The organism is Telmatospirillum siberiense (genome assembly GCF_002845745.1).
GTDB classification, from domain to species: domain Bacteria; phylum Pseudomonadota; class Alphaproteobacteria; order Rhodospirillales; family Magnetospirillaceae; genus Telmatospirillum; species Telmatospirillum siberiense.
Genome location: NZ_PIUM01000005.1, coordinates 57,672 through 115,342, shown reverse-complemented (window position 1 = coordinate 115,342; position 57,671 = coordinate 57,672). Strand labels below are relative to the sequence as shown.

The window sequence follows — 57,671 nt, the reverse complement described above, 5'->3', positions numbered from 1 at the left end:
TGGTCGAGGCCGAACAATTGCGAGCCGATCAGGACGCGGCCAAGCTTCGTGCCGAAGACGAAAAGCGTCGGACGATGAGCGAGCTGGCTGACCATTTCGAGGCGAGCGTCAAGGGTGTGGTGCAAACAGTGGCTTCGGCAGCCACCGAGATGCAGGGCACAGCCCAGTCCTTGTCTTCTGTGGCGAAAGAATCGAGCCGACAGGCGGCAGTCGTTGCCTCCGCCTCGGAAGAAGCCTCCAGTAACGTGCAAACGGTAGCCTCGGCGGCCGAGGAGCTCTCCTCGTCGATCCATGAGATCAGCCGCCAGGTCAATGCAGCGGCGGGGATTTCCAGCAATGCGGTGGTCCAAGCGGCGAAGACCGACGAGATCGTCAACGGTTTGGCTAATTCAGCCGACCTAATCGGCACCGTGGTCAAACTGATCAATGACATCGCCAGCCAGACCAATCTGCTGGCCCTCAATGCCACCATCGAAGCGGCCCGGGCCGGCGATGCCGGCAAGGGATTCGCCGTGGTGGCCAATGAGGTGAAAAGCCTGGCCAACCAAACCGCCAGGGCCACAGAGGATATTTCAAAGCACATCGCCGGCGTCCAGACAGCGACGGGAGAGGCGGTCACGGCAATCCACGCAATTACAGCGACGATCTCCGAGATCAACCAAATCTCCGCGGCCATTGCCTCGGCCGTCGAGGAGCAGGGTGCCGCAACCAAGGAAATAGCTCGCAATGTTGAGCGAGCGGCAGCCGGCACTCATGAAGTCTCACAGAATATCGCCGGAGTGACCGAGGCTGCGGCTGAAACCGGCGCAGGGGCCGGCCAAGTGCTTGACGCTGCCTCAGAATTGTCAGAACAGTCGGAAACGTTGAGCACCCAAGTCGATCAATTCATCGCCCGCATCCGCGCGGCGTGACCGATAGTGCCGCTCCGCCAGATCAAGCGGAACCTTGGCACGGAAGTAATACCGATTACCGATGTGATGGAGGTGGGTCTGTTTTGGCACGTCCGCCGTACCCCCAGCGTACAAGCAAGGTGTACAAGCGGAAGGCTGAACGTGACGAGGAAACCCTGGGAATACCTCAAAAACCAGAAGGCCCAGTCACTTGGACCGGGCCTTCCTGGGGTTTTGGTGGAGCCGAGGAGGATCGAACTCCTGACCTACGCATTGCGAACGCGTCGCTCTCCCAGCTGAGCTACGGCCCCACATGAGGAGGCGGATAATGAGGAAAGCCTTTCCCGCTGTCAAGCCCATGACGCGCCCCCCTTGCGGGAAAGACCCTCTGCGGCTAGGGTACGCCTCGTCCGCACTCCCACGGGGCTTTTGTCATGCAAGACGTCTTGATGCCGCTGATCATCGTGGTCAATTATGCCATCGAACTGCTGAAGCTGGTGGTTCTGGCGTCCATCGTGATGAGTTGGCTGATCGCCTTCAATGTGTTGAATACGCGCAACCGCGCCGTCTATATGATCATGGACACCTTGTACCGGATCACCGAACCGGTGCTTCGGCCGCTGCGCCGGATCATTCCCAGAACCGGAGCCGTCGATCTGTCGCCGATCGCGCTGTTCTTCATTCTCTGGCTGATCCAGATGTATCTGCCGTTGATCGCCCGTGGCCTCTGAGCATTTCACGGAAACCGGGATCCCGCCCAGTCCGCTGATCGCCGTCGAAGACGGTGTCCGTCTGGCCGTCAAGCTGACGCCGAAGGCGTCGCGCAATCGCATCGAAGGCCTGGCCGCCGATGGGCAGGGCCATGGGCTGTTGAAGGTGTCGGTGACCGCCGTGCCCGAGGATGGCAAGGCAAACAAGGCGCTGATCGACCTCATCGCCAAGGATTGGAAACTTGCCAAGCGATCCATTCAAATCGTTTCCGGCGCCACCGACCGGCGCAAAACCTTGTTCATCGAAGGCGACGCCCAGGAATTGCACCGCCTGCTGACCGACCGCGTGAGGAAAATATGAGCCAAGCCAAGATCATCGACGGCAACGCCGTCGCCGCCGACGTGCGGGCCGCCGTCGCCTCGCAAATCACCATCCTGCGCGCCGGTGGGGCGCCCCTGCCCGGCCTGGCGGTGGTTCTGGTCGGCGCCGACCCGGCCAGCCAGGTCTATGTCCGCAACAAGAACAAGCGGGCCGCCGAAGTCGGCATCAATTCCTTCGAGCATTATCTGCCCGCCGAAACCAGCGAGGCGGAGTTGCTGGGCCTGGTCGAACGTCTCAATCTCGATCCGCAGGTGCATGGCATTCTGGTGCAACTGCCCCTGCCCGCCCAGATCGACGCGCAGAAGATTCTCGAGGCCATCCATCCGGCCAAGGACGTCGACGGCTTCCACCCCTTCAATGTCGGCCGCCTGGTCACCGGCGGACCGGCCCTGGTGCCCTGCACGCCGCTCGGCTGTCTGCTGCTGGCCAAGCGGGAACTGGGAAGCCTGTCGGGCAAGCGGGCGATCGTCCTCGGCCGCTCCAACATCGTCGGCAAGCCAATGGCCCAATTGCTGCTGCGCGAATCGGCCACCGTCACCATCGCGCACTCGCGGACCCACGATCTGCCCGAGGAATGCCGGCGCGCCGACATCGTCGTCGCCGCCGTCGGGCGGCCTGAAATGGTGAAGGGCGACTGGATCAAGCCCGGCGCCCTCGTTCTCGATGTCGGCATCAATCGCATCCCGGCCGCCGAGCCAGGCAAGACCCGCCTGGTTGGCGACGTCGCCTTCGCCGAGGCGGTCACCGTGGCCGGCGCCATCACCCCGGTGCCCGGCGGTATCGGGCCGATGACCATCGCCATCCTGTTGCGCAACGTGCTGGAAGCCTGCTGCCGCCTGCACGATCTGCCTTTCGCCGAGGTTCTCTGAGCAAAAAGGAGGGCGGAACATGGCGGATTTCCTCTCGTTGATTCTGGCCGCCGCCGCCTTCCTCGGCAGCCATCTGGGCGTCTCCAGCACGCCGCTCAGGCCCTGGCTGGTCGCCCGCCTGGGCCGCCAGCGCTATCTGGGGCTCTATTCCCTGGTCTCGATCCTCTGCCTGGTCTGGATGATCCTGGCTTACGGCGACGCGCCCTTCCTGCCTTTATGGCCGGAAAGCTGCCCGGCCCGTTGCCTGGCCGTGATCGCCATGCCGGCGTCGATGATCCTCATCGTCGGCGCGCTGACGCCGGCCAACCCCACGCTCCTGATTCACCGAGCCGGAACATTCGACGCCTCGGGGCTGTTCGCCATCACCCGCCACCCGCTGATGTGGGGCATTGGACTGGCCTGCGCCGTCCATATCCTGGCGACCGGCGATCTGGCCTCGCTGATCCTGTTCGGCGCCGTCGGCGGCCTGGCGCTCGCCGGCACCGCCTGTCAGGACGCCCGCAAAAGGCGGGAGGATCCGGCGCTGTGGACGGCGCTGGCCGCCTCCACCTCCAATATTCCGTTTGCCGCCCTGCTCCGGGGTCGTGCCGGGCTTCGGGGAAAGGGCTTGCGCTGGCCGGTGATCGGCGGCCTGGCGGCTTACGCCCTGCTGCTGGCCGCCCACGGGACCCTGTTCGGCGTCTCTCCCCTTCCCTGATATGAAAATGGCGCCGGCATGACATCCGGCGCCATATGAAACGCGCAGAGCGTGATGCCTTAAATGTGCATCACGCTCCGGCTTGTTTTTCAAGCCCTCACGGGCGCACGCATCCGCGTGCTAGCCTCGGGCCATCTTGGCCAGACGCATGCGAAGCGCGTTCAGCTTGATGAAGCCTTCCGCGTCGCGCTGGTTGTAGACCGAGTCCTCCTCGAAGGTCACATAGTCGTGACGATAGAGGGACTTGTCCGACTTGCGGCCGACCACCGTGACATTGCCCTTGTAGAGCTTGAGGCGCACGGTGCCCGAGACGTTCTGGCTGACCTCATCGATCATCGTCTGGATGGCCTTGCGCTCCGGGCTCCACCAGAAGCCGTTGTAGATCAGCTCGGCGTAGCGGGGCATCAGCTCATCCTTCAGATGCGCCTCGCCACGATCGAGCGTCAGACTCTCGATGGCGCGATGGGCGACGATCAGGATGGAGCCGCCGGGGGTCTCGTAAACGCCGCGGCTCTTCATGCCGACGAACCGGTTCTCCACCAGATCGAGACGGCCGATGCCGTTGGCGCCGCCCAAGGCGTTCAACTTCGTCAGCAGGGAGGCCGGCGACAGCTTCTCCCCGTCGATGGCCACGGCATTGCCCTGCTCGAATTCGATTTCGACATAGGTCGCCTTGTCGGGGGCCTTTTCCGGGCTGACCGAGCGGGTGAACATGTCCTCGAAAGGCTCGACCCAGGGATCCTCCAGCGCCTTGCCCTCGTAGGAGATATGCAGAAGGTTGGCGTCGGTGGAATAAGGCGCCTCGCCCCGCTTGTCCTTGGAGATGGGGATTTGATGCTTCTCGGCGAAATCGAGCAGCTTGGTCCGCGAACCCAGGTCCCACAGACGCCAGGGGGCGATCACCTTGATATCGGGCTTCAAGGCGTAATAACCCAACTCGAAGCGCACCTGGTCGTTACCCTTGCCGGTGGCGCCGTGGGCGACGGCATCGGCGCCGGTCGCCTGGACGATCTCGATCTGGCGCTTGGCGATCAGCGGCCGGGCGATCGAGGTGCCGAGCAGATAAACCCCTTCGTAAAGGGCATTGGCGCGGAACATCGGGAAGACGAAATCGCGGACGAATTCCTCGCGCAGATCGTCGATATAGATGTTCTCCGGCTTGATGCCCATCAGCAGGGCTTTCTTGCGCGCCGGTTCCAGCTCCTCGCCTTGACCGAGGTCGGCGGTGAAGGTCACCACCTCGCATTGATATTGATCCTGCAGCCACCGCAGGATGATCGAGGTGTCCAGGCCACCGGAGTAGGCCAGAACGACTTTTTTGACTTCGCCTTTCATGGGATACGCGCCTTGTAACAGAAAGATGCTCTGGCGGCGCAGTATAGGGGATCGGTCCGGCGAGGCAAGGGGATGCCCAATTCCACCCGGGGCAATCGGATGAATCGGCCAGATCCCGATTTAAATATCGCCCCTTGAGCGCCAGATGGCACGGGCAGAAGCGGTCTTAAGCCGATAGGGCCGGCGATGGATTTTTAGGGCTTGTCGCGAAATAATCGCTCCAATCCCAATGTTCTATATGACGCTTCCGCTCCGCTTCAGCGGGCTCAAACGCCGCTCGGGCTCAAGGGCCTGTTGATTCGATAATTTATCAACAGTCCCTTACCGGGCACGGTTCAACGCCTTCAGAACGAAACCGTAATTCTGCACGACCTGCACCACTGTCCGGGCGTAGCCGAACGGAGGCAGACCATAAGCCCGACCGGAAGAGCCGACGATCTGCGACAGCGGCATCCCTTCGAAGTCGGGAAGATCGCCGAGGGATCGCCGGAAGGAGCCCCTCGCCGGGACCTCGGCGGCCGGACGGGACTGGGCGTTGTCGTTGGCCGACGCCGCCGCATTCTCCAGGGCATCGCCGGTGACGATCTGAGTCCCCCCTTCGCTCCCGCCGGACGAGGAACTCAGGGCCGATTTCCGGCCTTTGCCGGACACCGCTTGAAGCTGGAGCACCAGGGCCTGCAACCGGTCGGACAGCCGCTGGAACCCATTGGCGTAATCGCCGACGATCAGTTGCAGCTTCTGATCGTCGTAAGAGAAGGCACCGTCGATTTCGCCGTCGATTCCATCCGGCAGGCCGAATATGGCGTCCGAGGCCCACTTGCCCCGTACCAAACGTTTGCCATTGGCTGCTTGCCGCAGTTTGACGGACTCGGAGGAACTTTCGACGGAATAAGCCATGGCGATCTACCTCTTGGACAATCGAGAGATACCTGGCAAATTCCGCGCCAAAATAATTTATTATTTTAAATCAATGGATTATTAAAAATCCCCTGTCAGCGGCGCTCATTTTGGCCCGGCAATTCGTGCCGCCGACGGGCGCGTGCCGTCCTTCAGGTTCAAATTTTGCCCATGCCCGAACGGGCATCAAAGGACATATGCTCCCGCGATCGCGCTCGGGCGCGGCTCCGAACTTTGGTTAACGCCCTTTCTTAAACAGCAGACCCATCAGAAAGAAAAGAACCGCTGCGGCCACTGCCACCGAAAGTCGACGAAGATTGCCCGAGGGAAGGAATGGATAAACCAGATAGAGAATGACGCCCACGGAAATACTGATCACGAGAGAACGCAACAAAGACGCCATCGAAAAACCCCTGCTGATCTTCGGTTCGGCCGCCTTATCCCACCCGGGACAAGGCGGCGCAACCAGAATTTCAGCCGACGGCGCTGATGGCGGCTGATGGCCGGGAACCGGATGCTTCGGCGCTTGCCGCGCTGTAATTGCGCACCGCCCGCATCATGGCCTGGGCATAGCCATAGCTCATCTGGCCAAACGCGCTTCCCGCGACATCCCCGGAAGCGACCGGCGTCGCATTGTCGTTGGCGGTCGCGCCCGACGCCGCGGCGACCGGGGACACCGCCACGCCATCGACAAAGAAATCGCCATTGGCGACCTGGATGAAACCGTGCAGATCATTGATCATGGCGTCGGCATCGCTCTGCAAGGCCCGGTTTCCTCCGCTGGCGTGAAATCCACCGGTCGCCGGAGGATCGGCGATGGCGGTCTCGACGGCCGGTGGGTCGGACGACGTCCCGCCATTTCCCGCGATGGATTGCAATTGGACCATCAGGGCCTGCAAACCGGTGGACAATCGCTGAAAGACGGTGGCGTAGTCGCCGCTCGTCGTCTGCCCCGTATCGAAAAATGAGGTGCCTGCATCGGGCGAGGCGCTGGAACTTTCGCCGCTTTGACTCGTCATTGCGAAAACGGCGCTATCGGCCGATTTGGCCCATGGGGTGCGCGCGGCACCTCCCAACTGGAAAAGACTGAAGGAGTCGGCGGGACTCTCGACGGACTGGACCATGAGGGTTCTCCATAAGACAACCGTCATGCCCACAGCAAGAGCCGGGCCAATTAGAATAAGGTATTTAATTCAATATGTTGAATGGAAAATCAACGTCAGATGGAATATCCATCCCAGGCAAATCGTGCCGCCGGGAAAAACTCGCCCATCGGTAGAAAAAGCGGGCGGGCGCTCACGGCCGAGCGCCCGCCGCCAATTCAGGTCGAGCGAACCATATGGGAAACCGCCGCCGCCCGTCCCTTCACCAGAATAACGGCGCACAGGCTGATGGCCGCGGCAAGAGACAGCCACAGGGCCGGCGCTGCGCGGTTCCCGGAAACCTCGATCAGATAGGTGCAGACCGCCGGAGTGAAACCGCCAAAAAGGGCCGTGGCCAAACTGAAGGCGAGCGAAAAGCCGGCCGTGCGGACATCCGGCGGCATGATTTCGGCCAACAGGGGGATCATCGCCCCGTTGTAGGTGCCGAAGAAGAACGAAAACCACAATTCGACGATCAGAAGCCGGGTGAAGGACGGTTCCGAAACCAGCCACAGCATGGACGGGTAAGCCGTCAGCAAGGCCAGCGTGGGAATCAGGAGAAGCAGGGGCCGGCGGCCGATCTTGTCGGAAATGGCGCCACCGATGGGCAGCCAGATGAAATTCGACAAACCGACGCAGAGGGTGACGATCATGTTGCCGGTGGGGTCCAGCTTCAAGGCCTGCCGGGCGAAGGTCGGCGTATAGGCGGTAATCAGATAGAATGTCGTCGTCGTCATGATGGACAGCATCATGCCGAGGAGAATCAGCTTCCAGTTCGCTCCCAGGAGGTGAAGAACCTCCTTGCCGGTGGGCCGATGGGTCTTCTTCAGAAACTCGTCGGTCTCGGCCAGCGACCGGCGGAACAGATAGATCAGAGGGATGATCAGACAGCCGATGAACAGCGGAATGCGCCAGCCGAACGCGGCCATCTGCTCGGCCGCCAGAACTGCCGTCAACAGAACGCCCAGGACGGCGGTAAACATTACGGCGACCTGCTGGCTGCCCGACTGCCACGCGGTATAGAAGCCGCGGTGACCGGGGGTGGCGATTTCGGACAGATAGATCGAGACGCCCCCCAGTTCCACGCCGGCCGACAATCCCTGGAGCAAACGGCCCAACACCACGATGGTGGGGGCCAGCGGTCCGATGACCGCGTAGCCCGGCGTGCAGGCGATGGTCAGCGTCCCGATGGCCATCAGGGCGAGGGTGAGAATCAGTCCCTGGCGCCGCCCGTGCCGGTCGATATAGGCCCCCAGGACCAGGGCGCCCAGCGGACGCATCAGATAACCCGCGCCGAACGTCACCAGCGACAGCATCAGGGAGGCGAACTCGCTTCCGGCGGGGAAAAAAGTCTTGGCGATGTAATTGGCGTAGTAGCCATAGACGATGAAATCGTACATCTCCAGGAAATTGCCGCTCGAAACACGAACGACAGCGCCGATTTTCTTTCTGCGCTCTTCCGGTGAAAGCATTGATTCCTCCCTATTTCAGCCCCATTCGGCTTGAAAAGCCGCCCCCGGGCGCATCAACCATCTCGTCCCTTGAATAAACGTTCCATACGAGGATCGATTAGACCGCACAACCTTTAGCCGCAGGATGACCGATGAGGGGTCTCTTTGCACCAGTCGAGTGCATAAAAATGAAAGGAAAATAAACCTATGACCAGGGAATTACCACCTTAGCGGGAATATCCATTAGAAATAAAACTATTTTTTATTGAATTACATGAATACCCGGGTCATGCGCAGCCTTATCTTCGCGGCGCTTGATCCGGCGATCATTTTCATGGGGACAAGATCATGTCCCATCCCCAAGACAATCAAGTCACGGTATTTCCGAACCGGTTACTGAACCGGTTCGGAATGATGTTCGTCGGGAATGCCGGCATCGAGCCGGGCTTTCAGACGCGAGCAGCGGGTCCGTTCGCTGTCGCTTTTCAACTGGCCGCAAGCGGCCAGGATGTCGGTGCCGCGCGGCTGGCGGATCGGCGCCGAATAGCCGGCTTCGAACAGGAAGTCGGAAAAGCGCTTGATGTCCTTCATGTCCGAGCATTCGAAATCCGAACCCGGCCATTTGTTGAAGGGAATCAGGTTGAACTTGGCCGGGATGCCCTCGACCAGCCTGATCAGGCCGCGAGCGTCGGCCAGGGAATCGTTGACCCCCTTCAGCATGATATATTCGAAGGTGATGCGCCGGGCATTGTTGGTCTGATAATCGCGAAGCGACTGCATCAACTCGGCCAGCGGATATTTCTTGTTGATCGGCATGATGCGGTCGCGGATCTCGTCGGTCACCGCATGCAGGCTGACCGCCAGATTGACCCGCAACTCCTCGCCGCACCGGCGGATCATCGGCACCACGCCCGAGGTCGACAGGGTGATCCGCCGCTTTGACACGGCGATTCCCTCGCCATCCATGATGATCTTCAGGGCCTTCGCCACATTGTCGTAATTGAACAGGGGTTCGCCCATGCCCATCAGGACGATATTGGAAATCATCCGGCCGCCGTCGACCGTGCTCGGCCATTCATCGTATGAATCGCGGGCCACCATGAACTGGCCGACGATTTCGGCGGCCGTCAGGTTGCGCACCAGAAGCTGGGTCCCGGTATGACAGAACCGGCAGGTCAAGGTACAGCCCACCTGCGAGGAAACGCAGACGGCGCCGCGATCCTCCTCGGGAATGTAGACGGTCTCGGCCTCATTGCCGTCGGAAAAGCGCAACAGCCATTTGCGGGTACCGTCGGCGGAGGTCTGCACCCTGGAGGCTTCGGGACGGCGCACGAAATAATGATCGGCCAGTTTGTCGCGCAACGGTTTGGCAAGCGTGGTCATCGCCTGGAAGTCGGTGACCCCCCGGTTGTAAATCCAATGCCAAAGCTGCTTGGCGCGAAACGGCTTCTCACCGATCGCCGCCATTTCCTCGGCCAATTCCGCGCGGGACAGGCCGACCAGTTCCTTCGTGTCGCTCATGGGCGATACATATGGGCTCTGGCCCTCGCTACGCAAGGAAAACCGTCGGAAACACGCTCCTAGGAGCTGTGGACATTCATCACGGTCACGCGCCTTGAGGCTTCTCCTGTTGCCTCTGGTTCCCCAATGGCATGAAAGGAACCCCTGGATATTTTGAACCACCAAGGCACCAAGACACCAAGGCGTCTTTCGGATCATCCGGCGGCGGCCAATCTGCGCCGCAGGCATTCGCCCGACAGCCGATGACAGGATGGGAAAATGCCAGTGGTATACTCCGCCACCTTGGTGACTTGGTGTCTTGGTGGTTCATCAAAAGCTGGAGCGCACCGGAACGATCGAGAGAACGAACGACATCCGGCCAATCGCTAATTGTCCACAGGACCTAGTGCATTGATACAAAAAGAAAATTCAACAATTTCGTCAATGCACTCCAGCCCGCGCGGTTATTTGGCGCCGCAAGCCTTGCCGATATCGGCGTAGGCCTTGACGAAACCATCCAGGGAATAGGTGTCGGCGATGGCCTCCCCCTTGGCCGGCGTTCCATGAACGACCAGCGTTTTGCCCTTCAGCATGGCCTGAACGACCGCCTTGTCGTTACGCGCCCAGGCGCCGTCGCCGGTCGTATAAAGATCGAACTTGGCGCCACCGATGTCGATCTCGGCGGGAGCGTCCTTCTTGAAGGCGTAACCCGAAGTGACGCTGACCACGTCGAAACTCTTGTCGTTCGGCCGATGGGTGATCGAGAGATAGGTCTCGCCCCGTCCTTTCGGCGCGTTGAGGCTACGTTTCGGCAGACTGGCGGTATAGCAGACCTTGCCGGCCTTATCGCTATAGGTGAAGCTCTCCCAGTCGCCCGATTTGCCCAGCGGCTTTGCGCTGTCGGCCAGGACGGGAGTGGCGGCGATGGCGGCGAAGAAAACCAGGACGGAAACATGGGACAATTTAGCGAACATGGCGACGATGATACCTTGAAAGGCGCGGGATGAGGATCTCAGGAGTGCCCTGCGCAAGCCGGATTGTCAACCGATCGCAGCGGAAAAGAGCAGGATGCGGGGCCTGCCCGCCCTTCGAAAAGCGAGGATTGAAATGACGAGAAAGCCACGGCCGCCGGTTCATCACCCTGATCCGGTCCTTGTGGAGGCGACCCGGGGGCCGCTGGTGGAAAGCCTGCATCGCGGCGCGGTCGCGGTTTGCGATGCGGCCGGGGAGATTCTGGCCGGTTGGGGGGACATCGAACGCGCGGTCTTCCCGCGCTCGGCGGTAAAACCGCTCCAGGCCTTGCCGCTGATCGAAACGGGTGCCGCCGAGCGGTTCGCCCTGTCCGACCAGGAAATCGCGCTGGCTTGCGCGTCGCACGCCGGCAACGCCTTGCAGGTGGAACTTGTCGAAAAATGGCTTCTGCGGATTGGCCTGACCGAAACCGATCTGGAATGCGGCCCCCAGATCCCGTCCGATGCGGACACGGCCCGCGCCCTTCTCTGCGCCGATAAGGCGCCATCGGCGCTCCATAACAATTGTTCCGGCAAACATTGCGGCATGCTGACCACGGCGCGTCATTTGAACGAGCCGACGAAGGGATATGTCGGCGCCGACCATCCGGTGCAGCTCCGCATCACGGCGGTCCTCGGCGAAATGACCGGCACCGTGCCGCAACATACGCCTTTCGGCACGGATGGCTGCGGCATTCCCACCTATGCCTTGCCGCTCTCCGGCCTGGCCACGGCCATGGCCCGGTTGGCCGATCCGTCCCGTCAGGGCCCGACCCGCCGGAAGGCCGCCGCGCGAATATTGGCCGCCATGTCGGCCCATCCGGAGCTGATCGCGGGAAAGGGACGGCTGAGCACGGAAGTGATGCGCGCCGTCCCCTCGGTGATGATCAAGGGTGGGGCGGAGGGCGTTTATACCGCCATCCTGCCCGGCAAGGGGCTGGGCGTCGCCGTGAAGATCGACGACGGCGCCAATCGCGCCGCCGAAGTGGCGCTGCTCGCGGTGCTCCGCCATTTGCAGGCGTTCACCACTGAGGAGGAAGCAGCCCTCGCCGATCATCTCCAGCCCATCCTGCGCAACGCGGCCGGGCAAGCCATCGGCGTCCTGAGGCCGGCCCCCGACTGGCTGGGCTGAGCGTTTCAGGGTTCCTCGGTGCCAAGTCTCGATGAGATCACTCATCGAGACTTGGACTGGCCCATTGAGGGCCCGCGCGAGCGTTCGCGCGAAGCCTAGGGTTTCGGAGAAACCCGCCCGGCGATTGAGGGCAGAGGTGATCGGTTACGATCACCGAGAGTTGATCTCGGTGCGATAGAGGGCCATCCGTTCCGGCGTCCTGAAAACCGGCTCCCCGTGGCGATGCTCGGCCAGCATCTCGATTGGACCGCCGGCCCGCACCGGGCGCGGGGCGAACCGGGCCAGGCTGGTCACCCGGTCATACATCACGATGGCGCCGGCGATTCCCAGATTGATGCAGAACTGGGTGGGAATCTTCACCACGTGATCGCAGCGCGCCAGCATTTCCGGCGTCAGGGAGCCGCGCTCGCGCCCCAACACATAGGCAGCCTGCGCCGGATGGTGAAACGACGGCAGATCGATCGCCTCGTCGACCAGTTCGACACCGACCAGACGGCATCCTTTCGGCAATTGCAGGGCGGCGATGTCGGGAAAGGCGTAGAACGGCACCTGGGTCACCGCATCCGACGTGTCGGCACGACCGGCGGCGCGGCGCGTGTAATCGGCCGCCACGGTAAAGACGAAACTGGCCCCGAAGGCGTGCGCCGAGCGGAACAGACTGCCGACATTGGCTTGTTTGCTCACCCCTTCGACACCGATGCCGAAATAACCCCGCATATGCAATTTCGATCCTTTCCTCATGTTCGAGCCGACAGCCCCGTCGATGGCGGCGATCAGCTCGCCGCGTCCTCTTCCTTCTTCAAATAGACGACGCGTTGCGGCAGGGGAATGGAAATGCCGGCCGCCGCCAGGGCGCGCGCGATCAGCATGCGCAGTTCGCTGGCGATCAGGGAACCGTCGGCCCCGAGTGCATAATCGATCCAATATTGCAGCTTGAAGCAGACGGCATCGGGTCCGAAATCCTCAAGCAGGACCCTGGGCGGAGGATCGGTCACGACCGAGGGATGTTCCTGCGCCACCGACAGCAAAACCTCCGAGACCCGTTCCGGCGAAGCCGCGTAATCGACCCCGACAGTGACCGAACGCCTGACCTTGGCGTTCGAATAGGTCCAGTTGGTCACGTTGTTTTCCACGAAGGTCGAGTTGGGCACCAGGATCTCGATCCCGTCCGACGTGCGCACCGTCGAGGACCGGATACTGATGTTGGTCACCGTCCCCACCACCGAACCGACCTCGATCATGTCGCCGACCCGCAAGGGGCGCTCGATCAGCAACATGACGCCGCTGATCATGTTCTTCAGCAGGACCTGCGTGCCGAAACCGACGCCGATAGCCAGCGCGCCGCCCAGGAAGGCGAAAATGGTCAGGGGAATGTTGGCCATGTAGAGCGCGACGATGAACAGCATGGACAGCAAGATGAAATGCAGCCAGCGCAGCACGGTGTTGGTATGGCCGGCATTCAGTCCGAGTTGTCCGACCGCCAGCCGGCGGATGAACCGCAAGGCCCAGGCGCTCAGCAGATATCCGACCAGAAGCAGCAGGACGACGCCCAGGCTTTTGCCGATGGTGATGCTGCGCGTCGCCACCACCTTGCGGCCATCGATGTCCAGACTGTCCTCGGCGCTGAACAGCTCGAAATTCCAGAAGGCCTGGACAATTCCCCAGCCGGCGTTCGCGACCACCTCCGCCGTCCGCCTGACGGACCATTCCTTGGCGCCGCTTTCGAACTCGGCGCGCCAGACCGACAGGGTACGCCTGAAATTCTCCATCGCCTGCTGGACGGTCCGCGCCAATTCGGCCCGCTCGCGCTCGGCGGTGATGAAGCGCGCGGTCATCTCCGCCTCTTCGGCCGACTGCCCCGACTTCTGGCGCAGTTCGAATTCGCCGATCCGTCCGTTGGACAAGGCGATTTCCCGATCGACGTAACGGCTCCAGCTTTCCAGCCGGGAGATCCGTTCATCGAGGATGGAGCGGACTTCCGGAAGCTTGGTGCCATCGCTGCCGTTGACCAGATACCAGCGGAATTGCCAGCCGGTCCGTTCCCAATTCTGCAATTCGATCAGATGCTGGATGCCCTCGACGGCCATGGCGTGGGTGTCGGACTGGAACTGCCGCCAGGCAACCATCTGTTCCAGCAGAGCCAGGCGCGTTTTATGTTGCGCGGGCGTTTCCGAGGCCCCCGGCAATTGCGAGCGGGCGGCGGTCAAGGCCTCCTGGGCGCGCTGGACTTCGAGGCGGACGCCACTCGTCGTTTCGGCAAGCTTTTTCGCACGTTCCTCCAGATGATCCCGCTGCCTGTCGATGGCGGCCAATACGCCGTCGAGATCGGATTGAGTAAAGCGGACGCTTTTGCGGGCTGCGGCAAGCTGGGTTTTGAGCAGGTCGACGTCGGCCCGCTTCAGGGATTCGACGGCGCTGGCGACGGCCGCCTGGATTTGCGCTTCGGAAACATCCTCGGCGGCGGCACGGCTGCGCAACCGTGCCAAGTCATGCAGCCAGGTCTGACGATTACGCCCCTCCACCGTCGTCTCGACCGCCAGCCGCTCCTCGCTTTGCCGCGCCAGAACCTCGGCCGCCTTGAAACGTTTTTCCGCGTCGTCCGATTCCTCCCCGATCATCGTCTTCCGGGTGGTCGCTGCCTGGATCTCGACGGACGCCGTCTCCAGGGCCTCGCGCAACTGATCGACCAGCAGAAGCGAATAGGGCGGCTGCTGGAGGAACCCCGTCCAGGCTTTCGCCTCCTTCTGTCTTTCGTCGGCCCGGCGGCGGACTTCCGGCAACCGGGCCAGCGCGTCGCGATGACGAACCAGCGTATCGACGAGATGTTGCAGAAGATGGTCGCGTTCCAGAAGCTCCTCTTGCGTCGCCCCGTTCGGCAGCGCCCCTCCCGCCTCCGCCGCTTTGCGGACGTCGGCCTGGGCCGCCTCCAGGGCGGAAGCGAGAGCCGCGTCCTCGTTCTCTCCCGCCGGCTTGACCGAATCCTTGGCGGGCGCCGCCGGCACGGTCGGCACCGAGGGCAGGGACAATCCCTTCACCCCGTCGGCGGCAGCCGCGACGGGACAGCCGGCGGCCAACGCCAGGCACAGCGCCATACCGGCGATCAAGGATATGCGCATGCGAAATCGTCTCCCCAATACCGCCCTTTCCCCGCATCATGGCCGCTTCTCGATGTGGATCAAAGGAGATTGCCATGCGCGCCGTTCTCTGCCGGGCCTTGGGCGATGAAAGCGGGCTCACCGTCGTCGACCTGCCATCGCCGCCGCTGCGCGCCGGCGGCGTCCGCATCGCGGTGCAAGCGGCCGGGGTCAACTTCGCTGATGGCCTGCTGATCGCCGGAAAATACCAGGAAAAGCAGACGCCTCCCTTCATTCCGGGATTTGAAGTGTCCGGCCGGGTGATCGAGATCGCCCCGGATGTCGTCGGAGTGACGCCCGGCGAGAGGGTGCTGGCGGTTCTCGACGCCGGCGGCTTTGCCGAGGAGGTGGTCGCCCGTGTCGAGGACGTCCATCGCTTGCCGTCGACGATGGATTGGATCACCGCGGCCGGTTTTCCCATCGTTTACGGAACATCGCATCACAGCCTGACCGCCAAGGCCGGCCTGCGCGGCGGCGAGACCCTGGTGGTGCACGGGGCGGCGGGCGGCGTCGGTCTCAGCGCCGTGGAAATCGGACATGCGCAGGGGGCCACCGTCATCGCCATCGCCGGCGGTCCCGATAAGGTGGCGGTGGCGATGGAGCATGGTGCCCATCACGGCATCGATTATCGGACGGAGGATATCCGCGAGGCGGTCAAGGCATTGACCGGGGGACGCGGCGCCGATGTTGTCTATGACCCTGTCGGCGGAGCGGTGTTCGACGCCTCGCTCCGCGCCACGGCGCCCAATGGCCGAATTTTATCGATCGGCTTCGCCAGCGGCGTGGTGCCGCAAATCCCGGCCAACATCCTTCTCGTCAAAAATCTGACGGTGATCGGCTATCACTGGGGCGCGTTCCGCAGGCTTGACCCGGCCGCGTTGCGGCACAGCTTCGAAACCCTGTTCGACTGGTTCGAGGCAGGAAAACTGCGCCCCGTCGTCTCCCGGACCCTGCCCCTGGAGTCTGCCGCCGAGGCCATTTCCCTGCTGAAGGGCCGGCAGGCGACCGGCAAGCTGGTCTTGGCCGTCCGCTGATAATTTCCCGTAAAAGATGAATTTCTTATATAGTTCTTATATCTGGCTGGCCGAGAGAGTCCACTCTGGCCGAAACGGTCAATAACCCTTTAGTCGTGCCTAGTTTTTGTGCTTTCCTATGCCACCTTAAATGTGTGCTCAAGGAACGAGCATTTTCGTTGTTTATTTTTTTAACCATGGTTATCGTCTTTGTCTAGAGGAACGGGGGTGCTTGCCACCTGAAATCGTTGATGACCTGGGATGGTCGGAAGCGCGCGACGACGTCTTCGTGGGGGATTTGCCTGATGAATAAATCGATCGCCTCAATGGCTTTTTTCGGTGGGGTCCTGCTGTGTCTCGCCGGTGGGAGCGCCCTGGCCCGCGACCTGACCGTGGTGTCCTGGGGCGGAACTTATCAAGACGCTCAGAAGGTGGTGTTCTTCCAGCCCTTCCAGACCAAAACCGGGATCAAGATGGCCGACGAGCCGTGGGACGGCGGCGTCGGGGTGTTGCGGGCCAAGATCCAGGGCGGCAACGCCAACTGGGACGTGGTCCAGGTCGAATCCGAGGAATTGGCCATCGGCTGCGAGGAAGGGCTGTTCGAGAAGCTCGACTATTCGAAGATCGGCGGCAAGAACGCCTATCTGCCGACCGCCGTCAGCGACTGCGGGGTCGGCAGCATCGTCTACGACTTCATCCTGGCCTATGATGGGGACAAGCTGAAGGAGGGCCCGAAGAGCTGGGCCGACTTCTTCGACCCCAAGAAATTCCCGGGTAAAAGGGCGCTGCGCCAGGGGCCGAAGACCAACCTGGAAATCGCCCTGATCGCCGATGGGGTGAAGCCCCAGGACGTCTACAAGGTCCTGAAGACGGAGGCCGGAGTCGACCGGGCCTTCAAGAAGCTCGACGGCATCAAGTCCGAACTGATCTTCTGGAAGGCCGGCGCCCAGCCGGCGCAGCTTCTCGCCTCGGGCGAGGTGGCAATGACCTCGGCCTATAACGGACGCATCACGGCGGCCAACGAGAAGGACAAGAAGAACTTCAAGATCGTCTGGGATGGCGCGCTTTACACCATCGACAGCTGGGTGATCCTGAAGGGCAGCCCCAACCGGGACGCCGCCTACACGTTCCTCGATTTCGCCGGCCAGGCCGAGAATCAGAAGAACCTGCCCGCTCACGTCGCCTATGGGGTGACCAACAAGGCGGCCACCGCCCTGGTCGATCCCAAGCTTCTGCCCATCCTGCCGACGGCGCCGCAGAACATGGCCAATGTCGAACTCATCGACGACCAGTTCTGGCTCGAAAACCTCGACCGGCTCACCGAACGCTTCAACAAATGGGCCGCCAAATAACCGGTAACGGCAGGGCGCCGATCCTTGGTGGTCGGCAATTAAAATTACAGTCATAAGCGGAGGGTAAATTGAAACGCAACACAGCCAAACTTTTGTCTGCCCTGGCGATCGGGGTCGGTACTTCGGTCGCCGCCATACCGGCGCATGCCGATGACATGAGCGATCTGAAAGCCCTGATCGGCGAACTGAAGGCGCAGGTCAACGAGCAGAAGGCGCAAGTCCGCGACCTGAAGGCGCAGATCAATTCCCTGAACGCCCAGGTCAGCGATCAGAAGAAACAGGTGAGCGATCAGGGCGCGCAGGTGCAAAGCCAGACCGCCACCATCCAGAAGGTCGAGGCCCAGCAGCAGGCCATCGAGCAGAAGCAGGCCTCCGCCGCCCCGGTCGAAGCGAAGCCGGAAACCAAGGAGGGCTACATCGCCGTTCCCGGCACCAACACCCAGATCAAGATCGGCGGCTATGTGAAGCTGGACATGGTCGACGATGTCAGTTCCAAGATCGGCAAGGATACCGCCACCGACTTCACCGCCATCCCGCTCAGCGGAACAGCGGAATCGCATCGGAACGGCCAACTCAATTTCACGGCCAAGGAAACCCGCCTGGGCCTCACCGCCCTGACCCAGTCCAACGCCATCGGCGACATCAAGACGGTGGTCGAGGGAGACTTCTACAGTTCCGGTTCCGCCGCCAATGGCAGCAACAGCGTGGTTCGCCTCCGTCACGCCTATGTGAGCGCCGCCGGCTTCACCGCAGGTCAAACCTGGTCGACCTTCATGGATCTCGACACGGCCGGCCCGGAGACCCTCGACTTCAACGGTCCTGTGGGTTACGCCTTCGTTCGCCAGCCGCAACTCCGTTACACCGCTGCACTGCCCACTGGCAGCCTGGATGTCGCCGTCGAAAGCCCGAAGGGCGACTTGTCCCGGAACGATACAAAAAATACGGTCGATAATCACCTCGACAAGGCGCCCGACGTTATCGCCCGCTATACGGTCGACCCGTCATGGGGGCATTTCGCCATTGCCGGCCTGGGGCGCTATCTGTCCAACGACAGCGGTGTTTCCGGGCAGCATGCCAGCAAGTTCGTCTACGGCGTCATGGCCGGCCTCGGCATCAAGACCTTCGGCAAGGATGTTCTGGCCTTCCAGACCGTGGGCGGCGACGGCGTCGGCCGCTACATGAACCAGGGCGAGGGTATCTCCGCCATCATCATCGACGAGAGATATCTGAAGCCGATCAACATCTGGGGCGGCACGGCCAGCTATACCCACTTCTGGACCGAAACCCTGCGCAGCAATGTCGCCTACGGTTACGACCACTTCGGCACCCCGGCCGGCGACCCCTCTTCCGCGCCGATCAAAAGCCTCTCCTCGATACACGCCAACCTGATCTGGAGCCCGTGGGACGCGACCGACGTCGGTATCGAATACATCTACGGACATATCGATACCACCGCCCAGAGCACCAGCACCACTGGCACCTCCGGCTCGGCGAGCCGCGTGCAGGGAAGCGTGAAATACACCTTCTAACGAGAACCCGTTTCGGGGATTGCCGGGCCAGCCCCGGCAATCCCTTCGGGCAGTAGGCCAGAAGCCGGAAGTGAAGCCTCGAGGATCACCGCCACAAGGCGATCTCAGTCGCTCCGTGCTTGGATAAGTCCTCGCCCGCTTTGCGGGAGAGGGCGGCGAGCGTGAGCGAGCGGGTGAGGGGTGCTTAGCGTCGGCGCGACTTAAAGACTTGTTTGTTTCCGCACACTTTTCCGCGCTCCCGCGCGTAAGTCCCCTCACCCCACTCGCTTCGCTCGTCCCCTCTCCCGCAAGGGGCTACGGCATTCACACATCTTTTTTTCGGTGGAGAAAAATCTGTCGTTTGCGAGCCAAAGACGAAGCAATCCTTCAGTGGCACCGGCGTCCCTGCCGGTGTTCCGGCGGGAGCCGGAAAGGCTCCGCCTTCGGCGGATCACCGGCACGGAGGCCGGTGCCACTGTTTTATCCAAGGCTGGCAATGCACTGATAAAACTACGAAATTTGAGATATGTGAATCCGCTAGCCCGCAAGGGGCGAGGGGAGATTTTTCTTATCCGAGCGCTTATGGGCACGGAGGACCGGTGCTACTGTTTTAGGATAAGCTTCAGATTTAGAAGCGATAGCCCAATCCGGCTCCGACCAGGAAATGCCCCTGCATCGTGGCACCTTCCATGGAAAGGTTTCCGACGGGACGGCGGGCGGCGGCTGTGCCGATGACACTCAAATTAGGCGTCAGGGCGTGGTTGACCGTGAAGGTCAGATTGACGTCGGAGGTCGGAGCGACGACTTCGGACAACCCCAGGCCACTGGCCGGATTGACCGTGAAACGCTCACCCAGCCAAGCCGCGCCGAGACGCAAGCCATAACTCGTCCCGGGCTGGCCCGGCTTGGCGCCGACGGCGGCCCCCAAACCAGCGACGATGCTTCCGTCGAGAGACGGTGTCAAAGACGCGTCCACCCGATAGTCCTCGGCCTGCCAAGCCAGGAATCCCCCGGTCTGCATTCCTTTGGAGGTCATATCGTTGAAGGCGCCGCCGGTCAGCGGCGCCACTCCGGCGACCAGATTTCCGTTTCCCCATCCGGCCAGACGCGTGCCCCCGGCACTCGACGAAGCGGCACCGCCCAGGGTCAAGGTCGAAACTTTCGGCAGACTCCCCCCATCGGCCGCCGAGACGGCCGTTGCGGCCAGGAGGCCGACCAGCAGGGAGAGGTGGAAAAACGGCTTCATAACTCAATCACTAACCAAGCAATCCGAAGGCTGATAATAGTCTTTTCGCGCTGCGAAAAAAATCGGAATCATCGCAGATCGAATCGCTTTCGCAACGAAATCGCCGAAACGGCAGCGAAGCGAAAAGCGTTTCCTCCCCGATAAGGGTGGGGATAATCACATCCCGCGGATCTGTTGCCACTCCTGGGCGCGCTTCTTCGCCTGCTGAAGCGACGGCGCCGCCAGCGTCTTGCCCAGTTCGTCACGTTCGGGGCGCGCTTCCTCGGACCCCATCTCGACGGCCAGATCGAAATACATATAGGCCCGCGGCGAATCCTGCGCGACGACTGTTCCCAGAAAATAGATGCGGCCTAATTGATAAAGCGCCTCGGGATGCCCCTGATCGGCGGCGCGAAGCAGCCAGCGCACGGCGGCGGGACCGTCGAGAGGAGCCTCCAGGCCGTTCAAATGCGCCATGCCTAGGTAATACTCGGCCGGGGCGAAGCCTTGTTCGGCCGCCGCCCGCAGCCATTCGACACCCTCGACGGACGTCCGCGACGGACCATGTCCGATCTGATGGGCCGGGTCGCCACCCATCAGCAGCAGGGCCAGCAGATAGCGCCCCTCCGGGCTGCCCAGTTGCGCCGCCTTGCGAAACCATACGGCCGCATCATTGAGATTCTTGGGGACGCCGGCACCCTGCTGATAGAGCTTGCCCAAGGCCAATTGGCTGTCGACGTCGTTCTTGTCGGCGGCGGGGCGATACCACCGCGCGGCTTGCGCCTCGTCCTTGGGAACACCGTCACCGTTCCGGTAAAGCTCGCCCAACGCATACATGCCCGGGACATTGCCCTGCAAAGCGGCCTTCCGGTACCAATCGGCGGCCTCGGCGACGTTCTTTTCCGTCCCTTCGCCGTCCTCCTTCATCTGCCCGACCTCGAACTGGGCCTCGGCGAGATCCTGGTCGGCGGCCTGACGGATCCATTTGTAAGCCAGGTTGAGATCGCGTCCGATCCCCTTGCCGTCACGATAAGCCAGGCCGAGGTCGTATTGCGCCTGGCGATTTCCCGCCTTGGCGCCGACCTGCAGCTCCTTGACCGCGCGGGCATATTCACCGCGCGCCATGGCCTGGGCGCCGGCGGTTTCCGCCCGGACGGGCGTGGAAAAACCGAAACATCCGACGCCAACGACGATGGCGGCGGAAAAAAGGATGATGCGACGAAACATGAGAAGCTCAGCCAAGTACCCGAAACGAGCGGCGCGCATATTCCCACGGTCGAGGCCCCATGTAAATCGACTGGCGATGAGCCAGCCCGCTTTACATCCCGCGATCGCCGTACAGAGCGCCGATCTCCTGGGCCATGGAGACGTCCTTCCGCGACACCCCACCGCAGTCATGCGTCGATAGGATGACATCCACCTTGTTGTAAACATTGGACCATTCCGGATGATGCGCCATACGTTCGGCCAGCAGGGCAACCCTTGTCATGAAGCCGAAGGCCTGGGAAAAATCGTCAAACGAGAAGGATCGGGAAAGGGCGTCGCGATCGGGCACCATCCGCCAGTCCGGCAGCAGCTCGGGTAGAGACTCCCGTTCCCGGGATGAAAGGCGCTCAATCATGGCACACACCTCATGTTCGCCGCCCCTCACCAACAATGGGGTGGCTTGGCCCCGCCATCAAGACGCGCTAGTGTTTGGTTTCCGAAGTTCGAAGGGGTCTCGAATTTCACCGGGATCAAAAGCACCCCGATCGGCCGCAAGAGGGCGCCAGCCATGACCGTACGCCATACGACGCCCCCCGATATGACTGAACTGGAAGCGATCGCGACGGCGGAGTTGGACCGCATTCCCCCGGAACTTCGCGACCATCTGGGAAGCGTGGTTCTTAAAATCGAAGAGTTCCCGGACGAGGAAACCGAAGAGGAGATGGACCTCGAAAGTCCGTTCGACCTTTTGGGACTTTACCGCGGAATCGCCCTGCCTCACCGCTCGCTGCTCGACGTGCGGACCACACCCGACATGATTTTCCTCTATCGCCGGCCGCTACTCGATTTCTGGTGTGAAACCGGCCAGGATCTGCGGGCCGTCGTCCGCCATGTCCTGATTCATGAAATCGGACATCACTTCGGTTTCAGCGATGACGACATGGAGCGAATCGAGGAAACGTGACGCGGAGACGGCTTTCGCATGCTACTATCCTTAAGCCTGCCACTTGAGTTAATGTTTGTCCGCCATGTCAGACGAGGCTTCCGTCCCAGGCCCCGCCGGTAACGGTACGGGCGACAGCAATTCCGACACGATACCTCGTGTCGTCTTTGAGCATGCCTTTTTCGCAAAGCTCGAGGACGCCTTTTTTCAAAAGGCGGAACAGAGCGGTGAACCGGTCCTGACCATCCGCTTCGCCAAGAATCATTTCTCACTGCCCTTCAAAGGCATCCTGCGGGAATTCCGAATTGCGGAAGACGGCCCCGATGCCCAGATGCTGGCGCAAGTCACCAAAGCCTTGAAATATGTCAAGGGCTTGCGAATCGGCGACCCCCTACCGAAGGAAATCCTGACGCGCGAGGCGTCCTGGGAGCTTTCGGAGCGCCATGTCAAGATCGCCTATCAGCGCGTCACCGTGCAGTTGGTCAACTGGATGACCGGCGGCCAAGACGTGGTCACCGACCCCGAAGAATTGTTGCAACTCGCCGATGATCCGCAAATCAAGAAAACGGTGAACACTGCCTTCGGAGAGGCGGCGGAAAAACTGGGGCTCGGCCGGGATCACAAGGAGGAAGTGGTCAACCACGTCGAGACGCTCGCCCATGAACTGGCCTATATCGAGGCGCTGCGCGACCGTTTCCGCCATGTGGTGCGGATGGAAGCGAAGATTCAGGAGTTGCGCCGGCTTTACGGCCGGGAACGCAGCGTGCTGGAAATCGCCGATCAGGTGGCCCGACTGGGTGAACGGGCGGTTGACGACTTCAACTCCGCCTTTCTCGAAGTGGATGCCCAGACCGGTGAAATTCTATCGGTCCTGCGCAATCTGGATAGCCAGATCGCCTACATCCGCGATAAGCGCGACGAGATCTATGCCAAGCTGATGGCATGGGATGACGTCTTGGCCGAGTGGGACAAGGTTGAAATCAAGATGTCTCCGGATAAGCCCGAACTGTTGCGGCGGGCCTATCAATTTCTGGCGCCCCGTTTCATGGCGGTGAAGGAATGGGTCTTGATGAGCAAGCTGCAAAGCGCCGACGGCGGTTCCGCCGTCAGCCAGCTCGCCTCCGGCGACAAGAAGCCGAAAAAGCCCACGAATGTGATGCGGTGGTAGGAGTTCGCGGGATTGCGCTCGCCGCTTTCCTCGCCATTCTCTGCCTCGCCCGTCCGAGCATGGCCAAGCCGCCACTCGACTATCAGGATCCCCCCTCCGATCCGCCGTCATCGGGTAAAATCGAACAACCCGATGAAAACCACATGAAGGGCACCGTCCCGAATCGTCTGATCGCCCCGGGGCCGTTCCAAAGATTGCCGTCCATCGATGAAACCCCCTGGGTGGTCACGGCGATCAGCGATCGTCCCTACTGGACCGTCGGCAAAGCCGATCCCGTGCTGACCACCGCCTGCCGGTTACGCGATTTCGGCAGCCTTCCGCTCAACAGAATGGTGGTGCGCTTCAATGGCGAGGAGGGACGCGGCCTGTTGCAGGTGGTGCCCCCGACCCATCGATTCCTGCTTATCGACAAACGCAAACTGAGCCGAGCGGATGAAACCTACTATTTCCTCAATACCGGACTGGCCACCTGCGAGGTGTGGTTCACCGGAAAGGGGAATGCCCGCAAGCTCAATTCTCCTCAAAAATCGTCACTCCCCCCTCCGGATCCACGGGCCTTGGCCAAGAAAAAGGCCCTGATCAATAGTTGGCCAAAGAACTAAGGCCAAGATTGGCAAGTATCTTATGGCATACTCCCCCACTTTCGGAATGAGCCGCCCATACTTTAAAAAAGTCATAATTCCGCTTCTTCCATTCTACACGCATCGCACCATATTTTTTTAGGATGCTCGGTCCGATTTTGAGCATCGGGAGCACAACAGCGAATGCTGTACGATGAAAGCAGATGGAAGCCCATGATATCCGAAATTTTGGAACCCATCGTCTGGACGAATGCCCATCTCATCGGCAATAAAGCCATCGATGACGATCACCGGAAGCTCGTCCTGCTCTTCAACGAGCTGCTCGCCGTCTGCTCCGCCGGCGCCGACAGCGCCATCATCGGGCGGACCCTTGAGGCGGCCATCACCCTGACCCGCGAGCATTTCAATCGCGAGGAAGACGTGCTGCAGGCGAGCGGCTACCCCCGTTTACAGGCGCATCGGCAGGAACACCAGGTCCTGCTGAAGCAACTCGTCGCGTTCGGCGCCCAACTGACCGGGGGCGCGCCGATGAGTGTCGATCCCAACGTCGTCGGTTTTCTGAGGGAATGGGCGATTCGGCATATTCTGGGGCATGATCGGGAATATGCGGCTTACCTGCAGCAAAACAGCCTGGAGGAATCCGGGATCTAGGGCTTGTGGACATTTGGCAATCGGCCAGATTCTCTTCGTCCTCTTGATGGTTCCGGTGCGCTCCAGCTTTTGATTAACCACCAAGGCACCAAGACACCAAGGTGGCGGAGCGTGCCACAGGCATTTTCCCGTCCCGTCATCGGCTGTCGGCCGTATGCCTGCGGCGCAGATTGGCCGCCGCCGACTGATCCGAAAGACGCCTTGGTGTCTTGGTGCCTTGGTGGTTCAAAATATCCGGGGTTTCCTTTCATGCCATCGGGGGACCAGAGGCAACGTTAAAGCGCTCCCATCAAGAGGGCATGGCCGTCATGAATGTCCACGCGCCCCTAGTCCGGCTTCTCACCCCCCGTCGTTTGCGTAGTGCTTCTCGGCATCACGGATGATTTCGATCCCCTGAATCATGTCGGACATCATGAAATCGGCCCGCTTGATCGGACCTCCCGCCCCCGAATGGGGGAAAGCGTGGGCGAAGGCGTTCATCTTGACGGTCAGGCCGCAAAGAGCCGCGCCGATGGTGACGTGATGACGCTCCACCATGGCTTTGACCGCGCGGAACTCTTCCTGATTGATATTGCTCCACATCTGGTGAGTCCGTTTCTCAAAAGACTCCAGCGTTCCGGTGATCTTCGCCGTGACCGCGTTGATGACCTCCTCGATGAGATCGCAGGTCTTCATCAAATTGCCGTTTTGCCTCAACTGGAAATGTCGCCGGATCGGCCCCAGGGATTCGAGGCAGGCGGAGAAATAGGGCTCAAGCCGCTCCAGGCAATAGCGGAAATAGGAAAGCGCCATGAAGGTGTCGCCATAATTTTCCAGAAATATCGGAACATCCATGACATCGATGGACAGCGTCTTGGCCATATTGATGAGGCGTTCCCGCGCCTTGGCCACGTCGGGATCCCTGAACATCCGGATCAGGTCGTCATAGGTTTTGACGTCGCCCCCCTCCTCTCCATAAATGATCTGGGTAAGAGGCCGCGTGAACAAGATCATATATTCCGACAGCTCCTCGGATTTTTCCGGGCTGAGACGCAGGCTGGCGTGATCATTTACCGCGATGTGAAGCTGCCGCAACGAAATACGCAGAGAATAGACATCGTAACTGGGCAACAGGGCAAGTTGCCGGATAATGACGAGATCCTTATGCAACTCCCCCGGCGGCCATCCGCAAATCGCCGGAAGGGATTCGACATCAACCTGACCAGATCCGGTTTGATCGTCGTGAAATATCTCAACACTACTTTTTAGTTGAGAGTTTTTGATCAATTTTGCCGTTCGAATGCTTTTTGTCTCTATCGGCAAAATAGACAGCGGCAATATGAACATCGAGTCCATATCGGTGTCTTCGATCAGATCCAGCCTGTCTTCCAACCCGTCCTCGCTGTACGCGGGCCCGATCTCCAATCGATAATGTTTGGATGGGCATTATCGTAATAGGCTACGCGGCCTTCATTCGGACTGCAAGACGGGTCCATCTGTTCCCTGGAGTTCCGGAACCGATCCGGACAGGATTTCGCATATTTGAACCCCTGTCCGGCGACGTATCCGCGCTGTCCTCACATGGAGCCGTCGCCGCTACGCGGTTTTGGAAGAAATCTGGTCGCGGTTATCGCCGCGAGCACGATCAGGAACGGCTCAAGGGGCAGCCGATAACGCAATGAACCAACAGTCAGAGCGTGAATCACTGTAAAATAGGCAATAAGAGCATAAATCGGGAGGATTTTACGCCAAATATGACGATTAACAAAAATACCGATAATCGATAATATCAGCACCGGCCCAAATGAAATTGCTGAAATAATGGAAAAAATACCCGTACTGTATCCATCCGCATTTGGAATTATGCTCCAGAATCTCCTTATCTTATTTAGAGAGCGCTCGATAGTTTTCTCCGGATATTCCATCATGAATTTCTTGGCACGTTGTGCATAGGCAGCCTGCCGATCCAATTCTTGCGGCATCGCATTGATTTGCTCAACGACATCTTGTTCCGCATCCCTGCTCCAATCGCTGTCACCATGGAGATTGGCGGGATTATTCCCGAGATAAAGCACCGATGACGACGACGTGGCGAAGGGAACGAAAGCGTCGAACAGAAGGAAATTGCGAATCCACCACGGGGAGAGCATCCCGGCATAGACGGTGGCCCCGATCAGCAGGACCATCAGGCTGTGACGTGTCGAACATTTTTTTGACCATGCGACGACAACCGGAAGCAGTGGCGGCAAGATCGTCAGAGTGGCCCGCGCGTATGTGGCAATTCCCCCTAGAATCATCACCCCGATCAAGGCTCCGCCAATCCGGCATCCCCGTCTCCGCCAGACCAGGAGCATGGCAAAGAAAGCCAGCAGGGCGGTATCGAACAGCGTCTCGCTCAGGGCCAGCCCCTGGTAAAACAGAAAAAATGGATAAAAAGCGACAATCGCGCCGGCCAACCGGGCCGCCCTGTCATCTCCGCAAAGAGATCTGGTGATATGCAAGGCAAGCCATGACTGCAGAACGATTTGAACGCCTTGAAAACAGCGGATGGCATATATTTCGCGAACATCGTCGCCACCGACAAGCCAGCGCAGCGCAGCAAAAATCATCGATGGAAGCGGCATTTCCCAGGCTTTCCCACCGTTGGAGACGAATCCCCCGTCACTCAGCCAGTACGCCGCACTGGCCAAAAAACGTCGTTCATCGGGAAACGTCGGACGCGCGGGAAAATAAAAGCTATCGACAGCCAGACAGGCCAGAACACTGAATGTCCAGACGATCGGCATTCCGCCGCCGAGGCGTCGCTTCAAGAACAACGAACGAACAACCTCACCAACCATGTCTTGCGCCTGATCATCATTGCAATATGCACCCTCCGATCGCTTCCGACATTCTGTTTGTCTGGCGCGGAGATCATGCAGACTTTATCGGGCATCCCACGGTAAATCCCAATCGAAAATCGTCAGATTCTTCTCTACACTCCGCCTCCTCACGGAATGAAGCGGCGGTGTGTAGAGATCGAGCCCCGCTCAGCCGGTACGAGTCTGAGGAGCATGGCAGTGTTTCAGTCCCCTTACGTTTTGACCGGTAAAAGCCCCAAGATCATTTACGTCGCCAAACTTTCGTTTCGGCCGAAAGGCGCCGGTTTTTTCGGGGTTCCCTACAAGTTATCGAATGGACTGACCCGCGCCGGATGCAACGTCATCAATTTCAGCGATGACGACGTCGCCCGCGCCTCCAGCATTTTCCGCAACCGGAAAACCGGGGCGAAAGGGGCCAACCGTAAATTGGTGGCACTGGCCAAGGAAATCGGACCCGATATCATCATTCTCGGACACGCCGATACCATCCGCCCCTCGACCTTGGAGGAACTTCGTTCCGTTTGCCCGAACACCCGCCTGGCGCAATGGTCGGTCGACCCCTTGTTCCTCGACGAAGACCGCGAGCGTGTCGAACGCAAGATCGACCGGGTGGATTGGACCTTTTCCTCCACGGGCGGGGAGTATCTTCAGGCGCTCGGTCGGAACGGCCATGCGGTCGCCTTTCTGCCCAACCCCGTCGACCCAAGCATCGAGCGCGCTCGCAATTTCACCAAGAGCAGCCATGAGCTGCCGTTCGATCTGTTTTATGCGGCCGGATATTCCGAAATCCCCCGTTTCCATGGAGGAATCCAGACGACCTCCGGACGTATTGTCGAAAGAATCGTGGCGGAATGCCCGACATTGCGGGGACTTTTCCCGGGAGCCCGCGAGGGATCGCCCCATGCCTTCGGAGCGGCGTTCGAACAAGCCTTGGCCTCCGCGGCCATGGGGCTCAACATCAGCCGGCGCAACGATGTTCCCCTTTATTCCTCCGACCGTTTCGCCCAGTTGGCGGGAAGCGGCATCTTGACCTTTCTCGACCGGGCGACCGGCTATCCGGAGATCTTCGGCGAGGACGAGTTCGCCTTCTATTCGACGGAAGACGAGATGATCGACAAGATCCGTTACTTTCATGCCCACGACGATGAACGGCGATCGGTCGCGCGGAAGGGGTGGCAGGCTTATGTCGACGTCTTCGATACGACGAAAGTCGCCTCTTATATGGTTGGCGTGATCATGGGAGAGATTGACCCGGCAAAACATGTCTGGCATCGCTGACATGAATTATTTCCAGATTTCTTTTTTTATATTTGTAATACTTGGTTTTTTCGTCACTCCCAGCCCCGTCTGGGCCATGATATTTTATCTGGGGGCAGCCCCCCTCACCGCGCGGGAAGCCTGGCGCAAGCGGGATTTCGCCTGCTTGCGGGACCCGCTTGCCGGACTTTTTCTCGTCACCATTCTATGGTTCGGCCTGACTTTGCTGTGGGGCGTCAACCAACCGGCCCCTCGTATCGGGCAATATGCCGCCGCGACCGTCACCAACGCGCTTTTCGTCATCGGCGGGCTGTTGTTTTTCAGCGATACTGGCAATCCATGGCGGGAGCGGCTCTTCCGCTTTCTCCCCATCGCGGCGACCGTCAATATCGTCATCTCCGCGCTCCATTATTATGTTTTTCTGGCCCAGTCGTTCGACACCCGGCTGACCGGGTGGGCGGAAACCAGACATCAGATTCTCGGCTCGGACATTATCGCGGTAACCGCGGTCTTTGCCCTGCGGAATTTGTTCGAGCCCCAGGGGCCCGGCAATCCGCGCAGGGAGCGCGTTCTTCAGGGACTGAGCCTGTTCGCCGCCCTGATCTTCATCGTCCTTACGGGGAGCCGAGGATCCTTCGTCGCCCTGGCCTGGGCGGCCGGACTTTTCCTCTGGCTGGTTCGGCCCCGGTTGATGTTCCTGGTTTTCCTATGCCTGACCGTCTTGGCCGGCGGGCTCTTTTTCGCGTCCGAGCCCTTGCGGCATTTCATCATGGAGAACGTTCTCCGTGATCCCATGCGCTTGCGCATATGGGCGGCCACTCTCGATTATGTGGCGGAAAGACCGCTTCTCGGTTACGGCGTCGCCACGGTGGCGACCTTTACGGAAGATTGGATCACCTTCCCGCACAGCATGTATTTCTCAGCATTGTTTTATGGCGGCTGCGTCGGACTGGCCCTGGTGGCGATGCTGTTCTCCGCCGTGGTCTGGAGAATATTGAAAAGAGCCGAAAACCGGGATCGCGCCTTCCTGCTCGCCCTGATCAGCATTCCCTTGATCGCGGGGATCACCGATACCGGCCAGTTCATCAAGAACCCCTCCCCCCAGTGGTATATCGTCTGGCTGCCGATCATCATCGCCACGGCGATGACGGTGAAAGGCAAGGCGGCGGCCGACATCCCCAGAGCAGAATCGGCATCGCTCCGTCATTCCCTGTGATAAGCGCATCGGCGCTGACTTCCTCCACAGGGGGTAGGCACGCATCTCAAATTTTGTCGTTTCATCAGTGCATTGCCAGCCTTGAATAAAACAGTGGCACCGGCCTCCGTGCCGGTGATCCGCCGACAGGCGGACCCTTTCCGGCTCACGCCGGAACACCGGCAGGGACGCCGGTGCCACCCAAAAAGATGTGTGAATGCTATAGCCCCTCACGGAAGAATGAGGGGGAAAGTCGCACAAGACCTGAGTATTTCTTCCGCCTTTCGGTGGGATGCCCTGAACCTCACATAAGCAAACGGCCGGTATCGGAAACCCGATACCGGCCGTAAACCTTTTGCCTCTTTGGGGAAAGGCCCCGGAGAAAATCTCCGGGGCGCAAACCGTCTTAGAAGCCGATGATGGTGGAGAACTGGATGCGGTTGTCGTGCGCGGTCGTGCCCGAATAGGTGCGAGTCGCCCCAGTAGTAGTACCCAGGTAGAGAGGGGAACCGACATTGGTGTAGGCATAGATGTAAGCCGCACCGAAGGTCACGTATGGATTGACGGTCCAGAAGGCGTTGGCTTCCAATTCGCTGACCGTGTTCTGCAGGCCGTTGGCGACCTGAGAGCATCCCGCCGCGACCTGGGAAGCAGACAACGAGTTGCTACCAGTGACGGCGCAAGCATTCTTATTCCAGGTATGCTGCTGACCATAGATCAGGTTACCCTGAATGCTGTCGGTGAACCAATGCTGATAGTTGACGTTATAGCCGCCGACCAGTTGGGTCTGGAGCTTGCCTTGACCATTAACCACCGCCGAGGCCGACTGGATGTTCATGTACCGGCCGACACCCTCACCACCGCTCACGCGGAAGAGAATGGCATTCTTGGCGTTGCCAAGGCCCGTATAGATTTTCGGACCGGTCGAGAAGCCATAGCCGATCGTCGCATCATGAGCGTAAACATTCTTGGTGCCGCTGATGCCGTTTGGATAGGAAAGACCAGCAACGTCGTCGACCTCAAGGTAACGGGCCATGAGGGTGGTGCTCCACCGGCCCCACGATCCATTGATGGCATATTTGGCCAGGATATCGGGCGCCTTGGTGGTGTTGTCGATGGGCATGTTGCCACCGGCCGTGGTGAAGGCTTCCTTATCCGCGCCAACGTAATCGTTATAGGGGTTTTCCACACCGACATAGATCTGATTCTTCTGATCCTTGTCGAGGTCCCAGCGATATTGCAGAACCGCCTGGCGGACACCGCTTTCGGTGCCGGCCGGGCCGGTCAGATCGATGGAGTTCGGGATGGTGGCGCGGTCGGTCCACAGGGAATAGGTCTGGCCGGCGGTCAGATTGCCCAACGTTCCATAAGCCTGACGCAGACGCAGGGTCGAGGAGTTGGAGTTGGAGGAGTTTCCGTCGTAGTTGCTGCCGCGGAATTCGCTCTCGATGAAGAACTTGACCTCGCCATATTCGGTCGGCGTCCGGGTCTCGGCGATCAGACGGGACGTCCGGGCATCCATCTGGAAGCGGCCGGTTTGACGAGCCGCAGGCGTGCCAGCCAGGGCGAAGCCGGCGTTGCCGCCGGTCGCGGAACTTCCGTTACCCGTCGCGTTGGCCAACGCTGTCTTGTTGATGGCGTAGCTCTGCGCACCGGCGGCACCCAGATTGCCTTCGGCGTCATAGGTGACGTCCATCTTGGCGAAGCCGCCGATCTTCATCATGGTGTTGGTGCCGGGAATCTTGAAGGCGCCAAGGAAGCTGCCAGGTTGCTGCGTGCCAGCGGGAGGAGGAGCAGCGACCGGAATAGCCGCGGCGGCGGCCGGAGCGGGGGCCGCGGCCTGCTTGGCCTGCAAATCCTTGAGCTGCTGCTGGAGCTGGTTGATTTGCTGCTGAAGGCTCTGCAGATCGACGTCGGCCGCCTGGGCGACCGTGCCGGATGCCGCGAGCAGGGCGACGGCGGCTGCCATCGTTCCATACTTGTTAAGGCTACGCATTTTGCTCTGTTCTCCCCTAAAACTGTTTGTCGCCACCCACGCGAAATTTTCGGTCGATGCCCGACGCTACTGGAACAATAAAATCCCAAGTAGCGTGGACAATGAGCAAAAAAAGAGGGAGGGTCAAGCGGTAAGGCCACCGCTTTCGGATCGAAAGCAAACACTGTGTTATTTATGATACAGTTGTGTGCGGTGCACCCTTAAGAGCTTCATCCATTTGGAATTTGATCATTTCGCAATCAACAAATTTGTCACAGTCGGGAGGGCGCCGGCCCTCTCGCGAGGGGTGAGAGCGAGCGGAAACCGCACGGCCGGGAAGCGTCGCCAATCGTGATTTTCAGATGTCGCGAGGGGGCTCCCGATACCTGGGATTGGACGCGCTTGGGCGTATCGGATGAGGCGGGCAAACCCACGGCCGTGCCGGCGCCTATATTTGCCGCAACCAGATACCGTCATGCCCGGACTTGATCCGGGCACCCACCTGTCTGCCTCCAATGACGTCGGCAGACCAATGCAATCATGGATTGCCGGGTCAAGCCCGGCAATGACGGTATTTGGTTGTGATCACCATTCGAATAGAGGCAAGGCACGATCCGTACCGGACAACCGAGGGCTTTACCCTACCATCCACGCTATCGTTGTCGTCAGACCGACTTTGGGAAACAATCGTCCCCATGCCCGGAGGATGGGTTTATTTCATGACGAACCGGCCCAACGGGACGCTTTATGTCGGCGTCACAAGCGATCTGGCACGTCGTGTCTGGGAACACCGGGAGGGGCAGGCCGACGGCTTCACCAAGCGGTATGGCCTGAGACGGCTGGTCTATGTTGAGCGCCACGAAGATATTTCGACCGCGATCCAGCGGGAGAAAAACCTGAAGCATTGGTCGCGGGCCTGGGAGGTTGCTTTGATTTTGAAAGCAAACCCGAACTGGGATGACCTCTACGAACAACTGATGTGATCCGTGAACGGCCGGCTCAAGGCCACGGCTGTCCGGCACGGATGTGCCCGGTTTATCCACCAAAGGTCGTCATGCCCGTGCTTGACACGGGCATCCACGTGCCCGCTTCAAATGACGTCGGCGATCTATGCAGTCATGGATTGCCGGATCAAGTCCGGCAATGACGGCTTTTGGTCACGGGCAACACACAAACTGTGCCGGGCATGACGCTTTGGCTGTAAATCGCGAAGATATTTCCGCCCCCTCGAACAGAGGGGCCGAACTGTTTTCAGATCCAGTTCGGCCCCTCCCGGTTCCAACGGTTCGGGCGGCAGGCCTTAGGCGGACAGGAGATCCTGAATGGCCGCCTTGACGCCCTTGGCTTCGATCGCCGTCAGCGCCTGTCCGACCTGTTCGGCCAATCCCGGCACCTTGGTCAGATCCTCGCCCCACAGATGGGTGTTCCCCAGCAGCGGAGCAGCCACCGCGGCGGCCTGACCGGCCTTCGCCGCCTTCCAGGCGGCGGCGAGGGTCTCGATCACCGCGGCGTCGTCCTTGATGGGATAGGATCCGGCATCGCGCTTTCCGGTATAATCGCCTCCCACCAGGTCACCCTTGTAGAACCACAGGAGGGCGGCCAGCGAGAAGGCCAGTCCGGACGGAGCCTTTCCATTCTTGGCGGCGAAGTCCTTGACGGTCGGCAGCACGCGAACCTTCCATTTCGACACCGAATTCAGCGCGATGGAAATCAGTTCGTGACGGATATAGGGGTTGCCGAAGCGCTCGACGATGGTCGCCGCGTAGCTCTGGCGCTCGGCCTCGGGCAGGGGCACGAAGGGGACGATCTCTTCGAACATCACTTTTTTCAGAAACGCCGAGACCGTGGCGTCGTCCATCATCGACTTCACCGTGTCCAGGCCGGCACGATAGGCGGCCAGGGAGCTGGCGGTATGGGCGCCGTTGAGGATGCGGACCTTGCGGGTCCGGTAGGGCTGCATATCGTCGGTCCACACCACATTGAGGCCGGCCTTGTGCAGCGGGAATTCCTCGGCCAGGGCCTTCGGCCCTTGAATAACCCAGACGTGGAACGGCTCGGCGGCCACCACCAGCGGATCCTTGTATCCCCAGGCGTCATAGAGGGCCGGCGCTTCCGCCGCGGGATAGCCCGGGACGATGCGGTCGACCAGGGTGTCGAGGAAATGGTTGTGCTTCTCGACCCACTCGCTGAAGCCGGCCTCCAGCTTCCAGCGCTTGGCATGGGAGAGCACGATGCGCTTCAGATTGGTACCGTTGGCCTCGATCAATTCGCAAGGCAGGAAGATCAGGCCGCTTTCCTTGGTGCCGCCCAGCTTCTGATAGCGGGCATGCAGGAGTGCCGCGACCTTGGCCGGGAAATTGTTCTGGCATTTGCCGGGCGTATAGGCCTCGTCGGCATCGGCGATACCGGCCTCGGTCGTGTTGGAGACGACGAAGCGCAAAGCGGGGCTGGCCGCCAGGGTCAGCATGGCGTCCCATTGTTCATAAGGGTTGAGGGACTGGGAGACGCAACTGATCACGCGCCGGGCCTCGACCTCCTGGCCGCCCTCGATGCCGCGCAGCAGAACCGTGTAGAGCCCTTCCTGAGCATTCAACGGCTCGGCCAGACCCTTGGCCAAGGGCTGGGCGATGGCGACGCCGCCCTTGAACAGTCCCTGGCCATTGGCGGTATCGACCATCCAATCGACGAATCCCCGCAGAAAATTTCCGTCGCCGATTTGCAGAATATTGACGGGATAAACCGGTGCTCCGGGCGTATGGGCCACATTGAGCTTTCCGCTGGCGAGCAGATCGCGTCGCAAGGTTTGCATAATTTCTTCCTTAACAGATTCGGACCGGCCGGAACGTGCCCCGGCCGGCATCCAACAATATCGGATCCCACCCGTCATACCCGCGACTTGGCCGAGTATGACGGGGTCATTTTGTCCCAGGCCTTAAAGTTTGTAGGCGGCCTTGACCAGGCGGTAGGCCAGATCCTGGGCGACCTCCAATGCCTCGTCGATATCCAGGCGGTGTTCGGCCACCAGACGGCCCAGGAAGCCGCAATCGATGCGCCGGGCCACATCATGGCGGGCCGGGATCGACAGGAAGGCCCGGGTGTCGTCGTTGAAGCCGACGGTGTTGTAGAAGCCGGCGGTCTCGGTGACCTGCTCGCGGAAACGCCGCATGCCTTCAGGGCTGTCGTGGAACCACCAGGACGGACCCAGCTTGAGGGCCGGGAAGTGACCGGCCAGCGGGGCGAGCTCGCGGGAATAGCTGGTTTCGTCCAGGGTGAAGAGGATGATGGTGAGTTTGCGCTCGTTGCCGAAACGGTCGAGCAGCGGCTTCAGGGCGTGGACATAGTCGGTCTGCGTCGGGATATCGCAGCCCTTGTCCTTGCCGAACTTGTTGAAGACGACCGGATTGTAATCGCGGAACGACCCCGGATGGATCTGCATGGTCAGCCCGTCGTCCAGGCTCATGCGGGCCATTTCGGTCAGCATCTGGCCGCGGAACAGTTCAGCGTCCTCAGGCGTCGCGTTGCCCTTGGAGACGCGCGCGAACAAAGCCTCGGCCTCGGCCTTCGGCAAGTCGGCGGTGAAGGCCGTCGGATGGCCGTGATCGGTCGAGGTGCAGCCGCCGTTCTCGATAAAATAGCGGCGCCTCTCGAAGAGGGCGTCGAGATAGCCGGCCCAGCTCTTGGTGTCCTTGCCGGTGATCTTGCCCAGCTCGGCCAGATTGCCGACGAAATTGGTGAAATGGGGATCGACCACGGGGTCGGGGCGATAGGCGGTGACCACCCGGCCCTTCCAGCCGCTGGCCTTGATCTTCTTGTGATGGCGCAAATCGTCGAGCGGCGATTCGGTGGTGGCCATCACTTCGATGTTGAAGCGCTCGTAAAGGGCGCGCGGCCGGAATTCCGGCCGTTCCAGGCATTCCGCGATGTGGTCGAAAAGCTTGTCGGCGTTTTCGGCGCAAGGAAGTTCCTTGATGCCGAAAACATCATGGAAGGCATGGGTGAGCCACATGCGCGACGGCGTGCCGCGAAACAGATGGAAGTTCGAAGCCAGCAGCCGCCAGATCTTGCGCTTGTCGCTTTCCGTGGCCCCGCCGTCGATACGCGGCACCCCCAATTCCTCCGGCGCGATGCCCTGGCTGTAGAGCATGCGGAAGACATAGTGGTCGGGCACGATGAACAGGCTGGCCGGATCGGGAAAAGGCTCGTTATCGGCAAACCAGGCGGGATTGGTATGACCGTGCGGGCTGACGATCGGCAGCCCGGCGATGGACTTATAAAGCGTGCGCGCGGCGTCGCGCGATGCCGGATCGGCCGGAAACAGCCGGTCGGGATGAAGCGTGAGTGGGGCAGTCATGGCGGACAACATCCTTCGAATGGGTTGCTCTGCTCGCGGACGAATGCAGCAACGAGACATCTGGACAATTGTGCAAAAAACTGAAATGGTCAAGCGGTAAGGCCAATTGGCCGGACAGATCGTGGATGCCACGCCTTATCCATTTGCCTGAAAGGCGAGGGGAAAGGCGTCTTCCGATAACGTTGAAATCGGCTGGGCATCTTCGGCGAAACAGCCCTCGGTAACGGTGCGATTTTAAGGACCCGCGTTGGGAATGCGTCATGACGCCCGCCAGGGGCGGCTTGGGACATTTCCGAGGGGCAGGTGGGTAAGCCGGCGTCCTTAAGAAACCTTCGCGCCCGCCCACGAGGCGGGGGGCACGGCAAACGTGCAGTGTTGGAGTTTCAGGTGAAGAAAATCAAAGGTTTGCGGTGGCGTATGCTGGCCCTGATGCTATTGGGGACAGTGGTGATCTACATCGACCGGAACGTATTGGGGGTTCTGGCACCGGTGCTGAAGGAACAATTGCATTTTACCACCGAGCAATATTCCTACGTCGTGAGTTGCTTCCAGATCGTCTACAGCTTCAGTCAGCCCCTCGCCGGTTTTCTCACCGATCTGATCGGCCCGCGCATCGGCTACGGAATCGCCGCTTTCGTCTGGGGAACGGCCTGCGCTCTGCACGCTTTTTCCAGTGGATGGATTTCCATGGCGGGATTCCGCGGTCTGCTGGGATTGAGCGAAGCGGTGGCCATGCCGACCGGCACGAAAACCTCGACCTTATGGTTCCCGCCGAAGGAACGCTCGATTGCCACCGGCTGGTTCAATTCCGGCTCCTCGGTCGGCGCCGCCCTGACACCGCCGCTGGTCATCTGGATTTCGGTGACATGGGGCTGGCAGATGGCGTTCATCATCACCGGCCTGCTCGGCATCCTTCTGTCGATCGCCTGGTATACGCTTTATCGCAACCCTGAAAACCATCCCCGCCTGTCCGACGAGGAGCGCGATTACATCGCCGCCGGCGACACGCTCGAACCCTTGGCCAAGCCATCGATCAAGGCCGTGATCAGGCAGAAGAAATTCCTGGGCATCGTTCTCGCCCGCTTCCTGACCGAACCGGCCTGGCAGACGTTTTCCTTCTGGATTCCGCTTTACATGGTCACCGCGCGGGGCATGGACATCAAGCAGTTCGCCCTGTTCGCCTGGCTGCCCTTCTTCTTTTCGGACCTGGGCTGCATCGGCGGCGGTTATCTGGCGCCCTTCATCCACAAACGCTTCAAATTCACCCTGGTCAATTCGCGCCTGACGACGATTTCGATCGGCGCCCTGTGCATGGTCGGCCCCGCCTTGATCGGCATGGTCAGCAGCCCGATCACGGCGATCTTCTGCTTCGCGCTGGGCGGGTTCGCCCATCAGATGCTCTCCTCCATGCTCTATGCGGTGGTGGGCGACGTCTTTGCGAAGCAGGAAGTGGCGACCGCGACCGGCATCGCCGGCATGTTCGGCTATCTGGGCGGCGCCCTGTTCACCCTGGTGGTCGGCCAGTTGGCCAGTACGGTCGGTTACGAGCCCCTGTTCGCCCTGCTCTTCGCCTTCGATCTGGTGGCGGCCGTCGGGCTGTGGATCTTCATCGGCGAAAAGAAGGGACCTCAAGGACTTGGGACTAAATAATGTAAGAGGGGCAAAACCCCGGGCACGCAGGTGCAGCAATTATCAGTTTCGTCATGGCCGGACTTGTTCCGGCCATCCACGCCGGGGGATGGCACAGGCGCTTCCATTGAGGTCAGTCAATTGAATTAACATGATTTTTTAAACCGTTTAAGCCTGAGAGGTTGCACGGCGTGGATACCCGGCACAAGGCCGGGCATGACGATTTCGAGTTTTGCTGCACCTGCGTACCCGCCCTTTCGCCCCAGAGCCTAAGGCGATCCTGAAGCCGGCTGAATGAGGGAAGGTCGTGAAAAAGGCGCCGGATAAGGCGCCTTTTTAAAAAACGGAAACCGCAGGCGTCGGAGTGGACGGGGAGGCGACCACTCCGACGGTAACGCAATCGCGTTCTGCGGATCCTGGCGACCAACTGATGGCCCGCTCTGATCGAACCGGGGAGGAAGAAGGGCGCATCAGCCCGATCAGTCCATCAGCGTTGTCGCTGAGTTGGATATTTACTAATCTTTTGATCCGAATCAAGCCAAAAATGCATATGGTTGGGCTATCATCCGACGAAAGTAAGAGGTGGCGTGTAAATTTTCTACACGCCACTTGTCCTTATTGAAGACTCGCTCTAATATGGCATCATGCCCCGGAGAATAGCCACCCATCCCAGGGTAAACCCACGGCGGCGGCTCCTTTGAGATCCGCCACCTCGTGATCAACGAAACGGGCGGAATCGCCATGGCCGACCAGGCTTTACCGGATCTCATCACCACCCCCTCCCCCGTTCCCCCGGCAACGGCGGAGACGAAACGTGGTCCCACGGTCCCCCCCTTCGATTACGTCATTTTCGGCGGCACCGGCGATCTGACCTTCCGCAAGCTGTTGCCATCGCTTTATTCGACGTTCCGCGACGGACTGGTCGAACCTTCGAGCCGGATCATCGGCGCGTCCCGCGCGGCCATGTCCACGGAAACCTACCGGGCCCGGGTTTTGGAAGCCCTGGAACGCCATCTGCCGGCCGGCACGTTGGAGGAAGACTCCTGCCGCGCCTTCCTGGCCCAGATCGAATATGTCGAGCTGGACGCCCTGGGAGGCAGCGGCTGGAATACGCTGGCCGCCCTTCTCGACAGCGGCAACGACAATGTGCGGGTTTTTTATCTGGCCACCTCGCCGGACATTTTTGGACCGATTTGCCGGCAGTTGCAAAACGCCGGAATCATCAACGGGAAGTCGCGGGTCGTCCTGGAAAAGCCGATCGGCCATGATCTCGGCACGGCGCGGCAGATCAATCATGACGTCGGACAGGTTTTCCAAGAGCCGGCGATTTTCCGCATCGACCATTACCTGGGCAAGGAATCGGTCCAGAATCTCCTGGCGCTGCGGTTTGCCAATTCCCTGTTCGATCCGCTGTGGAACAGCCGCTATGTCGAGCATATCCAGATCACCGTCGCCGAGACGGTCGGCGTCGAAGGACGCGGCGGCTATTACGACCGGTCCGGCGCGTTGCGCGACATGGTGCAAAATCATCTGCTCCAGGTTCTTTGCCTGGTCGCCATGGAACCCCCCTCCCACCTCGCCACCGAATCCGTCCGCGATGAAAAGCTGAAGATCCTGCAAGCCCTGGCGCCGATCACCCGCGACGAGGTCGTCCAACGCACCGTGCGCGGTCAATATCGCGGCGGCGCCATCGACGGAAAGGCCGTGCCCGGCTATCTCGACGAACCCGGGATATCCGAGGATAGCCAGACGGAAACCTTCGTCAGCCTGAAGGCCGAGGTTCATAACTGGCGCTGGGCCGGCATGCCCTTCTACCTGCGCACCGGCAAACGGCTGGCCACCAAGACCTCGGAAATCGTCGTGCAGTTCCGCCCGGTTCCCCATTCCATTTTCCCGGGCTATTCCAGCAGCGATCTGATTCCCAACAAGCTGGTGCTGAGGGTTCAGCCCAACGAGGGCGTCCATTTGCATATGATGGCCAAGGAGCCCGGCCCGGGCGGGCTGCGGTTGCGGGGCGCCGTGCTGAATTTGAGTTTTTCCGATACCTTCAAACAGCGCTTTCCCGACGCCTATGAACGCCTGCTGCTCGACGTCGTCCGCGGCAATCCGACATTGTTCATGCGCCGCGACGAGGTCGAGGCGGCCTGGCGCTGGATCGAACCCATTCTGGAGGGCTGGCGTGAATTCGACCTGCGGCCCAAACCTTATGTCGCCGGTACCTGGGGCCCCTCGGCCTCGGTGGCGATGATCGAGCGGGACTTCCGTTCCTGGCATGACGAGGTGTCGCCGGAAGGCTGAAGCACCGACAAGCCCTCGATCCCCATGGCCGTCGCAGACAGACATGACGCGCTGTGGCAGGATGCGAGCCCCGCCGACATATATCGAGAAGACGTCTATAAAGATCTTTCGGGACCAAACGACCAAATCAGGTGACCGTATGACACATTTCGAGGGTTCCATTTTCGAGCGGATCCGCAGCTCGATGGAACAGATGCGCCCTTCCGAACGCAAAGTTGCCGACTACATCCTCAATCAACCCGAGAAAGCCATTTCCCAGGGTATTTCGGCGATGGCCGCCGACAGCGGCATCAGCGATCCGACGGTTCTCCGCTTCTGTCGCGCCATCGGCTATGACGGATTTCAAGATTTCAAGCTGGGCCTCGCCCAGTCCATCGCTATCGGCACGCCGGGCGTCCATCAGGGCATCGAACCCGACGACCGGGCCCCGACCCTGGCGGCAAAGATCTGCGCCCTTACCGTTAGCGCGGTCAACGATCTGGCCAAAAAAGTCGATTGGGACCAGGTCGACCGGGCCATCGATGTTCTCGCCGCCGCCGCGCGCATCGAATTTCACGGCGCCGGCGCCTCGGGCGCCGTGGCCATCGACGCCCAGCACAAATTCTTCCGCCTCAACGTGCCGGTGGTCGCCTATGTCGACCCCCACATGCAGATCATGTCGGCGGCCAGCCTCAACTGCGGCGACGCGCTGGTTTCCTTCTCCTACACCGGCCGCGCCCGGGAAGTGGTCAACGCCGCCCGGCTGGCCCGCGAACGGGAAGCCAGCGTCGTGGCCGTCACCACGGCGGGAACCGCCTTGGCCGAAATCGCCAGTCACCCCATCTGTCTGCCCCTCATCGAGGACACCGAGCAATACACGCCGATGACCTCGCGGTTGCTGCAATTGGTGATCGTCGACATTCTCGAGGCCGGCGTGGCGCTCCGGCGCGGCCCCAGCCTGTCGCCCCATCTGCGCCGACTGAAGGAGGCGCTGATGCATGCGCGTCTCGAAGTCTCGCCTGCCGGCGAAAGAGAGTAGTCGTCTCGCCCCCGCCGCCCTCCTCCACCCCGACGACAAGAAGGCTGAATGACGTGACCCCGCCAAACACCCCCTTCGAGACCGCACCCGCCGCCGATACCGCCGACAAGGACCGCCCCTTGCGTGACGACACCCGGCTGCTCGGCCGGCTGCTGGGAGATGTCCTGCGCGCGCAGGAAGGCGAGGCGATTTTTTCGGCCGTCGAGCGGGCCCGGCAGGCCGCGGTCCGCTACAACCGCCAAGGCGACGAATCCGCCCGCCAGGAGATGGCCGACATTCTGAACGGCCTGTCTCTCGACGCGGCCCATTCGGTGGTGCGGGCTTTTTCCTACTTCCTGCATCTGGCCAATCTGGCCGAGGACCAGCATCACATCCGCCGCAACCGCGACCATGCCATCGCCCATTCGAGACCGCGCGAAGGCAGCCTGGCGCGGGCGCTCGAACGCCTGGACGAGGCGGAGGTCACCGCCGACATGCTGAAAGGCTGTGTCGACAAGATGATTGTGAGCCCCGTGCTCACCGCCCACCCCACCGAAGTACAGCGGAAAAGCATCCTGTCGCTGCAGCGGCGGATCGCGCTCCTGCTCGATGAACGCGACCGCGCCCGCCTGACGCCGGAGGAGACCGAGGAAAAGGAGGAGGATCTTTACACCGCGATCCTCACGCTGTGGCAGACCCGTCTGCTGCGCCCGCAACGCCTGGCGGTCATCGACGAGGTGAAAAACGCCCTGTCCTTCTACGGCGACACCTTCTTCACGCAACTGCCGATTCTTTACGGCCAGTTGGAAGACCTGCTCAAGCGCCGCCACCCCAACCGCGACTGGCATCTGCCGCCCCTGCTCAAGATCGGCTCCTGGATCGGCGGCGACCGCGACGGCAATCCCTTCGTCACGGCGCCCATCCTCAAGGAGGCGATGCGCCTGCAATCGACGACGGCGCTGGGACAATATCTGACGGAAATCCACAACCTCGGCGCCGAGCTGCCCCTGTCGCAACTGCTCGTCGAGGTCTCTCCCGAGTTGGCCGCGTTGGCCCAGCGCTCTCCGGACCATTCACCGCATCGCCTCGACGAACCCTATCGCCGGGCGCTGACGGGGATCTATTCCCGCCTCGCGGCCAGCGCCTGGGCCCTTGATCATCAGGACTCGCCGCGTCACGCCATCGGCAAGGCGGAACCCTATGCCGACAGCGCGGAACTGGCGGCGGACCTGCAGATTCTGGCCTCGTCGCTGGCGGCCAACGGCAGTGCCCGACTGACGACGCGCAGGCTGCAAAGATTAATTCTGTCGGTCCAGGTGTTCGGCTTCCATCTGGCTCCGATCGATTTGCGCCAAAACTCCGATGTCCATGAACGCTCGGTGGCCGAACTGCTGCGCGCCGCGGGCCGGACCGCCGATTACGCCGCCTTGTCCGAAAACGAGAGAATAACCCTTCTCTCCGAAGAGCTGTCCAGCCCGCGCCCGCTTTATTCCGCGCATCTCGACTATTCGGAGGAAACCAATGGCGAGTTGGCGATCTTCCACACGGCCCGCGAGATCAAGCTGAAATATGGCGACGCCGCCATCACCAACAGCATCATCTCGAAAACCGACAGCGTTTCGGACCTGCTCGAACTGGCCTTGTTGCTCAAGGAAACCGGCCTGTTGAAGGTGGGGCCCACCCCCCGCCTGTCGGTCAATATCATCCCGCTGTTCGAAACCATCGAGGACTTGCGCCAGGCGCCCGTCATCATGGACCGCCTCCTGTCGCTGCCGATCTATCGCGATTTCCTGCAAAGCCGCGACGATGAACAGGAAGTCATGCTGGGCTATTCGGATTCGAACAAGGACGGCGGCTTCCTGACCTCGGGCTGGGAACTTTATAAGGCGGAGATCGGCCTGGCCGACGTCTTCGCCCGGCATCAGATCCGCCTCAGGCTGTTCCATGGCCGCGGCGGCTCGGTGGGCCGGGGCGGCGGCCCCAGCTATCAGGCCATTCTCGCCCAGCCGACGGGAGCCGTTTCCGGCCAGATCCGCATCACCGAACAAGGCGAGGTGATCGCCTCGAAATATTCCTCGCCGGAAGTGGGCCGCCGCAATCTGGAGGTGCTGGTCGCCGCCACCCTGGAGGCGACGCTGGTCGATCTGGAGAACAAGGTGGAGCCGTCCGGCGCCTTTCACGACACCATGTCGAAACTTTCCGAGCTGGCCTTCCACGCCTACCGCGACCTCGTCTATGAAACGCCGGGCTTCAAGGAATATTTCCGGCAGTCGACGCCCATTTCGGAAATTTTCGATCTCAATATCGGCTCACGTCCGGCATCGCGGACCAAATCCGACCGGATCGAGGATCTGCGCGCCATTCCCTGGGTGTTTTCCTGGGCCCAGTGCCGCCTGATGCTGCCGGGCTGGTTCGGTTTCGGCAGGGCGGTGGAAAATTGGCTGGCCGACAATCCCGGAGGCCTGGCTCTGCTGCAACGCATGCATCGGGATTGGCCGTTCTTCCGCACGCTGCTCTCCAACATGGACATGGTCCTGTCGAAAAGCGATCTGACCATCGCCCAGCGCTACGCCAAGCTGGTCGAGGACCCCGCCCTGGGGACGCGGATTTTCGAACGGATCAAGGAGGAATGGCTGCTGACCCGCCAACACCTTCTGGCCATTACCGGACAAGACGATTTCCTGGCCGACAATCCCCTGCTCGCCCGCTCGATGCAAAACCGCTTCCCTTATCTGGATCCGCTCAATCATCTCCAGATCGCCCTTTTGCGCCGGTACCGGGCCGGGGAAAGCGACGACCGCCTGAAACGCGGCATCCATCTCACCATCAACGGCGTCGCCGCCGGACTGCGCAACAGCGGTTGAGCGGCGATGAGCGCAAGAGTTCTTCCAAAAATAGCAGCCCCTTCCCATCCTTCCCGCATAAGCGGAGAATGGGTCGAAAGACCACAAAATGAAACGGTCTTACCGCTTGACCAATTTGGCGGGATGCACCATTGTCAGGCGCAATTTGGACGAGCTCGCCAATTCGTTGACGCGCCTCGCGCTTGGGCGCCCCTCCATCGGGGATCCTTACCGCCCCATGTCGCTCGCCGAAGCGAAAAGCGACGATCGCGGCGTATTGGCCGGATGATCTTCCGTCTTCATTCGCACGGTTCGATCCCCGATTTCATCGCCGGACTCCGGCTCTTATTGCAACCCCATGGCACCGCGTGAGCGGCGCCCAGTTTCTCAAGGAACCACCATGTCGCTCAGACGACTACGCAAAGCCAAGATCATCGCCACCCTCGGGCCGGCCAGTTCGACACCGGAAGCCATCGAGGGGCTGTTTACCGCCGGCGCGGACGTCTTCCGCTTCAATTTCAGCCATGGCACCCACGCCGATCATCAGGCGCGCTACGACATCGTGCGCGCCGTCGAGAAGAAGGTCGGCCGCCCGATCGGCGTCCTCGCCGATTTGCAGGGCCCCAAGCTGCGGGTCGGCAAGTTCGAAAGCAACAAGATCCATCTGGAGACCGGCGCCAGCTTCCGTCTCGACCTCGACGATTCGCCGGGCAACGCCAAGCGCGCCCCGCTGCTGCATCCGGAAGTGTTCGCCGCGCTGACCAACGATACCGATCTTCTCCTCGATGACGGCAAGCTGCGCCTGCGGGTGGTCAAGCATGGCCCCGATTTCGCCGAAACCAAGGTGATCACCGGCGGCGAGCTCTCCAACCACAAGGGGCTCAACGTTCCCAACGTCGTCCTGCCGATCTCGCCCCTGACCGCCAAGGACATCACCGACATGGAGTTCGCCCTGGACATGGGCGCGGACTGGATCGCGCTCTCCTTCGTGCAGCGGCCGGAAGATGTGGAACAGGCCCGCAAGCTCGTCTCGGCGCGAGTCGGAAACCGGGTGCGCATCCTTTCGAAATTGGAAAAGCCCTCGGCCATCGAATATCTGGAAGAGGTCATCGCCCTGTCCGACGCCGTCATGGTGGCGCGCGGCGATCTGGGTGTCGAATGTCCGCCCGAGACCGTGCCGATTCTGCAAAAGCGCATCGTCCGCTGCTGCCGCCGGGTCGGCAAGCCGGTGGTGGTCGCCACCCAGATGCTCGATTCCATGGTTCACGCCCCCGCCCCCACCCGCGCCGAGGCCTCCGACGTCGCCACGGCCGTCTATGACGGGGCCGATTGCCTGATGCTGTCGGCCGAATCGGCCAGCGGCGACTATCCCATCGAATCGGTGGTGATGATGGATCGCATCATCACGCAGGTCGAGCAGGACGAGCAATATCGCGTCAATCTCGACGCCTCGCGCCAGGACCCCGAGAACACCACCAACGACGCGATCAGCGCCGCCGCCCGCCAGGTTGCCCATACCATCGCGGCGCCGGCCATCGTCACCTACACCACCTCGGGCATGACCACCCTGCGGGTGGCTCGCGAACGCCCCGACCAGCCGATCATCAGCATCACGCCGGATATCGAAGTGGCCCGCCAGCAGGCGATCGTCTGGGGAGCGCACAGCGTGGTGACCGCCCGTCCGCGCGGCTTCTCCGAGATCGTCACCAAGGCCGAAGGCATCGCCCAGCGGGAAGGCTTCGCCGAACCGGGTGATCGCATCGTCATCACCGCCGGCGAACCTTTCGGCTGCGCTGGCAATACCAACATTCTGCGCGTCGCCGACATCGTCGACAGCAAGGCCTGAAGACGTTTCCGTCCTTGATTTACCCTCCGGCGCTTTTCTCGAAGCGCCGGAGGAAACGACGGAATAATTCTCTATTTTTGCTTAATCAGATCTAAATAATATATTTTACGGATAAGTTTTCTCCGCCGATAATCCCGTCTTCGTTTCGGCCGCGCCCGTCAGGCGCCGCCTCGGACCGACAACCCCGAACCGGAAGGAATGGGAGGCATGTCCTTAGAAGACGATCTGCGCATCGTCGCGCTCCAGGAACAACGTCTGCTCTTCGACCGCTTCGGCCCCGCCGAAGCCTGGGATCTGGGCCGCCGCCTCAAGGAAGCGGCCGAATCCCGCCGCGCCACCCTGGCGATCGATATTTCGACCCAGATGCAGCAGCTTTTCCATTTCGCCATGCCGGGCGCCGCCCCCAACAACGCCGACTGGATCCGGCGCAAGCGCAATACCGTCTTGCGGTTCTTTCGCAGTTCCTACGGCGTCGGCCTGCAGATGCAACAGCGCCAGACCACCTTGCAGGCCGCCTATGCCCTTGAAATGACCGATTACGCCGATCACGGGGGAAGCTTTCCCCTCGTCGTCAAAGGCATGGGCTGCATCGGCGCGGTCACCGTTTCCGGTCTGCCGCAGCGCGAGGATCACGGCCTGGTGGTGGAGGTTCTCGCCGACATGCTGGGCCAGGACAGGGACGGCATCACGCTTGCGCCTTAAGGCTTCTCCCGTTGCCTCCGGTTCTCCGATGGCATGAACGGAAACTCCGGATATTTTGAACCACCAAGGCACCAAGGCGTCTTTCGGACCATCCGGTGGCGGCCAATCCGCGCCGCAGGCATTCGGCCGACAGCCGATGACAGGACGGGAAAATGCCAGTGGCACACTCCGCCACCTTGGTATCTTGGTGCCTTGGTGCCTTGGTGGTTCATCAAAAGCCGGAGCGCACCGGAACGATCAAGAGGACGAAGTACATCCGGCCAATCCCACAGGCCTCAGGGCTTGGTGTCCGTTGATTCGATAATTTATCAACAGGCCCTTAAGGAGAACCCCATGAAGAACGCACGTCTTCGTCTTGGCATCGTCGGCCTGGGTATGGCCTCGCAGCCGCATGCCCTGGCGCTCGCCGAACTGACCGAGCGCATCGACGTTGCCGGAGCCTTCAGTCCGTCGCCCGAGCGCCGCGCCGCCTTCGCCGAAAAAACCGGATTTCCGGTGGTGGACACCCTGGAGGAGCTCCTGGCCGACGCCACCGTTCAGGCCATCCTGCTGCTCACCCCGCCCACCACCCATCTCGATCTGGTGGAGCGATGCGCCGCCGCCGGCAAGCATGTGCTGATGGAAAAACCCATCGAGGTCAGCCTCGCCCGGTCCGTCGCCCTGGTCGAACGGATGGAAAAGGCCGGCTTGCGGCTGGGCATCGTCTTCCAGCATCGCTTCCGCCCCGTCGTCCGGCGGCTGCGCGCCGCCCTGGCCGAGGGCGCGATCGGCGAGACCATCGCCGCTTCGGCGGAAATCCGCTGGTGGCGGCCGCCGGCCTATTACGCCCAGCCCGGACGCGGCATGAAGGCGCGCGACGGCGGCGGCGTTCTCATCACCCAGGCCATCCACAGTCTCGACGTTTTCTGCACCCTGACCGGCATTCCCGTCGTCGTCGGCTGCTTCGCCCGCACCAGCCCGATGCGCCATATCGATACCGAGGATACCGCCGCCGGCATGCTGCGGTTCGCCAATGGCGCCATCGGCACCATCGGCGCCACCACCGCCGCCTATCCCGGCTTTCCGGAACGAATCGAGCTGTCGGGAACCCTGGGCACCGCGACCCTGGAGGGGAACAGCCTTCGTCTTCTCTACCACGACGGCCGCCAGGACGTCATGGAAGGCGACGGTCCGACCGGTGGCGGCGCCGATCCCATGGCCTTCGATCACGGGCCGCATAAGGCCCTGATCGCCGATTTCGCCGCCGCGATCATCGAAGGGCGCGACCCCGACGCCAGTGGGCGATCGGCCTTGGCTGTGCACCGCCTGATCGACGCGCTGCTGCGCTCGTCCACCGAGGGCCGCCTGGTCCAGGTGGAAGGGGATTAAGACCAAATCCCGGTAATCGGAACCGATCACCGAGCAGTCAATGGCCCAGACCAAGTCTCGATGTCTAGCTAGAGCGGTTTGCGATCGTATTGAATCGTCGTTTTTTCCGTCACCCCCGGACTTGATCCACGGCTGTCCGGCACAGTTTGTGCGTCGCCTGTATCCGAGTGGTGAGCACACCCAAAAACCGTCATTGCCGGACTTGATCCGGCAATCCATGGTTGTACGGACCGACCGACGTCATTGGAAGCGGCACGTGGATGCCCGGATCAAGTCCGGGCATGACGACTTATAGTTGAACAGAAGCGTATAAATTTTCCCGAATATCGAGGGCAAAAGCCGTGCCGGACAGCCGTGGGTCAAGCCCGGCAATGACGAAAGGGTAAGTGACCCAACCTGGTCGCAAATCGCTCTAATCGGCCCCTTCCACGCCCGCGTCACTCCTGCGCCGGGGGCAACAGGGCGAGAAAGGCGCTGGCGGCGGCGCTCACCGGCTCATTGCGGCCGGCGTAGATGACGGCCATTTCCCAGCAGATCTCCGGTGGCGCCAGGCGGGCCAGCGCCAGACCTCCCGGAGCGTTGGAAAGGCTTTCCTGCGCCGATACCATCCGCTCGGGAAGCAGGGCGATTCCCAGACCGAAGGAGACCAGATCGAGCAGGCTCCGCATGTCGTTGACCTCGAAGGCGACGTGGCGCTCAACCTTGGCCTCGGCGAAGGCGTGATCGACCAGGGGACGGGTTCCCCACTCGGGTTGAAAATCGACGAAGGTGCTCTCGGCCAGGGAGGCCAGCGTCAGATCGTCCTTTCCGGCCAGGGGATGAGCCGGCGCGCAGGCGACGACCAGCGCTTCGCAGACATAGAGCTCACTGCTGACCCCGTCGAGGGATCCTCCGAACATCGGTACGAAGGCGACATCGAGACGGCCGTCACGCACCTTCGTGCAAAGGGCGGGAGAAGCCCCCTGGCAAAGCCGGATCTCGACGCCCGGATAATCGGCGTGGAAGCGCGACAACAAGGCGGGCAGATCGACGAAAGGAGATAGCGTCTGCGCCATGCCGATGGTCAGGCGGCCCCGCTGCAGGCCCTGGATGGCGAACACCGCCTCCTTCGCCTTGCGGGCGGCGCTCAAGACCCGTTGCGCCTCCAGAAACAGCACGCGGCCGGCGGCGGTAAGATCGACCCGCCGGGTACTGCGCAGGAACAGATCGGCGCCCAGTTCCTCCTCCAGGGTTCGGATCGATGTCGACAAGCCCGATTGAACGATGTTCAGGCGCCGCGCCGCGCGGGTGAAGTGCTGCTCTTCGGCAACCGTGACGAAATGTTCCAATTGCCGCAGATCCATGATCGCCGCCCCAAATATTCACTAAAATTGATGAATATTATTATAATATGTTATTTGACAGATCAATCCCCGCGTCTCACCCTTAAGCACCCTCTGTTCCGCTTCCGGCGGGCGAGAGGCGCCGCCCGGGCTTCCAGGGGCCCGGCCCACCAACCGGAGGAACCAAATGACGACAACAGCCCTGCCGACCCGCCAATTGGGCAGCACCGACATGCACATCACCCGCGTCGGATTCGGCGCCTGGGCCATCGGGGGAGCCGACTGGGCCTATGGCTGGGGTCGCCAGGAGGATGGCCAGTCCGTCGCCGCCATTCGCCATGCGCTGGAACGCGGCGTCAATTGGATCGACACCGCCGCCGTCTACGGGCTGGGCCATTCGGAGGAGATCGTCGCCGCCGCGCTGAAGGACCTGCCTTCCGACCGGCGCCCTTACGTTTTCACCAAATGCGGCCTGGTCTGGAACGAGACCGATCGTTCGGCACCGCCACGAAGGATCGGAGCCGCCGACAGCCTGCGCCGGGAAGTGGACAATTCCCTTCGGCGACTGGGTGTCGAGCGGATCGATCTTTATCAAATGCATTGGCCGACCGAAGACGGCACACCGCTCGATGATTACTGGCAGACGCTGCTGGACCTCAAAAAGGCCGGTAAGGTGCGCGCCGTCGGACTGTCCAACCACTCCGCCGCCCAATTGGCCATTGCCGAACGGCTTGGCCACGTCGATACCCTGCAGCCCCCCTTCTCGGCGATCCGCCGCGGCGTTGCCGCCGCCGAATTGCCCTGGTGCGCCGAACATCGGACCGGGGTGATCGTCTATTCGCCCATGCAGTCGGGCCTATTGACCGGCAGCTTCACCAAAGAGCGGGCCAAGGGCCTTCCCGCCGACGACTGGCGTTCGCGCAATCCGGAATTCACCGGCGAAAACCTGACCCGCAACCTCGCGCTGGTCGACGCCTTGCGCCCCATCGCCGCACGCCACGGCATTTCCGTCGGCGCCTTGGCGGTAAGCTGGACCCTGTCCTGGCCGGGCGTAACCGGAGCGATCGTCGGCGCGCGCAGTCCCGAACAAGTGGACGGCTGGCTGGCCGCCGCCAAGGTCACGCTGACGACCGCCGATCTGGAAGACATTTCCTGCGCCCTGCAAAGGACCGGCGCGGGTAGCGGCCCCGTGCTCCCTCCGTCCTGAGGGGGCCACGCGTTTCTCGACAGTAACAGTCTGTTTCAAAAAGTAATTGATAATGATTATCAATTACACTAGAAGGGGCGCTTCCTTCCCTTGGGGATTCCTGACGCACCATGACCAATTCGGCGCCGGCTCCGGAAACCAAACCCGCCCTCCCGCCGGCGGCGCCTCCGGTCCTTTCCAGCCTGGATCTGTTGGCCGGCCACCGGGAAATCATCATCCAACATGGTACGGAATTTTACCGGTTGCGGCTGACCAATAACAACAAACTCATCTTGTTCAAATAAACTGGGGCAATCGGTAAATAGACGTTGAACCCAGCAAGAGCCGAGCGTAAGCATTTCCGGTGGAGTTTTTACACCCCTCTCCCCTTTGAACAATTCATCCTTATCGCCTCCCGGATTCCGAGCGACATGCGTTTTTTTGATCTTCTTGGCCTGCTGCTCGTCCAGGTGCTATGGGGATTCCACTGGGCCGTCCTGAAATTCGGCCTCAAGGAATTCCCCACCCTCCTGCTCATGGGAATGCGCTTCGCCATCGTCGCCGCCCTGCTTTGCCCGTTTTTCCGGATATCACGCAAGCAGCTTCTTCCCGTTTTCGGCCTTTCCCTCACCTTCGGCACGCTGAACTTCGGCTTGATGTATGCCGGCGTCGCCCACCTCGACGCCAGTACCGCCGCGATCATCGGCCAGGCGCAGGTTCCCTTCGCCGCCATCCTGGCCGCCTATTTCTACAACGACCGCTTCGGTTGGCGGCGTCTCGCCGGGCTGGCCCTGTCTTTTCTCGGCATCATTCTGATCGTCGGCGAGCCGCGCATCGGCGGCAACTTCATCTGGGTGGCCTGCATCCTCGGTTCGGCGCTGGCGGCCGCCTTCGGCAATATCCAGATCAAGGCCCTGGGCCCCATCAACAGCTTCGCCCTCTCGGGCTGGATCGCCCTGTTCACCGCGCCGCAGATGCTGCTGGCCTCCTTCTGTCTGGAAAGCGGGCAATGGCAAGCCCTGGCCAATTCCACCTGGCGAGGGTGGAGTTCGCTCTGTTACACGGTCCTCGTCGTTTCCATCGGGACCTATTATTTGTGGTACCCCCTGATCCGCCGCTATCCCGTTAATCAGGTCATGCCGTTCACCCTGCTGGTGCCGGTCTTCGGCGTCGTTTCCGGCATCCTGATGCTGGGAGAGACATTGAACCTGCGGACGCTGCTGGGCAGCGTCGCAACCATCGCCGGCGTCGCAACCATCGTTCTGCGCCGGCCCGATGCCGGAAAACCATCACCCTCCGCTCGGACTTAACCGTTACGGATCTGACCGAGAAAACGGTTCACTTCCGTTCCCAGCGCTTCCGTGTCGGCCGACAGACGGGCCGCGGCGGTCCTTAAGGTGACCGCCGTCGTCTCGTTGGCGTGCGTGCTGTGATTGACCGTGTCCATTCCGCTATGCACGGCCGAAATCAGTTCGGCCATTTCCGTCATGCTGCGCGCGATCTCCTGGGTGGCGGCGGACTGCTGTTCCAATGAACCGGATGCCGACATATTGAGTTCGTTGACATGCTCGACCGCTTTCAGGATGGTTTCGATCGATTGCACCGAATCGCCGGTGGCGATCTGGATGGCCCCGACCTGGCGCTCGATTTCCTCGGTGGCCGACGCCGTTTGATTGGCGAGGTTGTTCACCTCGCCGGCGACGATGACGAAGCCTTTCCCCGCCTCTCCGGCCCGGGCCGCCTCGATGGTGGCGTTCAGCGCCAGGAGATGGGTCTTGGCGGCGATTCCGCGGATCAACTGGACGATGTCGCCGATTTTCTCGGCGGCCTCCTTCAAGCGGCCGACCTTATGCTGCGCGGTGCCGGCCTCGTCCCGGGCACTGCCGGAAGCCGAGGTCGATCCGGCGACATGGCGGGCGATCTCCTGGATGCAGGCCGCCATCTCCTGGGCCGCACCGGCCGCGGAATCGACCTTGATCGCCGCCTGATTGGTCGCCCCGGCCACGGAATCGGCTTCGCGGCTGGCCGCCTCGGCATTGCGCGACATGTCGCCCGCCGAGCCATCCAATTGGGCCGCCGCCTCGGCAACCTGCGACAGCAACCGGCCCGCCCCCGATTCCAGCGCGTCGGCCATCGAGAGAAGCGCCTGGCGGCGTTCCCGCTCGGCGGCCTGCCGGGCTTCCTCCTGCTGTTGCTGCAATTGCGCGATCTTGCGGGCGTTGTCGCGGAAAATCGCCAGCGCCTCGGCCATCGAGGCCAATTCGTCCTGGCCTTTCACAGCGACGCGATATTCCAGATCGCCGCCGGAAATCGCCCGCATGGCATCGCGCAGATGCAGGATCCGCCGGACCAGATTGCCGCGCACGTAGAACCAGCCGATCAACGCCGCGGTGGCCAACGCCAGGAAGGCCAGGATGGCCTGTACGCTCATCGCCGCGCGGATCTCGCCGACGGTATTGTCTATCGCCTGCCCGGTGGCCGCCGAACGGGTTTCGGCGAACTGTCCGAGAGCCTTGCTGAGCTGGTCGCCGGCCTGGGTATTGGCGGTCAGCGCGGCGTCGATGTCATGCTGGGCGGCCAGTTCCGCCGCCCGCGCCTCGACGATGCTGTCAGGCGGCGCGGTATATCCCACCAAAGCCTCCATCGAGGCCTCGAAGCCCGAGGTGAACGGCGTCTCGGGCAATCCGCTAGGCTCGCGCAGACGCGGTGTCGCCATGGCGATCTGCGCTTCGACGCCGCGCAAGGTCGCGTCGTCCTGGGCTCCCGCCGCCGCCGTCAGCATGCTGCGCAGATTTTCCGCTTCCGTCCGCAACCGTTGCACGTTGATCAGCCAGGCGACCTCGTTCTTGTCGATATCCTGGAGACGTCGCATGTCGCCGGCCGCCGCCAGGGAACCGATCCGCCCGGCCAGTTGCTCGCGCAGGGCCCGGGCCAGCGGCTCGGCCAGGGAACGGGCGGCGCGACTGGCGCTGTCCATATTCTCGACCAGTTCGTCACGCCGGGTCCGGGCCTCCAGCCGATGGCCGGTGGCCTTGTCCACGGCGGTCAGGCTGGCTTCGAAACGATCGATCAGCGGGCGCAGTTCGCTCGCCACCTCGCTCGCCCCGAGAGCCGGCAGGCGTTCGGACGACAGACTGCGCAGCTTCGTCAGCTGACCGCGCGCCGCCGCCTTGCGTTTGTCGAGATCTCCGGCTTCTTCCGTCTTGGCAAGGGCCCTGGTCTCTTCGATCAGGGCGCTTTTCGCGTCGAGCAGGCTTTGCGCCGCCACCATTTGCGGCAGCGTTCCCGATCCAAATCGCTGAATGGTGCCGGACAACAGGCTATCGGACACCAATGACGTTACCGCGCCAACGACGCTGACCGCCGCCACCGCTAAAAACGCCAACCACAGGCGCACCTGGATCGGCTGGAGAAAAGCAAAACGCACGGTCGCCCCCTTTGGCCTGGCTTAACGCCTGCCTTTATCGAAGTTTTATTTTTGGTATTGGAATTGGTCGGAGCGAAATTCTCTCCTGTACTGTCTAGCATCGGCACTTTGAACCGATGGTAGCGCAAATTCGGGGCTGCTGAGAATAAAAACCCTGGATCCAGGGCTGCCCCTTGCGTCCGACGCGGGAACGGATCCCGGCGTCGGACGGTTTCTTGAAGATCGATGGTTGGATCTGGTTACATGACGGCGCCGATTTGCCACGGTGCGAATTCGTCCGCGCCGACGCCCAATTCCTCGCTTTTCGTCTGCCGTCCCGAAGCCGTGGCCAGAATCGCCTCGAAAATGGCGCGGCCGCTCTCCTCGATGGAGGCTTCGCCCGTCGCGATCGGACCGCAATTGATGTCCATATCGTCGCGCATACGATTATAGAGCGGCGTGTTGGTGGCCAGCTTGAGGCTGGGAGCCGGCTTACAACCGTAAACCGATCCGCGTCCGGTGGTGAAGCAGATGATATTGGCGCCGCTGGCCACCTGACCGGTGGCCGACACCGGGTCGTAGCCGGGGCTGTCCATGAACACCAGGCCATGGGCGGGAATCGGCTCGGCGTATTTCACCACCTCCACCAGATTGGTGGTGCCGGCCTTGGCCACGGCGCCCAGGGATTTTTCAAGAATGGTGGTAAGGCCGCCCTTCTTGTTGCCCGGCGAGGGATTGTTGTTCATCTCATCACCGGTGCGCGCCGTATAGGCTTCCCACCATTTGATCCGCTCGACCAGCTTGGCGGCGATGTCCGGGCTGACGGCGCGGCGCGCCAGCAGATGCTCGGCCCCGTAGATTTCCGGGGTTTCGCTCAGGATGGCGGTCCCGCCGTTCCTGACCAGAAGATCGACCGCGGCGCCCAGCGCGGGGTTCGCGGTGATGCCCGAATAGCCGTCCGAACCGCCGCATTGCAGCCCGACGGTGATATGGCTGGCCGAAACGGTCTGGCGACGCACGTCGTTGACCTTCGGCAGGATCGCCTTGATCTTCGCCACGGCCGCCTCGACGGTGGCCTTGGTGCCGCCCATGTCCTGAATGATCAGCGGCTGCAGGAACTCACCGACCTCCAGATGTTCGACTTCCGCCAGGCGGGAGAACTGGTTGTTTTCGCAACCCAGGCCGAGTACGACGACGGCGGCGAAATTGGGGTGCCGCGCATAGCCGCCGATGGTACGGCGCAGAATGTCCATGCCGTCGCCTTCCTGGATGCCGCCACAACCCAGACCGTGGGTCAGCGCAACCACGCCGTCGACATTGGGATAGTCGGCCAGGGCGGAACCGCGGAACTGCTCAACGACCAGCCGGGCGGCGGTGGCCGAACAGTTCACCGTGGTCAGCACGCCGATATAGTTGCGGGTCGCCACGCGGCCGTCGGACCGAACGATCCCCTGGAACGTCGCCCGCTCGGCTTCCGGCAGCAGGGCCGTCGGCTTGGCGTCGGATCCCACCTCGAAGGCGCGGTCGAAAGTCTCACCCATGCCCATGTTATGCACGTGCACATGCTCGCCGGGAGCGATGGCCTGGGTGGCGAAACCGATGATCTGATCGAACTTGCGCACCGGCTGTCCGGCGGCGATGGCCTGGACGGCGACCTTGTGGCCGATCGGGATGGAATCCTTGCAGGTGACGTCGGTTCCGGGAAGCACGGTCCCCGGTGACAGATCCTCGATCGCGACGACCACGCTGTCATTGGGATGCAGCCGAATGAAAAGTGACGCCATCTAAACCTGTCCTTTGCTGGTCGAAAATTCACTGAATGCGCGGAATCCGCGCCGTTTCCATAGAATGGGTCATGGGATTGCCCTGGTCAAGTGGTCAGACCAATATGACGCAGCGGCAATCGATACAATAGAAATTTTGTAACCGGGCGAACCCGGCGCCTTCCATCGAAGGCGAAAAGATCTCCGGCCGGCGCGGCCCGAAGGCGGCCGGCCGGAGACTTTGGATCAGCGGATCACGCGGGCGCCCTTGCCCTTCATGATCGCTTCCACTTCCTTGACGTTGACCATCGAGGTGTCGCCCGGCGTGGTCATGGCCAATGCGCCATGCGCCGCGCCATATTCGACGGCGGCCTGCGGACCCTTGCCTTCGAGGAAGCCGTAAGCCAGACCGGAGGCGAACCCGTCGCCACCGCCGACGCGGTCATAGATCTCGAGGTTCTCGCGCATCGGCGCCTCGTAGAACTGGCCGCCGGCATAGATCACCGCGCCCCAGTCGTTGACGCTTGCCGTCTTGGCGTTCCGAAGGGTCGTCGCCGCCACCTTGAAGTTCGGGAACTCGGTGACCGCCTTGGCGATCATCTTCTTGAAGTTGGCGGGATCGATCTTCGAAATATGCTCGTCGAGACCTTCGACCTCGAAGCCGAGGCAGGCGGTGAAGTCTTCCTCGTTGCCGATCATCACGTCGACATGCTTGGCGATGGTGCGGTTGACCTTCTGCGCCCCTTCCTTGCCGCCCTGGCTCTTCCACAGGGAGGCGCGGTAGTTCAGGTCGTAGGAAACGATGGTGCCGTATTTGTGGGCGACCTCGACCGCCTCGATCACCGCCTCGGCGGTGTTGGTGGCGAGAGCGGCGAAGATGCCCCCGGTGTGGAACCAGCGGACGCCTTCCTCACCGAACAGCTTTTCCCAGTTCACTTCGCCGGGCTTGATCTGCGAGGCGGCGGAATGGCCACGGTCGGAGCAGCCGAGCGCGGCACGGACGCCGAAGCCCTTTTCGGTGAAGTTGAGGCCGACGCGGGTGTTCCGCCCCAGGCCGTCGAAGTCGCGCCAAATCAGATGCGAGGTATCGACGCCGCCCTGCCAGATCAGGTCCTGGACCAGCCAGCCCAGATCGTTCTGCGGAAGCGCGGTGACCACGGTGGAGCGCTTGCCCCAGCATTTGCGCATGGCGCGCGCGACGTTGTATTCGCCGCCGCCTTCCCAGACCTGGAAGCTGCGGGCATTGCGCACGCGGCCGAAGCCGGGGTCGAAGCGGAGCATCACCTCGCCGAAGGAGGCGCAATCCCACTTGGTCTCCGCCGCGGAACGGATTTTCAGAATATCGTCAGCCATTTACTTCCCCCGAATGGTACGGATGAGCGCGATGGTCTCGCGCACCTTCTTCTCGATGCCGGCATAATCCTGGGCGTCGAGCAGTTGCTTGGTGACCAGGTTGCTGCCCATGCCGACGCACACGACACCGGCCTTGAACCATTTGGTGAGGGATTCCTCGGTGCAGTCGACACCGCCCGTCGGCATGATACGGGTCCAGGGGCAGGGGCCGAGCACCGACTTCACGAAGTCCGGGCCACCCACCGAGCTGCCGGGGAACACCTTGACGATTTCGCAGCCGAGCTCTTCCGCGTAATTGATCTCGGAGGCCGAACCGCAGCCCGGGCTGTAGGCGATCTTGCGGCGGTTACAGACCTTGGCGACGTCCGCGTTCAGCAGCGGGCCAACGACGAACTTGGCGCCGTTGGCGATGTAGATGCCCGCGGTGGGCGCATCGACGATGGAGCCGACGCCCATGATCACGGATGGGTCCGCCTTGGCGAAATGCCGGGTGACGTCAAGGAAGACGTGGGGGGCGAAATCACCCCGGTTGGTGAATTCGATG

At 61.5% G+C, this 57,671-nt stretch carries 48 protein-coding genes and 1 tRNA gene (2 of these 49 cut by a window edge); 26 read left to right on the top strand and 23 right to left on the bottom strand.

Annotated features, from left to right (window positions below; translation table 11 throughout):
• A protein-coding gene (locus CWS72_RS06820; protein ID WP_101249828.1) for a methyl-accepting chemotaxis protein crosses the window boundary here: on the top strand, window positions 1-911 show its 3' portion. The gene continues 787 nt to the left of window position 1, outside the view; the window shows 911 of its 1,698 coding nt (coding positions 788-1,698); its start codon lies off the left edge, out of view; its stop codon occupies window positions 909-911.
• Between the two features lie 214 nt (window positions 912-1,125).
• On the opposite strand, the gene CWS72_RS06815 is transcribed toward CWS72_RS06820, so the two are convergent.
• Window positions 1,126-1,201 (bottom strand) — tRNA-Ala (locus tag CWS72_RS06815).
• Between the two features lie 123 nt (window positions 1,202-1,324).
• Here CWS72_RS06815 and CWS72_RS06810 point away from each other — a divergent pair.
• Genes CWS72_RS06810 through CWS72_RS06795 form a run of 4 tightly spaced genes read left to right on the top strand, consistent with a single transcriptional unit; the run spans window position 1,325 to window position 3,548 of the window.
• Window positions 1,325-1,621 carry a YggT family protein gene (locus CWS72_RS06810; RefSeq protein ID WP_101249827.1) on the top strand — a complete coding sequence of 99 codons (297 nt, stop codon included), beginning with the start codon at window positions 1,325-1,327 and terminating at the stop codon, window positions 1,619-1,621.
• The gene (locus CWS72_RS06805; RefSeq protein WP_241911616.1) at window positions 1,611-1,961 is read left to right on the top strand and encodes a DUF167 family protein; all 351 of its coding nucleotides are present in this window, start codon (window positions 1,611-1,613) and stop codon (window positions 1,959-1,961) included. Before CWS72_RS06810 ends, CWS72_RS06805 begins: the two co-directional genes overlap by 11 nt.
• Window positions 1,958-2,851: a bifunctional methylenetetrahydrofolate dehydrogenase/methenyltetrahydrofolate cyclohydrolase FolD gene (gene folD, locus CWS72_RS06800; protein ID WP_101249826.1), complete on the top strand. Its 894-nt coding sequence runs from the start codon at window positions 1,958-1,960 to the stop codon at window positions 2,849-2,851. The genes CWS72_RS06805 and folD overlap by 4 nt, the downstream gene beginning before the upstream one ends.
• Window positions 2,852-2,870: 19 nt before the next feature.
• The gene (locus tag CWS72_RS06795) at window positions 2,871-3,548 is read left to right on the top strand and encodes an NnrU family protein (protein ID WP_101249825.1); all 678 of its coding nucleotides are present in this window, start codon (window positions 2,871-2,873) and stop codon (window positions 3,546-3,548) included.
• A 120-nt stretch (window positions 3,549-3,668) separates the two neighbouring features.
• On the opposite strand, the gene CWS72_RS06790 is transcribed toward CWS72_RS06795, so the two are convergent.
• The 7 genes from CWS72_RS06790 to CWS72_RS06765 form a co-directional block, all read right to left on the bottom strand.
• Window positions 3,669-4,883, bottom strand: a complete 1,215-nt coding sequence (locus CWS72_RS06790; RefSeq protein WP_101249824.1) for an argininosuccinate synthase — start codon at window positions 4,881-4,883, stop codon at window positions 3,669-3,671.
• Between the two features lie 321 nt (window positions 4,884-5,204).
• Window positions 5,205-5,780, bottom strand: coding sequence for a hypothetical protein (locus tag CWS72_RS06785; protein ID WP_101249823.1), 576 nt, complete (start codon window positions 5,778-5,780; stop codon window positions 5,205-5,207).
• 238 nt (window positions 5,781-6,018) lie between these two features.
• Window positions 6,019-6,183: a hypothetical protein gene (locus tag CWS72_RS27715; RefSeq protein ID WP_158240538.1), complete on the bottom strand. Its 165-nt coding sequence runs from the start codon at window positions 6,181-6,183 to the stop codon at window positions 6,019-6,021.
• Window positions 6,184-6,253: 70 nt separating this feature from the next.
• Entirely contained in the window at window positions 6,254-6,904 is a 651-nt protein-coding gene (locus CWS72_RS06780) for a hypothetical protein (protein WP_146002657.1), read from the bottom strand.
• A 197-nt stretch (window positions 6,905-7,101) separates the two neighbouring features.
• On the bottom strand, window positions 7,102-8,394 hold the full coding sequence (gene tcuC, locus CWS72_RS06775) for an MFS transporter (RefSeq protein ID WP_101249821.1): 1,293 nt from the start codon (window positions 8,392-8,394) through the stop codon (window positions 7,102-7,104).
• A gap of 372 nt (window positions 8,395-8,766) precedes the next feature.
• A complete protein-coding gene (gene rlmN, locus CWS72_RS06770; RefSeq protein WP_101249820.1) occupies window positions 8,767-9,894 on the bottom strand; it encodes a dual-specificity RNA methyltransferase RlmN in 1,128 nt (375 codons plus the stop codon).
• A 443-nt stretch (window positions 9,895-10,337) separates the two neighbouring features.
• Window positions 10,338-10,847 carry an invasion associated locus B family protein gene (locus CWS72_RS06765; protein WP_101249819.1) on the bottom strand — a complete coding sequence of 170 codons (510 nt, stop codon included), beginning with the start codon at window positions 10,845-10,847 and terminating at the stop codon, window positions 10,338-10,340.
• 133 nt (window positions 10,848-10,980) lie between these two features.
• On the opposite strand from CWS72_RS06765, the gene CWS72_RS06760 reads away from it, so the two are divergent.
• Window positions 10,981-12,015 carry an asparaginase gene (locus tag CWS72_RS06760; protein ID WP_101249818.1) on the top strand — a complete coding sequence of 345 codons (1,035 nt, stop codon included), beginning with the start codon at window positions 10,981-10,983 and terminating at the stop codon, window positions 12,013-12,015.
• A gap of 150 nt (window positions 12,016-12,165) precedes the next feature.
• Here the strand turns inward: CWS72_RS06760 and CWS72_RS06755 are convergent, their stop codons facing one another.
• Window positions 12,166-12,732, bottom strand: a complete 567-nt coding sequence (locus CWS72_RS06755; protein WP_101249817.1) for an RNA methyltransferase — start codon at window positions 12,730-12,732, stop codon at window positions 12,166-12,168.
• Between the two features lie 56 nt (window positions 12,733-12,788).
• Window positions 12,789-15,131: a mechanosensitive ion channel domain-containing protein gene (locus CWS72_RS06750; RefSeq protein ID WP_101249816.1), complete on the bottom strand. Its 2,343-nt coding sequence runs from the start codon at window positions 15,129-15,131 to the stop codon at window positions 12,789-12,791.
• A 74-nt stretch (window positions 15,132-15,205) separates the two neighbouring features.
• Here CWS72_RS06750 and CWS72_RS06745 point away from each other — a divergent pair, with 74 nt between their 5' ends.
• From CWS72_RS06745 to CWS72_RS06735, 3 genes are all read left to right on the top strand, one after another.
• Window positions 15,206-16,183, top strand: a complete 978-nt coding sequence (locus CWS72_RS06745; protein ID WP_101249815.1) for an NADPH:quinone oxidoreductase family protein — start codon at window positions 15,206-15,208, stop codon at window positions 16,181-16,183.
• A 284-nt stretch (window positions 16,184-16,467) separates the two neighbouring features.
• The gene (locus CWS72_RS06740) at window positions 16,468-17,514 is read left to right on the top strand and encodes an ABC transporter substrate-binding protein (RefSeq protein WP_101249814.1); all 1,047 of its coding nucleotides are present in this window, start codon (window positions 16,468-16,470) and stop codon (window positions 17,512-17,514) included.
• Window positions 17,515-17,582: 68 nt separating this feature from the next.
• On the top strand, window positions 17,583-19,043 hold the full coding sequence (locus tag CWS72_RS06735) for a DcaP family trimeric outer membrane transporter (protein WP_101249813.1): 1,461 nt from the start codon (window positions 17,583-17,585) through the stop codon (window positions 19,041-19,043).
• 607 nt (window positions 19,044-19,650) lie between these two features.
• Here the strand turns inward: CWS72_RS06735 and CWS72_RS06730 are convergent.
• The 3 genes from CWS72_RS06730 to CWS72_RS06720 all read right to left on the bottom strand — a co-directional run bounded on the left by CWS72_RS06730 (window position 19,651) and on the right by CWS72_RS06720 (window position 21,868).
• A complete protein-coding gene (locus CWS72_RS06730; protein WP_101249812.1) occupies window positions 19,651-20,268 on the bottom strand; it encodes a hypothetical protein in 618 nt (205 codons plus the stop codon).
• A 156-nt stretch (window positions 20,269-20,424) separates the two neighbouring features.
• Entirely contained in the window at window positions 20,425-21,474 is a 1,050-nt protein-coding gene (locus tag CWS72_RS06725) for an SEL1-like repeat protein (protein WP_158240537.1), read from the bottom strand.
• Window positions 21,475-21,565: 91 nt separating this feature from the next.
• Complete coding sequence (locus CWS72_RS06720; RefSeq protein WP_101249810.1) at window positions 21,566-21,868, bottom strand: 4a-hydroxytetrahydrobiopterin dehydratase; 303 nt, start codon at window positions 21,866-21,868, stop codon at window positions 21,566-21,568.
• 153 nt (window positions 21,869-22,021) lie between these two features.
• On the opposite strand from CWS72_RS06720, the gene CWS72_RS06715 reads away from it, so the two are divergent.
• From CWS72_RS06715 to CWS72_RS06700, 4 genes are all read left to right on the top strand, one after another.
• Window positions 22,022-22,417, top strand: a complete 396-nt coding sequence (locus CWS72_RS06715; RefSeq protein ID WP_101249809.1) for a metallopeptidase family protein — start codon at window positions 22,022-22,024, stop codon at window positions 22,415-22,417.
• 64 nt (window positions 22,418-22,481) lie between these two features.
• Window positions 22,482-23,564, top strand: a complete 1,083-nt coding sequence (locus CWS72_RS06710; protein ID WP_241911625.1) for a hypothetical protein — start codon at window positions 22,482-22,484, stop codon at window positions 23,562-23,564.
• On the top strand, window positions 23,558-24,166 hold the full coding sequence (locus tag CWS72_RS06705) for a hypothetical protein (RefSeq protein WP_146002656.1): 609 nt from the start codon (window positions 23,558-23,560) through the stop codon (window positions 24,164-24,166). The genes CWS72_RS06710 and CWS72_RS06705 overlap by 7 nt, the downstream gene beginning before the upstream one ends.
• A 192-nt stretch (window positions 24,167-24,358) precedes the next feature.
• Window positions 24,359-24,796, top strand: coding sequence for a bacteriohemerythrin (locus tag CWS72_RS06700; protein WP_158240536.1), 438 nt, complete (start codon window positions 24,359-24,361; stop codon window positions 24,794-24,796).
• 339 nt (window positions 24,797-25,135) lie between these two features.
• Here CWS72_RS06700 and CWS72_RS06695 read toward each other — a convergent pair whose 3' ends face one another.
• Together CWS72_RS06695 and CWS72_RS06690 are read right to left on the bottom strand one after the other, a co-directional pair.
• A complete protein-coding gene (locus tag CWS72_RS06695) occupies window positions 25,136-25,945 on the bottom strand; it encodes a hypothetical protein (RefSeq protein ID WP_241911615.1) in 810 nt (269 codons plus the stop codon).
• A gap of 407 nt (window positions 25,946-26,352) precedes the next feature.
• Window positions 26,353-27,615: a hypothetical protein gene (locus CWS72_RS06690; protein WP_101249806.1), complete on the bottom strand. Its 1,263-nt coding sequence runs from the start codon at window positions 27,613-27,615 to the stop codon at window positions 26,353-26,355.
• 219 nt (window positions 27,616-27,834) lie between these two features.
• On the opposite strand from CWS72_RS06690, the gene CWS72_RS06685 reads away from it, so the two are divergent.
• Window positions 27,835-28,914: a glycosyltransferase family protein gene (locus CWS72_RS06685; RefSeq protein WP_206747696.1), complete on the top strand. Its 1,080-nt coding sequence runs from the start codon at window positions 27,835-27,837 to the stop codon at window positions 28,912-28,914.
• A gap of 76 nt (window positions 28,915-28,990) precedes the next feature.
• Window positions 28,991-30,109 (top strand): O-antigen ligase family protein, encoded by a 1,119-nt coding sequence (locus CWS72_RS06680; RefSeq protein ID WP_158240534.1) that lies wholly within the window; start codon window positions 28,991-28,993, stop codon window positions 30,107-30,109.
• Window positions 30,110-30,494: 385 nt separating this feature from the next.
• Here CWS72_RS06680 and CWS72_RS06675 read toward each other — a convergent pair whose 3' ends face one another.
• Window positions 30,495-32,084, bottom strand: coding sequence for a DcaP family trimeric outer membrane transporter (locus tag CWS72_RS06675; protein ID WP_101249803.1), 1,590 nt, complete (start codon window positions 32,082-32,084; stop codon window positions 30,495-30,497).
• 674 nt (window positions 32,085-32,758) lie between these two features.
• Here CWS72_RS06675 and CWS72_RS06670 point away from each other — a divergent pair.
• Window positions 32,759-33,046 (top strand): GIY-YIG nuclease family protein, encoded by a 288-nt coding sequence (locus tag CWS72_RS06670; protein ID WP_101249802.1) that lies wholly within the window; start codon window positions 32,759-32,761, stop codon window positions 33,044-33,046.
• 317 nt (window positions 33,047-33,363) lie between these two features.
• On the opposite strand, the gene CWS72_RS06665 is transcribed toward CWS72_RS06670, so the two are convergent.
• Window positions 33,364-34,872: a tagaturonate reductase gene (locus CWS72_RS06665; protein WP_101249801.1), complete on the bottom strand. Its 1,509-nt coding sequence runs from the start codon at window positions 34,870-34,872 to the stop codon at window positions 33,364-33,366.
• A gap of 123 nt (window positions 34,873-34,995) precedes the next feature.
• On the bottom strand, window positions 34,996-36,414 hold the full coding sequence (gene uxaC, locus CWS72_RS06660; protein WP_101249948.1) for a glucuronate isomerase: 1,419 nt from the start codon (window positions 36,412-36,414) through the stop codon (window positions 34,996-34,998).
• Window positions 36,415-36,801: 387 nt separating this feature from the next.
• Here uxaC and CWS72_RS06655 point away from each other — a divergent pair, with 387 nt between their 5' ends.
• From CWS72_RS06655 to CWS72_RS06620, 7 genes are all read left to right on the top strand, one after another.
• Window positions 36,802-38,064: an MFS transporter gene (locus CWS72_RS06655; protein WP_101249800.1), complete on the top strand. Its 1,263-nt coding sequence runs from the start codon at window positions 36,802-36,804 to the stop codon at window positions 38,062-38,064.
• Between the two features lie 693 nt (window positions 38,065-38,757).
• The gene (zwf, locus tag CWS72_RS06650) at window positions 38,758-40,341 is read left to right on the top strand and encodes a glucose-6-phosphate dehydrogenase (protein WP_241911613.1); all 1,584 of its coding nucleotides are present in this window, start codon (window positions 38,758-38,760) and stop codon (window positions 40,339-40,341) included.
• Between the two features lie 139 nt (window positions 40,342-40,480).
• Window positions 40,481-41,359 carry a transcriptional regulator HexR gene (gene hexR / locus CWS72_RS06645; RefSeq protein WP_158240533.1) on the top strand — a complete coding sequence of 293 codons (879 nt, stop codon included), beginning with the start codon at window positions 40,481-40,483 and terminating at the stop codon, window positions 41,357-41,359.
• 53 nt (window positions 41,360-41,412) lie between these two features.
• The gene (gene ppc / locus CWS72_RS06640; protein WP_101249798.1) at window positions 41,413-44,202 is read left to right on the top strand and encodes a phosphoenolpyruvate carboxylase; all 2,790 of its coding nucleotides are present in this window, start codon (window positions 41,413-41,415) and stop codon (window positions 44,200-44,202) included.
• Window positions 44,203-44,581: 379 nt separating this feature from the next.
• Window positions 44,582-46,027 (top strand): pyruvate kinase, encoded by a 1,446-nt coding sequence (gene pyk / locus CWS72_RS06630; RefSeq protein ID WP_101249796.1) that lies wholly within the window; start codon window positions 44,582-44,584, stop codon window positions 46,025-46,027.
• Window positions 46,028-46,234: 207 nt separating this feature from the next.
• The gene (locus tag CWS72_RS06625) at window positions 46,235-46,729 is read left to right on the top strand and encodes a heme-degrading domain-containing protein (protein ID WP_101249946.1); all 495 of its coding nucleotides are present in this window, start codon (window positions 46,235-46,237) and stop codon (window positions 46,727-46,729) included.
• Window positions 46,730-47,062: 333 nt separating this feature from the next.
• Entirely contained in the window at window positions 47,063-48,097 is a 1,035-nt protein-coding gene (locus tag CWS72_RS06620; RefSeq protein ID WP_101249795.1) for a Gfo/Idh/MocA family protein, read from the top strand.
• A gap of 437 nt (window positions 48,098-48,534) precedes the next feature.
• On the opposite strand, the gene CWS72_RS06615 is transcribed toward CWS72_RS06620, so the two are convergent.
• Window positions 48,535-49,440: a LysR family transcriptional regulator gene (locus tag CWS72_RS06615; protein WP_101249794.1), complete on the bottom strand. Its 906-nt coding sequence runs from the start codon at window positions 49,438-49,440 to the stop codon at window positions 48,535-48,537.
• A gap of 166 nt (window positions 49,441-49,606) precedes the next feature.
• On the opposite strand from CWS72_RS06615, the gene CWS72_RS06610 reads away from it, so the two are divergent.
• The 3 genes from CWS72_RS06610 (at window position 49,607) to CWS72_RS06600 (ending at window position 51,915) form a co-directional block, all read left to right on the top strand.
• Window positions 49,607-50,626 carry an aldo/keto reductase gene (locus tag CWS72_RS06610; RefSeq protein ID WP_199175570.1) on the top strand — a complete coding sequence of 340 codons (1,020 nt, stop codon included), beginning with the start codon at window positions 49,607-49,609 and terminating at the stop codon, window positions 50,624-50,626.
• 110 nt (window positions 50,627-50,736) lie between these two features.
• The gene (gene hemP, locus CWS72_RS06605; protein WP_101249793.1) at window positions 50,737-50,910 is read left to right on the top strand and encodes a hemin uptake protein HemP; all 174 of its coding nucleotides are present in this window, start codon (window positions 50,737-50,739) and stop codon (window positions 50,908-50,910) included.
• Window positions 50,911-51,036: 126 nt separating this feature from the next.
• Window positions 51,037-51,915, top strand: coding sequence for a DMT family transporter (locus tag CWS72_RS06600; protein WP_101249792.1), 879 nt, complete (start codon window positions 51,037-51,039; stop codon window positions 51,913-51,915).
• On the opposite strand, the gene CWS72_RS06595 is transcribed toward CWS72_RS06600, so the two are convergent.
• From CWS72_RS06595 to CWS72_RS06580, 4 genes are all read right to left on the bottom strand, one after another.
• Entirely contained in the window at window positions 51,912-54,032 is a 2,121-nt protein-coding gene (locus tag CWS72_RS06595) for a methyl-accepting chemotaxis protein (RefSeq protein ID WP_146002655.1), read from the bottom strand. The two genes, CWS72_RS06600 and CWS72_RS06595, sit on opposite strands and share 4 nt — an antisense overlap.
• Before the next feature lie 239 nt (window positions 54,033-54,271).
• On the bottom strand, window positions 54,272-55,795 hold the full coding sequence (locus tag CWS72_RS06590; RefSeq protein ID WP_101249790.1) for a UxaA family hydrolase: 1,524 nt from the start codon (window positions 55,793-55,795) through the stop codon (window positions 54,272-54,274).
• 225 nt (window positions 55,796-56,020) lie between these two features.
• Window positions 56,021-57,127, bottom strand: coding sequence for a sugar kinase (locus CWS72_RS06585; protein ID WP_101249789.1), 1,107 nt, complete (start codon window positions 57,125-57,127; stop codon window positions 56,021-56,023).
• On the bottom strand, window positions 57,128-57,671 hold the 3' portion of the coding sequence (locus CWS72_RS06580) for a bifunctional 4-hydroxy-2-oxoglutarate aldolase/2-dehydro-3-deoxy-phosphogluconate aldolase (protein ID WP_101249788.1). The gene runs 128 nt beyond the window's last position; only the last 544 of its 672 coding nucleotides appear in the window; its start codon lies off the right edge, out of view — the gene reads right to left on this strand; the stop codon is at window positions 57,128-57,130.

Excerpts from the sequence above, each read along its gene's own strand:
- CWS72_RS06810 (WP_101249827.1), top strand. The coding sequence starts at position 1,325 with ATGCAAGACGTCTTGATGCCGCTGATCATCGTGGTCAATTATGCCATC.
- folD (WP_101249826.1), top strand. The coding sequence starts at position 1,958 with ATGAGCCAAGCCAAGATCATCGACGGCAACGCCGTCGCCGCCGACGTG.
- CWS72_RS06795 (WP_101249825.1), top strand. The coding sequence starts at position 2,871 with ATGGCGGATTTCCTCTCGTTGATTCTGGCCGCCGCCGCCTTCCTCGGC.
- CWS72_RS06790 (WP_101249824.1), bottom strand. The coding sequence starts at position 4,883 with ATGAAAGGCGAAGTCAAAAAAGTCGTTCTGGCCTACTCCGGTGGCCTG.
- CWS72_RS06785 (WP_101249823.1), bottom strand. The coding sequence starts at position 5,780 with ATGGCTTATTCCGTCGAAAGTTCCTCCGAGTCCGTCAAACTGCGGCAA.
- CWS72_RS27715 (WP_158240538.1), bottom strand. The coding sequence starts at position 6,183 with ATGGCGTCTTTGTTGCGTTCTCTCGTGATCAGTATTTCCGTGGGCGTC.
- CWS72_RS06780 (WP_146002657.1), bottom strand. The coding sequence starts at position 6,904 with ATGGTCCAGTCCGTCGAGAGTCCCGCCGACTCCTTCAGTCTTTTCCAG.
- tcuC (WP_101249821.1), bottom strand. The coding sequence starts at position 8,394 with ATGCTTTCACCGGAAGAGCGCAGAAAGAAAATCGGCGCTGTCGTTCGT.
- rlmN (WP_101249820.1), bottom strand. The coding sequence starts at position 9,894 with ATGAGCGACACGAAGGAACTGGTCGGCCTGTCCCGCGCGGAATTGGCC.
- CWS72_RS06765 (WP_101249819.1), bottom strand. The coding sequence starts at position 10,847 with ATGTTCGCTAAATTGTCCCATGTTTCCGTCCTGGTTTTCTTCGCCGCC.
- CWS72_RS06760 (WP_101249818.1), top strand. The coding sequence starts at position 10,981 with ATGACGAGAAAGCCACGGCCGCCGGTTCATCACCCTGATCCGGTCCTT.
- CWS72_RS06755 (WP_101249817.1), bottom strand. The coding sequence starts at position 12,732 with ATGCGGGGTTATTTCGGCATCGGTGTCGAAGGGGTGAGCAAACAAGCC.
- CWS72_RS06750 (WP_101249816.1), bottom strand. The coding sequence starts at position 15,131 with ATGCGCATATCCTTGATCGCCGGTATGGCGCTGTGCCTGGCGTTGGCC.
- CWS72_RS06745 (WP_101249815.1), top strand. The coding sequence starts at position 15,206 with ATGCGCGCCGTTCTCTGCCGGGCCTTGGGCGATGAAAGCGGGCTCACC.
- CWS72_RS06740 (WP_101249814.1), top strand. The coding sequence starts at position 16,468 with ATGAATAAATCGATCGCCTCAATGGCTTTTTTCGGTGGGGTCCTGCTG.
- CWS72_RS06730 (WP_101249812.1), bottom strand. The coding sequence starts at position 20,268 with ATGAAGCCGTTTTTCCACCTCTCCCTGCTGGTCGGCCTCCTGGCCGCA.
- CWS72_RS06725 (WP_158240537.1), bottom strand. The coding sequence starts at position 21,474 with ATGTTTCGTCGCATCATCCTTTTTTCCGCCGCCATCGTCGTTGGCGTC.
- CWS72_RS06720 (WP_101249810.1), bottom strand. The coding sequence starts at position 21,868 with ATGATTGAGCGCCTTTCATCCCGGGAACGGGAGTCTCTACCCGAGCTG.
- CWS72_RS06715 (WP_101249809.1), top strand. The coding sequence starts at position 22,022 with ATGACCGTACGCCATACGACGCCCCCCGATATGACTGAACTGGAAGCG.
- CWS72_RS06710 (WP_241911625.1), top strand. The coding sequence starts at position 22,482 with ATGTCAGACGAGGCTTCCGTCCCAGGCCCCGCCGGTAACGGTACGGGC.
- CWS72_RS06700 (WP_158240536.1), top strand. The coding sequence starts at position 24,359 with ATGATATCCGAAATTTTGGAACCCATCGTCTGGACGAATGCCCATCTC.
- CWS72_RS06690 (WP_101249806.1), bottom strand. The coding sequence starts at position 27,615 with ATGGTTGGTGAGGTTGTTCGTTCGTTGTTCTTGAAGCGACGCCTCGGC.
- CWS72_RS06680 (WP_158240534.1), top strand. The coding sequence starts at position 28,991 with ATGATATTTTATCTGGGGGCAGCCCCCCTCACCGCGCGGGAAGCCTGG.
- CWS72_RS06675 (WP_101249803.1), bottom strand. The coding sequence starts at position 32,084 with ATGCGTAGCCTTAACAAGTATGGAACGATGGCAGCCGCCGTCGCCCTG.
- CWS72_RS06670 (WP_101249802.1), top strand. The coding sequence starts at position 32,759 with ATGCCCGGAGGATGGGTTTATTTCATGACGAACCGGCCCAACGGGACG.
- CWS72_RS06665 (WP_101249801.1), bottom strand. The coding sequence starts at position 34,872 with ATGCAAACCTTGCGACGCGATCTGCTCGCCAGCGGAAAGCTCAATGTG.
- uxaC (WP_101249948.1), bottom strand. The coding sequence starts at position 36,414 with ATGACTGCCCCACTCACGCTTCATCCCGACCGGCTGTTTCCGGCCGAT.
- hexR (WP_158240533.1), top strand. The coding sequence starts at position 40,481 with ATGACACATTTCGAGGGTTCCATTTTCGAGCGGATCCGCAGCTCGATG.
- pyk (WP_101249796.1), top strand. The coding sequence starts at position 44,582 with ATGTCGCTCAGACGACTACGCAAAGCCAAGATCATCGCCACCCTCGGG.
- CWS72_RS06625 (WP_101249946.1), top strand. The coding sequence starts at position 46,235 with ATGTCCTTAGAAGACGATCTGCGCATCGTCGCGCTCCAGGAACAACGT.
- CWS72_RS06620 (WP_101249795.1), top strand. The coding sequence starts at position 47,063 with ATGAAGAACGCACGTCTTCGTCTTGGCATCGTCGGCCTGGGTATGGCC.
- CWS72_RS06615 (WP_101249794.1), bottom strand. The coding sequence starts at position 49,440 with ATGGATCTGCGGCAATTGGAACATTTCGTCACGGTTGCCGAAGAGCAG.
- CWS72_RS06610 (WP_199175570.1), top strand. The coding sequence starts at position 49,607 with ATGACGACAACAGCCCTGCCGACCCGCCAATTGGGCAGCACCGACATG.
- hemP (WP_101249793.1), top strand. The coding sequence starts at position 50,737 with ATGACCAATTCGGCGCCGGCTCCGGAAACCAAACCCGCCCTCCCGCCG.
- CWS72_RS06600 (WP_101249792.1), top strand. The coding sequence starts at position 51,037 with ATGCGTTTTTTTGATCTTCTTGGCCTGCTGCTCGTCCAGGTGCTATGG.
- CWS72_RS06590 (WP_101249790.1), bottom strand. The coding sequence starts at position 55,795 with ATGGCGTCACTTTTCATTCGGCTGCATCCCAATGACAGCGTGGTCGTC.
- CWS72_RS06585 (WP_101249789.1), bottom strand. The coding sequence starts at position 57,127 with ATGGCTGACGATATTCTGAAAATCCGTTCCGCGGCGGAGACCAAGTGG.